General features: G+C 41.5%; 42 protein-coding genes, 1 tRNA gene and 1 pseudogene (1 of these 44 running past the window's edge). 35 read left to right on the forward strand and 9 right to left on the reverse strand.

Annotated features, from left to right (window positions below; translation table 11 throughout):
* The 4 genes from PSF67_RS16680 to PSF67_RS16695 all read right to left on the reverse strand — a co-directional run.
* Positions 1-23 carry the start of a protein disulfide oxidoreductase gene (locus PSF67_RS16680; protein WP_166266292.1) on the reverse strand. Its footprint begins 478 nt before the window's first position, so 23 of the gene's 501 nt are visible here — the first part of the coding sequence; its start codon is at positions 21-23; its stop codon lies beyond the left edge, outside the window.
* A 283-nt stretch (positions 24-306) separates the two neighbouring features.
* Entirely contained in the window at positions 307-1,038 is a 732-nt protein-coding gene (locus tag PSF67_RS16685; RefSeq protein ID WP_102138303.1) for a DsbA family protein, read from the reverse strand.
* The gene (locus PSF67_RS16690) at positions 1,035-3,107 is read right to left on the reverse strand and encodes a protein-disulfide reductase DsbD family protein (protein WP_210848876.1); all 2,073 of its coding nucleotides are present in this window, start codon (positions 3,105-3,107) and stop codon (positions 1,035-1,037) included. Before PSF67_RS16690 ends, PSF67_RS16685 begins: the two co-directional genes overlap by 4 nt.
* Positions 3,108-3,155: 48 nt before the next feature.
* Positions 3,156-3,566 carry a metal resistance protein gene (locus PSF67_RS16695; RefSeq protein ID WP_272677296.1) on the reverse strand — a complete coding sequence of 137 codons (411 nt, stop codon included), beginning with the start codon at positions 3,564-3,566 and terminating at the stop codon, positions 3,156-3,158.
* A gap of 580 nt (positions 3,567-4,146) precedes the next feature.
* On the opposite strand from PSF67_RS16695, the gene PSF67_RS16700 reads away from it, so the two are divergent.
* From PSF67_RS16700 to nadD, 8 genes are all read left to right on the forward strand, one after another.
* Positions 4,147-5,040 carry an amino acid ABC transporter substrate-binding protein gene (locus PSF67_RS16700; protein ID WP_102138301.1) on the forward strand — a complete coding sequence of 298 codons (894 nt, stop codon included), beginning with the start codon at positions 4,147-4,149 and terminating at the stop codon, positions 5,038-5,040.
* 115 nt (positions 5,041-5,155) lie between these two features.
* A complete protein-coding gene (locus PSF67_RS16705) occupies positions 5,156-5,896 on the forward strand; it encodes an amino acid ABC transporter permease (RefSeq protein WP_102138300.1) in 741 nt (246 codons plus the stop codon).
* A gap of 4 nt (positions 5,897-5,900) precedes the next feature.
* Positions 5,901-6,578, forward strand: a complete 678-nt coding sequence (gltK, locus tag PSF67_RS16710; protein ID WP_036958176.1) for a glutamate/aspartate ABC transporter permease GltK — start codon at positions 5,901-5,903, stop codon at positions 6,576-6,578.
* Complete coding sequence (locus PSF67_RS16715; RefSeq protein WP_004257041.1) at positions 6,575-7,300, forward strand: amino acid ABC transporter ATP-binding protein; 726 nt, start codon at positions 6,575-6,577, stop codon at positions 7,298-7,300. Before gltK ends, PSF67_RS16715 begins: the two co-directional genes overlap by 4 nt.
* A gap of 315 nt (positions 7,301-7,615) precedes the next feature.
* A complete protein-coding gene (gene leuS, locus PSF67_RS16720; protein ID WP_102138299.1) occupies positions 7,616-10,198 on the forward strand; it encodes a leucine--tRNA ligase in 2,583 nt (860 codons plus the stop codon).
* Between the two features lie 30 nt (positions 10,199-10,228).
* Positions 10,229-10,768 carry an LPS assembly lipoprotein LptE gene (gene lptE / locus PSF67_RS16725; RefSeq protein ID WP_102138298.1) on the forward strand — a complete coding sequence of 180 codons (540 nt, stop codon included), beginning with the start codon at positions 10,229-10,231 and terminating at the stop codon, positions 10,766-10,768.
* The gene (gene holA, locus PSF67_RS16730) at positions 10,768-11,799 is read left to right on the forward strand and encodes a DNA polymerase III subunit delta (RefSeq protein WP_102138297.1); all 1,032 of its coding nucleotides are present in this window, start codon (positions 10,768-10,770) and stop codon (positions 11,797-11,799) included. The genes lptE and holA overlap by 1 nt, the downstream gene beginning before the upstream one ends.
* Positions 11,792-12,457, forward strand: a complete 666-nt coding sequence (gene nadD, locus PSF67_RS16735) for a nicotinate-nucleotide adenylyltransferase (RefSeq protein WP_272677279.1) — start codon at positions 11,792-11,794, stop codon at positions 12,455-12,457. The genes holA and nadD overlap by 8 nt, the downstream gene beginning before the upstream one ends.
* Here the strand turns inward: nadD and PSF67_RS16740 are convergent.
* Positions 12,445-13,089, reverse strand: coding sequence for a YbgA family protein (locus PSF67_RS16740; RefSeq protein ID WP_242685802.1), 645 nt, complete (start codon positions 13,087-13,089; stop codon positions 12,445-12,447). The two genes, nadD and PSF67_RS16740, sit on opposite strands and share 13 nt — an antisense overlap.
* Before the next feature lie 344 nt (positions 13,090-13,433).
* On the opposite strand from PSF67_RS16740, the gene rsfS reads away from it, so the two are divergent.
* The 9 genes from rsfS to lipA all read left to right on the forward strand — a co-directional run bounded on the left by rsfS (position 13,434) and on the right by lipA (position 22,053).
* Positions 13,434-13,760, forward strand: coding sequence for a ribosome silencing factor (gene rsfS, locus PSF67_RS16745; protein ID WP_080750930.1), 327 nt, complete (start codon positions 13,434-13,436; stop codon positions 13,758-13,760).
* Positions 13,761-13,762: 2 nt separating this feature from the next.
* Complete coding sequence (gene rlmH, locus PSF67_RS16750; RefSeq protein WP_004908925.1) at positions 13,763-14,233, forward strand: 23S rRNA (pseudouridine(1915)-N(3))-methyltransferase RlmH; 471 nt, start codon at positions 13,763-13,765, stop codon at positions 14,231-14,233.
* Positions 14,234-14,265: 32 nt separating this feature from the next.
* Positions 14,266-16,155: a peptidoglycan DD-transpeptidase MrdA gene (gene mrdA / locus PSF67_RS16755; protein ID WP_102138294.1), complete on the forward strand. Its 1,890-nt coding sequence runs from the start codon at positions 14,266-14,268 to the stop codon at positions 16,153-16,155.
* A 37-nt stretch (positions 16,156-16,192) separates the two neighbouring features.
* Complete coding sequence (mrdB, locus tag PSF67_RS16760) at positions 16,193-17,305, forward strand: peptidoglycan glycosyltransferase MrdB (protein WP_102138293.1); 1,113 nt, start codon at positions 16,193-16,195, stop codon at positions 17,303-17,305.
* Positions 17,306-17,318: 13 nt separating this feature from the next.
* Entirely contained in the window at positions 17,319-18,293 is a 975-nt protein-coding gene (gene rlpA / locus PSF67_RS16765; RefSeq protein WP_102138292.1) for an endolytic peptidoglycan transglycosylase RlpA, read from the forward strand.
* A 172-nt stretch (positions 18,294-18,465) separates the two neighbouring features.
* Complete coding sequence (dacA, locus tag PSF67_RS16770) at positions 18,466-19,677, forward strand: D-alanyl-D-alanine carboxypeptidase DacA (protein ID WP_102138291.1); 1,212 nt, start codon at positions 18,466-18,468, stop codon at positions 19,675-19,677.
* A gap of 166 nt (positions 19,678-19,843) precedes the next feature.
* Positions 19,844-20,107: a DUF493 family protein YbeD gene (gene ybeD / locus PSF67_RS16775; protein WP_004257083.1), complete on the forward strand. Its 264-nt coding sequence runs from the start codon at positions 19,844-19,846 to the stop codon at positions 20,105-20,107.
* A gap of 243 nt (positions 20,108-20,350) precedes the next feature.
* Positions 20,351-20,965: a lipoyl(octanoyl) transferase LipB gene (lipB, locus tag PSF67_RS16780; protein WP_375373116.1), complete on the forward strand. Its 615-nt coding sequence runs from the start codon at positions 20,351-20,353 to the stop codon at positions 20,963-20,965.
* A gap of 122 nt (positions 20,966-21,087) precedes the next feature.
* Complete coding sequence (gene lipA, locus PSF67_RS16785) at positions 21,088-22,053, forward strand: lipoyl synthase (RefSeq protein WP_102138289.1); 966 nt, start codon at positions 21,088-21,090, stop codon at positions 22,051-22,053.
* Between the two features lie 134 nt (positions 22,054-22,187).
* On the opposite strand, the gene cspE is transcribed toward lipA, so the two are convergent.
* A complete protein-coding gene (gene cspE / locus PSF67_RS16790) occupies positions 22,188-22,397 on the reverse strand; it encodes a transcription antiterminator/RNA stability regulator CspE (protein WP_004257099.1) in 210 nt (69 codons plus the stop codon).
* Between the two features lie 216 nt (positions 22,398-22,613).
* Positions 22,614-23,072 (reverse strand): methylated-DNA--[protein]-cysteine S-methyltransferase, encoded by a 459-nt coding sequence (locus PSF67_RS16795; protein ID WP_102138288.1) that lies wholly within the window; start codon positions 23,070-23,072, stop codon positions 22,614-22,616.
* Between the two features lie 288 nt (positions 23,073-23,360).
* Here PSF67_RS16795 and nrdH point away from each other — a divergent pair, with 288 nt between their 5' ends.
* The 11 genes from nrdH to emrB all read left to right on the forward strand — a co-directional run bounded on the left by nrdH (position 23,361) and on the right by emrB (position 36,804).
* The gene (gene nrdH / locus PSF67_RS16800; RefSeq protein WP_102138287.1) at positions 23,361-23,588 is read left to right on the forward strand and encodes a glutaredoxin-like protein NrdH; all 228 of its coding nucleotides are present in this window, start codon (positions 23,361-23,363) and stop codon (positions 23,586-23,588) included.
* Between the two features lie 8 nt (positions 23,589-23,596).
* Entirely contained in the window at positions 23,597-24,010 is a 414-nt protein-coding gene (gene nrdI / locus PSF67_RS16805; protein WP_210844624.1) for a class Ib ribonucleoside-diphosphate reductase assembly flavoprotein NrdI, read from the forward strand.
* An 11-nt stretch (positions 24,011-24,021) separates the two neighbouring features.
* A complete protein-coding gene (gene nrdE, locus PSF67_RS16810) occupies positions 24,022-26,154 on the forward strand; it encodes a class 1b ribonucleoside-diphosphate reductase subunit alpha (protein ID WP_272677282.1) in 2,133 nt (710 codons plus the stop codon).
* Positions 26,155-26,167: 13 nt separating this feature from the next.
* Entirely contained in the window at positions 26,168-27,139 is a 972-nt protein-coding gene (nrdF, locus tag PSF67_RS16815; protein WP_272677283.1) for a class 1b ribonucleoside-diphosphate reductase subunit beta, read from the forward strand.
* A 741-nt stretch (positions 27,140-27,880) separates the two neighbouring features.
* On the forward strand, positions 27,881-29,080 hold the full coding sequence (gene proV, locus PSF67_RS16820; RefSeq protein ID WP_004257111.1) for a glycine betaine/L-proline ABC transporter ATP-binding protein ProV: 1,200 nt from the start codon (positions 27,881-27,883) through the stop codon (positions 29,078-29,080).
* Positions 29,073-30,248, forward strand: a complete 1,176-nt coding sequence (gene proW / locus PSF67_RS16825) for a glycine betaine/L-proline ABC transporter permease ProW (protein WP_195698318.1) — start codon at positions 29,073-29,075, stop codon at positions 30,246-30,248. Before proV ends, proW begins: the two co-directional genes overlap by 8 nt.
* 102 nt (positions 30,249-30,350) lie before the next feature.
* Complete coding sequence (gene proX, locus PSF67_RS16830; protein ID WP_272677284.1) at positions 30,351-31,346, forward strand: glycine betaine/L-proline ABC transporter substrate-binding protein ProX; 996 nt, start codon at positions 30,351-30,353, stop codon at positions 31,344-31,346.
* A gap of 129 nt (positions 31,347-31,475) precedes the next feature.
* A complete protein-coding gene (locus PSF67_RS16835; protein ID WP_272677286.1) occupies positions 31,476-32,675 on the forward strand; it encodes an MFS transporter in 1,200 nt (399 codons plus the stop codon).
* Between the two features lie 665 nt (positions 32,676-33,340).
* Positions 33,341-33,856 carry a transcriptional repressor MprA gene (gene mprA, locus PSF67_RS16840; RefSeq protein WP_166266260.1) on the forward strand — a complete coding sequence of 172 codons (516 nt, stop codon included), beginning with the start codon at positions 33,341-33,343 and terminating at the stop codon, positions 33,854-33,856.
* Between the two features lie 216 nt (positions 33,857-34,072).
* The gene (gene emrA, locus PSF67_RS16845) at positions 34,073-35,254 is read left to right on the forward strand and encodes a multidrug efflux MFS transporter periplasmic adaptor subunit EmrA (RefSeq protein ID WP_102138279.1); all 1,182 of its coding nucleotides are present in this window, start codon (positions 34,073-34,075) and stop codon (positions 35,252-35,254) included.
* Positions 35,255-35,268: 14 nt separating this feature from the next.
* Positions 35,269-36,804: a multidrug efflux MFS transporter permease subunit EmrB gene (emrB, locus tag PSF67_RS16850; RefSeq protein ID WP_272677288.1), complete on the forward strand. Its 1,536-nt coding sequence runs from the start codon at positions 35,269-35,271 to the stop codon at positions 36,802-36,804.
* A gap of 107 nt (positions 36,805-36,911) precedes the next feature.
* Here emrB and PSF67_RS16855 read toward each other — a convergent pair whose 3' ends face one another.
* The gene (locus tag PSF67_RS16855; protein ID WP_102138277.1) at positions 36,912-38,006 is read right to left on the reverse strand and encodes a tRNA/rRNA methyltransferase; all 1,095 of its coding nucleotides are present in this window, start codon (positions 38,004-38,006) and stop codon (positions 36,912-36,914) included.
* A gap of 168 nt (positions 38,007-38,174) precedes the next feature.
* Between PSF67_RS16855 and PSF67_RS16860 the strand changes: the two genes are divergently transcribed.
* The 7 genes and pseudogenes from PSF67_RS16860 (at position 38,175) to PSF67_RS16890 (ending at position 45,197) form a co-directional block, all read left to right on the forward strand.
* Complete coding sequence (locus tag PSF67_RS16860; protein ID WP_272677289.1) at positions 38,175-38,876, forward strand: tRNA-uridine aminocarboxypropyltransferase; 702 nt, start codon at positions 38,175-38,177, stop codon at positions 38,874-38,876.
* A gap of 228 nt (positions 38,877-39,104) precedes the next feature.
* A complete protein-coding gene (locus PSF67_RS16865) occupies positions 39,105-41,750 on the forward strand; it encodes a bifunctional acetate--CoA ligase family protein/GNAT family N-acetyltransferase (RefSeq protein WP_272677291.1) in 2,646 nt (881 codons plus the stop codon).
* 159 nt (positions 41,751-41,909) lie between these two features.
* Positions 41,910-43,265 (forward strand): CDP-diacylglycerol--serine O-phosphatidyltransferase, encoded by a 1,356-nt coding sequence (pssA, locus tag PSF67_RS16870; RefSeq protein WP_272677293.1) that lies wholly within the window; start codon positions 41,910-41,912, stop codon positions 43,263-43,265.
* Between the two features lie 73 nt (positions 43,266-43,338).
* Complete coding sequence (locus PSF67_RS16875) at positions 43,339-43,671, forward strand: YfiM family lipoprotein (protein ID WP_195698313.1); 333 nt, start codon at positions 43,339-43,341, stop codon at positions 43,669-43,671.
* A gap of 112 nt (positions 43,672-43,783) precedes the next feature.
* A complete protein-coding gene (locus PSF67_RS16880; RefSeq protein ID WP_166266245.1) occupies positions 43,784-44,107 on the forward strand; it encodes an antibiotic biosynthesis monooxygenase family protein in 324 nt (107 codons plus the stop codon).
* Positions 44,100-44,489 carry an amino acid-binding protein gene (locus PSF67_RS16885; protein ID WP_102138271.1) on the forward strand — a complete coding sequence of 130 codons (390 nt, stop codon included), beginning with the start codon at positions 44,100-44,102 and terminating at the stop codon, positions 44,487-44,489. Before PSF67_RS16880 ends, PSF67_RS16885 begins: the two co-directional genes overlap by 8 nt.
* Positions 44,486-45,197 (forward strand): annotated as a pseudogene (locus tag PSF67_RS16890) (ArsR/SmtB family transcription factor). Before PSF67_RS16885 ends, PSF67_RS16890 begins: the two are co-directional and overlap by 4 nt.
* 203 nt (positions 45,198-45,400) lie before the next feature.
* Here the strand turns inward: PSF67_RS16890 and PSF67_RS16895 are convergent.
* Positions 45,401-45,477: transfer RNA gene (locus PSF67_RS16895), tRNA-Asp, on the reverse strand.
* Positions 45,478-45,505 lie beyond the last annotated feature (28 nt).

Raw genomic sequence — 45,505 nt, forward strand, 5'->3', positions numbered from 1 at the left:
GACCACTTTTTTAGTCTAGACATACGTTTTTAACCACTTAGTTTTCAAATAGCCCAAATTTAACGTATAGGAAAACAAAGCATTTAATCGAAATTAATGCTTTGTTATTAAGTTAAAATGCATTCTTTCCTAATTCGCTAATACTTTTCTAAGTAAATCTTAAGCTTAACTTTATCCTCTAAATAATTCGTGTTGTGGCTAGGCGGCAAACGAGACTATCGTGGGGAGCATACGCAAGTATGTGACCCACGTAGTCGAGAGCAGCCAACAACGCCACAGCGCGAAGTATGACGAGGATAACGAGGATTATTTGAGCTTAGCGAGCTGCTCCTTCACTACCGCCTCAAACTGCTGTGCATCAATAGCGCCTGGGATCAGCTCATCACCCACCAATGTTGCTGGTGTTCCATTCACGCCCAATTTTTCTGCCAAGATCATATTAGTGCGAATACCATCGCGGCTCTTATCACTCGCTTTTAATTTATCGTTGCCAGTAGCTTTGAGAGCATCTTTGATATTTGCATCTGATAGCATACCCTGTTTTTGCATAAATTTGTGATGTAAAGCTTCAAATGCTTTCGGATCTTCTTGCCACAGAGTCATAGTTAACTGTGCTGAATCCATTGATGTTTGGCCTTTAAATGGTAAATATTTGATTACCACTGCCACATCATTTGGATATTTTTTCACAATATCCATCAGTTGAGGGTCGAAACGCTTACAGAATGGGCAGTTAAAATCAGTAAAGTTAACCAAAACTAACTTGGCATCTTTTTTACCGATACGTGGACTGGTTGGGTCATTAAACAGAGCGTCCTGCTCTGCTTTTAAGGTTTCTTTCATTTGAGCTTGTTGTTTTTCCCCTTGTTTTGCTTGCAGGGCAACAATCGCTTCTTCCAAAATTTCTGGGTTTTCAACCAAAGTATCACGCACTAATTTACGCACTTGTGCTTCTTGGTCCGCACTCAAAGGTGCTGCTTGTGCTACTGACCCAATCATTAGTGACGAAAATAAAACAGCTAAAATTGTTTTTTTCATTTTGTGGCTCCTTTGGCCTGATTCATAACGGATATTAGCGATTCACGGTCAAGTATTGTTGACAGTACTTCGCCTTCGGCCAAGTTAGGGCCATAAATTTGATTAAATGGAACAGCAACCTGCCCACGTTTTTGTAAAAATGCCGTAATTTCAGGTGAAGGTTTGGTCCAATCACCACGTAAAGCAACAACATCGGGTTCACTAAGCAGCTGTTGGATATCATCCCTTAGCAGTACATTGTATTTATTTGCCTTACAGGTTACGCACCATTCCGCGGTGACATCAATAAATACACGTTTGTTATCCGCCAGTGCAGCCGTAATCGCTTGTTCAGTCAAAGGTTGCCAATTTACGGTATCTTTAACAAGAGAACGGCTACCGGAATGCTGTTCTTGTGTCATCCAAACAAACCCACCAGCAAAAGCGGCAAATAATATAAATGGTAAGATAGCCGCCCTTACACCGCGTTTTATCGCGATAAAGACCACTAATAACACTAAGAAAACGACAGCAATCACGGTCGAGGTAGTGACACCAAAATGTGGTATTAATAAGCTAATTAACCATAAACTGGATACCAGCATCATTAACCCAAGAACGGCACGCAGCTTCAGCATCCACATACCAGGCTTTGGTAGTAAGCGAGAAATAACTGGGAAAGCAGCTATAAGTAGCCATGGCAAACTCATACCGACACCTAATGCCGTGAAGATCAGCCACAACTCTTCCATTGGCGCTGCCAGTGCAAAGGCCACTGCGGTGCCCAAAAATGGTGCAGAACAAGGCGTTGCCAGTAATGTCGCAAATACCCCTTGCCAAAAATGGCCACTGTTACCATGACCACCAGCTGTCGCCAAGCGTGTATTGGCCTTACTACCGAGGTTGATTTCAAATAAGCCAAATAAATTCGCAGTAAATAACGCCGTTACCAACACCATAAAGCCGATAAACCACGGGTTTTGGAACTGAATTCCCCAACCGACAGCTTGTTGACCGACTCGTAATAACGTCATCAAGAGCGCCAGTAACCAAAAGGAAACTAGAATACCGAGAGAGGACAATAAAAACTGACGGCGAATGGTCTTTTGCTCACCATTAGGTACCATCAATACAGAGCCAAGTTTCATTGCTAACACCGGAAGTACGCACGGCATTAGATTAAGGATCAGCCCCCCTAAAAGGGCAAATAGCATCACCTGCCATAAAGAAGCACTGCTCACTTTAGACGCTATCGTGCCAGTAAATGGGCTAACTTGATGGCTAACTTGCTGTGAAATATCACCATCTGCAACAACAAAAGAGAGGGTTTTTCCGGTTAAATCGGGAGAATCGCCCCCCCAATCATCACCGACATCTATTGTTGCTGTTAAATGGTCACCTGATGTTTCTATAACAGGAACGCCTAGTGCCGCCCCTTCAACCACATCAGTGAAAATATTCGGTTGTTCCCACGCGTTGCCTGTGCTTTTCTGCAATTCAATGATTAGCTTATCATTCGCAAAACCAACTTTGGTTTGCTCAACTAAACCACTTGATGGTGGAACTGCACCTTTGGCTTGATTAAACGCCCAAGTAAAGTCAGCAGGAACAGGCTCTGTTAAATCGAGCTCAAACGGATAATCGGTTAAAATACAAACATTACTACACGTTGATAATGTTAACGTACCTTCAAGTTTATCCAACTTTTCATGACTTGTTACTGTAATGGGGAAGACAATATCCCCCATGTAACCTTGAGTTGAAACACCTGCGACATCAAAGCGCCCTGGTGTTGGCCATTGCCAATCCGTTGCTTCAACAGGTGATGACCACACAATTTCAGGCGCAACGCCCCCTTCACCAGGTGAACGCCAATAGGTTTTCCAGCCCTCATCAAGCTTTACATCGAGCAAAATGTCGACTTTGCCATTTTCCTGCGCCGAACTTAATAACCTAACCTGCGCATGTCGTGGAGTATTGTCATTCATCCACCCCGTATTCGCAGGTTGCAACCACCCCGTATCCGCAGCATATAAACTGCTCGAAAATAGTGCAAAAAATATAAAAAATGAATTAATTAAAAAACGCATTGTTTCCTCCAGAATAAATTACACAAACCAGTCCCTATTCGTTGTGTGTTAATTCCGAAGATTACAAAACTGTAAGTGTCTTCTGACTCTTGGAGGGGCATGCTTCTCTTCATTATTTGCTCTAGATATAAATAGATTAGTACAAAATAAAGTTAGCGCAGCCAAAGTAAGGAACATAAAGAAGAATGGTTCAAGCACAACAGGTAACAAAGTCACTAATGACTTGGCGCTCAGTTCACAACTAGAAAGATGCGAACTACTGCTATCAGCTTGTTTTACTTGTGATTGTTCGATATAGGAAAGGTTAGCCCCAGTATTAATTTGCACTTGAGCTAAGACATCTGGCACAAAAAAATTGGCGAGCAGACGCTCTCCGACGGCACGTTGATTCATACAAATCAATACCATCAGACAGGCGAATATCACTAATCCTTTACCTAATTTTAAATGCCTGTTCATGCGCATCTTGGTATAACTTCCTGAAATAACACTAATTATGCGACTTTGATAACCATAACGATAAAAACCAGTCTTTGACTAATACCGTTACCCCATCTATAAGTTAAATAGAGGTTACATCTTACACAGCAAAACATTCCGTACAAGTACCATCAGCTAACTTTACAAATATTATTTCCTTTCCCACAAACAAACATGCAGTTCCATCAAAACTCGGCACGTAAATTGCTTTATCCAATATATGGCATGATACGAAGATAGTTTGCACCTTAACAGTGCGTGATTATCAATTTAAGACAATATTAAGTGGCTAATCACCATGTTAGTGCGGTAATTCAAAAATTACCCAAATAATATGCGAGACAGCTCCCGAAATTGAAACAATTCGTTTTCATTAATTAACAAATTTAATTACTTTTTAACAACAATAAAACATATAGCGAATAATCGCGGGATTATCTAAATCTGCGAAATATTTGCAAACACAACACTACAAAACCACAGTAATTTAGGCGTTATCTCACGATACCTCCTTAAAATTACAACGGGTTTACACCGATGTTCTAAAGGAGTTGTAACTATGCGTATAAGTAAACTTGTATTATCGATGATGATTTTAGGTGCAACCTGTGCAGTCCAAGCAGAAGAGTTAAACGGCACTCTGAAAAAAATCAAAGACAACGGTGTAATAGTTGTTGGTCATCGTGAATCTTCCGTCCCTTTCTCTTACTATGATAATAGCCAGAAAGTGGTGGGTTACTCACAGGATTATTCAAATGCTATTGTTGATGCAGTGAAGAAAAAATTAAACATGCCTGATCTGCAAGTCAAACTCATTCCAATTACATCACAAAACCGTATTCCACTACTGCAAAATGGCACATTTGATTTTGAGTGTGGCTCAACAACCAATAACGTAGAAAGACAAAAACAAGCCGCTTTCTCTAACACGATCTTTGTGGTCGGGACACGCTTGCTCACCAAAGGTGACTCTGGTGTAAAAGACTTTGCTGACTTAGCGGGTAAAAATGTCGTTGTGACCTCAGGTACAACTTCTGAAATTCTGTTGAATCAGTTAAATGATGAAAAAAACATGAAAATGCGCATTATCAGCGCGAAAGACCATGGTGACTCGTTCCGTACCTTAGAGTCTGGCCGTGCTGTCGCCTTTATGATGGATGACGCATTGTTAGCAGGTGAGCGAGCAAAAGCGAAAAAACCAGAGATCTGGGAAATCGTCGGCAAACCACAAACTGAAGAAGCTTACGGCTGTATGTTACGTAAAGACGACCCTCAATTTAAAGTGCTTATCGATGAAACCATTGCGAATGCACAAACCTCGGGTGTCGCTGAGAAATCCTTTGACCGCTGGTTCAATCAACCTATTCCACCAAAAAATCTGAACCTGAAATTTACGTTATCCGATGAAATGAAAGCCTTATTTAAAGAACCGAATGACAAAGCATTAAACTAATAAAAAGACAAACAGGGTATTACTGAAGTAAGAATTGCAAGGCGGCCGTTCCCCGCCTTGCATCCTCTTTTACGACAGTATTCGGGAATTTCATTGCCCACAGGAAGTCAACATCATGTCTATTAACTGGAATTGGGGGATTTTCCTTCAGGAAGCCCCGTTTGGGAATACCACCTATTTAGGGTGGTTAATATCTGGCCTCGAAGTCACCGTAACACTTTCTATTTGTGCCTGGATCATCGCATTCTTAGTCGGCTCATTTTTCGGTATTTTACGTACCGTACCTAACCGTTTTTTAGCCTTTTTAGGAACTGCTTACGTAGAGTTATTCCGCAACGTACCACTTATTGTGCAATTTTTTACTTGGTATTTGGTTATTCCAGAACTTCTCCCTCGCTCAATCGGGGATTGGTTTAAAATGGACTTAGATCCTAACTATCAATTCTTTATTTCCTCAATGCTTTGCCTTGGGTTATTCACCGCAGCACGAATGACCGAGCAAGTACGTGCAGCCATTCAGTCACTACCTAGAGGGCAAAAAAGCGCTGCACTCGCAATGGGGCTCACTTTGCCACAAACCTATCGCTACGTTTTATTACCCAACGCCTATCGGGTAATTTTGCCACCAATGACGTCTGAAATGCTGAACTTGGTCAAAAACTCAGCCATTGCATCAACCATTGGTTTAGTCGATATGGCGGCACAAGCAGGAAAGCTATTGGACTATTCTGCTCACGCATGGGAATCCTTTACCGCAATTACGTTAGCTTATGTCGGAATTAACGTCATTATTATGATTTTGATGACGTTATTAGAGCGCAAAGTTCGCTTACCTGGCACCATTGGAGGGCGGTAAAATGATGTATGAATTTGATTGGAGCTCAATTGCTCCGAGTATGCCCTTCTTAATCGATGGCTTTATTGTCACCGCGAAAATTACACTGACCGCGATAGTGGTGGGGATTTTGTGGGGTACTGTCCTTGCTGTGATGCGGTTATCCACATTCAAACCCATTAGCTGGTTTGCTGCCTTGTATGTGAATACATTTCGCTCCATTCCACTAGTCATGGTTTTGCTGTGGTTCTACTTAATTGTGCCTAGCTTATTACAAAATGTTCTAGGCTTATCACCAAAAAATGATATTCGTTTAATTTCGGCAATGATAGCCTTCTCTCTTTTTGAAGCGGCCTATTACTCTGAAATCATTCGTGCTGGTATTCAAAGTATTTCTCGAGGGCAAGCCTCTGCTGCGTTAGCATTGGGAATGACAAATATGCAAACCATGCGGCTCGTCGTATTACCGCAAGCCTTCAAAGCCATGGTGCCGTTGTTGTTAACTCAAGGGATTGTACTGTTTCAGGACTCATCCCTCGTGTATGTGCTCAGTTTGACAGACTTTTTCCGTACCGCCACCAATATAGGTGAGCGTGATGGGACACAAGTAGAGATGGTACTGTTTGCGGGTCTGGTGTACTTTATTGTTAGTTTTGGCGCTTCTATGTTAGTGAATTATCTTAAGAAAAGGACTGTTTCATGATAACCCTGAAAAATGTATCCAAATGGTATGGCCAATTTCAGGTGCTTACAGACTGCACAACTGAAGTTAAAAAAGGTGAGGTTGTGGTTGTGTGCGGGCCATCTGGTTCTGGTAAATCCACATTAATAAAAACAGTGAATGGTTTAGAACCTATTCAGCAGGGTGAGATTTTTGTGAATGATATTCAAGTAAATAACAAAAAAACTGACCTTGCCAAATTACGCTCTAAAGTAGGAATGGTGTTCCAGCACTTCGAGCTATTTCCTCATTTATCAATCATTGAAAATCTGACATTAGCGCAAGTTAAGGTATTAAACCGCGATAAAAAAGAAGCGGAAGCAAAAGGTTTGAAATTATTGGAGCGCGTAGGTTTATCCAGCCATGCCAATAAATTTCCAGCTCAGCTTTCAGGCGGACAACAACAACGTGTCGCTATCGCTCGAGCACTGTGTATGGACCCAATAGCAATGCTATTTGATGAACCTACTTCAGCGCTAGACCCAGAAATGATCAACGAAGTTCTTGATGTTATGGTTGAATTAGCTAATGAAGGTATGACCATGATGGTGGTTACCCATGAAATGGGCTTCGCCAAAAAAGTGGCTAATCGCGTGATTTTTATGGATGAAGGGAAGATTGTTGAAGACAGTAAAAAAGAAGACTTTTTTGCTAACCCACAATCTGATCGTGCAAAAGATTTCCTCGCAAAAATTCTTCATTAATATTAGAGAGGGAGCTTATTAGCTCCCTCCTCTTATCACTATATTATTAACAAATAAATCAACAACAACGCCCCAGATCCGAAATAGTTCAACAAACCACTACCATTTCACTGGTTTTTTAGTTAAGTTGTTTGGTTATCAGCGTAAAATATCCTGATCCGTTCCCCGAAAAGCAATATCCAGCTTCCCCCGTAGGTTCAGCTAATCAACTATTGTTGTTTTCGGTGTAGATCCGCTATGCTATGCGGATCTCAATTTAAGAAAGACATTCACGCTACAGATGTAGCATTTATTCACCATAGGATTATCGGTGCCATGCAAGAACAATATCGTCCAGAAGATATAGAGCCTAAAGTACAGCGTCACTGGGATGAAAAAGCAACTTTCAAAGTGACTGAAGACAACAGCAAAGAAAAATACTACTGCCTGTCCATGCTACCTTACCCTTCTGGTCGACTACACATGGGCCACGTACGTAACTACACCATGGGTGACGTTATCTCTCGTTACCAACGTTTGTTGGGGAAAAACGTTCTCCAACCAATTGGTTGGGATGCGTTTGGTCTGCCTGCTGAAGGTGCTGCAGTTAAAAATAATACGGCTCCTGCGCCATGGACTTACGCCAATATCGACTACATGAAAAACCAGTTGAAAATGCTCGGTTTCGGTTATGATTGGGATCGTGAAGTCACCACTTGTACTCCTGAATATTACCGTTGGGAACAATGGTTCTTCACTAAATTGTATGAAAAAGGTTTAGTGTACAAAAAAACCTCTGCGGTAAACTGGTGCCCACATGATTTAACCGTTTTGGCGAATGAACAAGTGGTTGATGGCTGCTGCTGGCGTTGTGACACCCCTGTTGAGCGCAAAGAAATCCCACAATGGTTTATTAAAATTACCGACTACGCGGAAGAACTGCTCAACGACCTCGACAAATTAGATGACTGGCCAGAGCAAGTCAAAACCATGCAGCGCAACTGGATCGGCCGTTCCGAAGGAACTGAGATCACATTCAATGTTGCAGACCGTGATGAAACCTTAACAGTTTATACCACTCGCCCTGATACTTTTATGGGGGCAACTTATGTGGCTGTTGCAGCAGGACACCCTCTGGCGAAAGAAGCTGCGACAAATAACCCAGAATTAGCCCAATTTATTGATGAGTGCCGTAACACCAAAACTGCAGAAGCAGATATGGCAACCATGGATAAAAAAGGTATGGCTACCGGCTTATTTGTTATTCATCCATTAACCCAAGAAAAGCTGCCAATTTGGGTCGCTAACTTTGTCTTAATGGAATACGGTACTGGTGCGGTTATGGCCGTTCCTGCCCATGACCAACGTGACTGGGAATTCGCTCACAAATATAACTTACCCATCAAGGCAGTTATTGCTGATGCTGATGGCAATGAGCCTGATTTATCCCAAGAAGCGATGACTGAGAAGAATTCCCTGATTAACTCAGGTGAGTTCAATGGATTAGACCACCAAGCTGGTTTTAATGCGATTTCAGATAAACTCGTTTCTCTGGGCGCAGGCCAACGCAAAGTAAACTACCGCTTACGTGACTGGGGCGTTTCACGTCAACGTTACTGGGGCGCACCAATCCCAATGGCAACATTGGAAGATGGTACTGTCGTGCCTGTTCCTGAAGACCAATTACCTGTCATTCTGCCGGAAGATGTCGTGATGAACGGCATTACTAGCCCAATTAAAGCTGATCCTGAGTGGGCAAAAATGACCATTAATGGTCAACCTGCGTTACGTGAAACGGATACCTTCGATACCTTTATGGAATCTTCTTGGTACTATGCACGTTATACCTGCCCACAATATGACGAAGGCATGTTAAACCCAGAGGCAGCAAACTACTGGTTACCGGTTGACCAATATATTGGTGGTATCGAACACGCCATCATGCACTTAATGTATTTCCGCTTCTTCCATAAGTTGATGCGTGATGCAGGGTTAGTTAACTCTGATGAACCAGCAAAACGTCTACTGTGCCAAGGCATGGTGCTTGCTGATGCATTCTATTACACCGGCAGCGATGGCCAACGTGTTTGGGTATCCCCAGCAGATGCCATTGTTGAACGTGACGACAAAAACCGTATTACTAAAGCCGTAGACAGTGAAGGCCATGAACTGGTGTATACCGGTATGAGCAAAATGTCTAAGTCGAAAAACAACGGTATTGATCCACAATTGATGGTCGAAAAATACGGTGCCGATACTGTTCGTCTGTTTATGATGTTTGCGGCTCCACCTGAGTTAACCCTTGAGTGGCAAGAGTCTAGCGTTGAAGGCGCTAACCGCTTCGTTCGTCGTGTTTGGCGTTTAGTGCATGAACATTCTCAAAAAGGCGCCACTTCGCCTTTAGATATCAGCGCACTGACACCAGAACAGAAAGACTTACGTCGTGATCTGCACAAAACAATTGCTAAAGTCTCTGATGATTTCAGTCGTCGTTATGCATTTAATACCGCGATTGCAGCCGTCATGGAATTCTTAAACAAATTAGTTCGTGCACCACAAGAAACTGAGCAAGACCGTGCATTAGTCCAGGAGTCTCTCGAGGCTATCACGCTGATGTTATCACCAATCATTCCACACGCTTGCTTTGAGATGTGGAAAGCACTCGGTCACCAAACGGACATCGACTTTGCACAGTGGCCTGTTGCTGATGAAAAAGCCATGATTGACGATACCAAACTGGTTGTCGTTCAAGTTAATGGTAAGGTGCGTGGCCGTATCACCGTTCCGGCTGATGCAACCCAAGAGTTTGTCCTAGACATGGCAAAAAATGAGCCAAGCGTAGCGAAATACCTTGAAGGTGTTAGCATCCGCAAAGTAATCTATGTCCCAGGCAAATTGCTAAACCTTGTTGTAGGTTAATATTAGGTTGTTGGCTGATAAGGAGGCCAGGTGCGTTATCTGATAACTTTATTTTTGAGCCTGGCGGTGCTAGTCACCGCAGGTTGCGGTTTTCGTCTTCAAGGAACAACTCAAATTCCTGAGGAACTGAGAACTTTGCAGCTAAGTTCAAGTGACCCATATGGCTACCTCACAAGAGCGCTCAGGGAGCAACTACGGCTCAGTAACGTGAAGGTTCTCGAAACTGGAAGTCCGAACATTCCTATTTTGAAAGTCATTGGTTCGACTGAAAACACAGAAACTGTATCCGTTTATCAAGATGGTAAAGCCGCAGAGAAACAATTAACACTGGTGATGAATGCGCAGGTTTTAATGCCTGATGGTGCAATATATCCATTACAAAGCCGTGTTGAACGCACTTTCTTCGACAACCCTTTAGAAGCACTTGCAAAAGATGCAGAGAAAGAAATTGTTAGACAAGAAATGCAAGAACAAGCTGCACGTAATATCGTGCGTAAATTATTGCTTGTTCATTCAGCAGAGCTTGAAAAAGCAAAAAACCAAGCGGCTGATACGAATACTCAACCATAATGACGCGTATTTACCCTGAACAGCTGGCCTCTTCGTTACAAGAGTCTCTAAGAGGCCGCTATTTAATTTGGGGCAATGAGCCCCTTCTTCTTCAAGAAAGCCAAGATGCCATCCGAAAAGCCGCACAAGAGCAAGGCTTTGAAGAGCATTTTTCGTTTTCTCTTGAGCAAAATACCGATTGGGATGAGATTTTTAGCCTCTGCCAAGCTCTCAGTCTATTTGCAAGCCGTCAAACTCTGACTCTGTTATTGCCCGAAAATGGCCCTAACGCTGCCATGGCTGAAAAGCTGAACCAACTGGCACAACTACTGCATTCAGATCTCCTTCTTGTGTTACGCGGTCATAAGCTCACTAAAGCACAAGAAAACAGTGCTTGGTTTAAAGCAATTAGCCAAGATGCTATTTATATCAGCTGCCTAACTCCTGAATATCAGCGGTTACCACAATGGGTTTCTAAACGCGCCTACAGTATGCGGCTTTCGTTAGAAACCGAAGCTAACCAGCTACTTTGTTACTGCTATGAAGGGAATTTACTTGGTTTGGCACAAGCACTTGAGCGGCTGTCTCTTCTTTATCCAGATGGTAAACTCACCTACCCTCGGGTCGAAAGTGCCGTTAATGATTCTGCGCATTTTACCCCCTACCATTGGGTTGATGCCCTATTGGCTGGTAAGTCCCGCCGTTCATGGCATATTTTAGAGCAACTGCAACAAGAAGATGTCGAGCCTGTTATTTTATTGCGTTCAATCCAACGTGATCTCATGTTGCTTATTACATTGAAACGCCAATCTGCAACAACCCCATTAAAGACATTATTTGATCAACACAAAGTGTGGCAAAACCGCCGAGGTGTGCTCACGGAAGCTTTACAACGTTTAACATTGCATCAATTACAATCTGCATTAATGTTATTAACGCAAGCAGAAATCAATATTAAACAAGATTTTAGCCATTCTCCATGGCCTGACCTGCAGTCACTGTCTATGCTATTATGTGGTAAAGCATTTGCAGAGAATTTTATTCATGAGTAATTCCTTTTCAAAACAACATAACTTGCTAGCATTATTCGGTGGGACGTTCGACCCCATTCACTTTGGTCATTTACGTCCGGTGCAAGCCCTTGCCCAACAAGTTGGTCTCGAAAAAGTTATCTTGTTACCTAACCACGTTCCCCCCCATCGCCCACAGCCAGAAGCGACTCCATCACAACGTTTAGAAATGGTGAAACTCGCGATTCAAAATGCACCTTTATTTGCTATCGATACGCGTGAACTAGAAAAAAATAGCCCTTCTTACACGATAGAAACACTGGTTGAATTACGCCAAGAAATTGGGCCAGAAAAACCCCTGGCGTTTATTATTGGTCAAGATTCCTTATTGTCGATTAATAAATGGCACGGCTGGGAGCACATACTTGATAACTGCCATTTATTGGTTTGTTCCCGACCGGGGTATGCCACACAGTTTACCGACCCTAAAATGCAAAATTGGCTGTTAGAACATCAAACAACAGACCCTATTGCCTTAAACCAAGTAGCGAATGGGTATATTTTTATTGGGGATACCCCACTGGTAAATATCTCTGCAACCGAAATCCGCGAAAAATTAAGCTCCGGTGACTCGTGTCAGGATTTAATTCCAGATGCGGTTCTGCAATATATTCATCAACAACACCTTTACCAGCAATAAGGGATCTCTCTTATTGAATTACAATTAGGGTATGGTTCAAAAATAACTTGCTCTATTAAATAGTTGTCTGGGTATTGAACAAGCAACTGTCGCATCATCGCTAATGGCCGGTTTAACGGTAAATTCCCCGCTAAATAGTCATTAATCAGCCACAATAAGCGTTTTTTCTCATCCTTCGTAGCTTTGTGTTTAAAATAGCCTTGCATATGACTCAGCGCATTAACTTCAATGTTTCTTGCAGGCACCGTTGCCAATATTTCCATTAAACAGGATTTATATTGATTAAAAAAACACTCAAGATCGGTGCTGCTTTTAATACTCGCCACTAAACGCCCAGTATACTGATAGCCAACTGGAGAATATGCCATAATGAGATATTTATGGCAGCTATGAAATTGAATAATATTGTGATGTGTTAACGCGTGATGTAAGTCATTTAATCGTTGTATCGTATACAATTTCGTCAAAAAGCAGTCCCAGAACACGACATTTTGTAGCTTGTCATCTGTTAATATCGGAATGCTCGCAGGGAATAGTCCCTGTAATTCAGAGAATTGCTGTTTAGAGCTGATAATACCATTAACCTTGTCTTGCATGTCCTCATGGGAGAAATTCGTTACAAATTCAATCATAGAACTCACTTGCTGATGAATATTAGCAGGCAGGTGATTAATCCCTTCAAATATAAAAACTTTTGGTTTAATTATTTGCACAATACGTATCTCATCCTAAAATATTTATCAGGGGAACAGTTTTTAGCGTTATTTTGTAAAGTTAGCACAAACTTCTTGCTCAAATGTACGGATATCCCTATAAATTTCACTCCACAATGAATAAAAAAGAATTTAGCCGATTTTTCTTAAAATCTAGGGTAAAATAGCAAGGCTGTTAATGTGTTTGATTCATTATCAGCGATTATTTTATCTACAAACTACAAACAGTGTTTAACGTGATATTCTGTTTATTTGAATAAAAGGTGAACCTTTTGCAAGGAACTGAACTCCAACAATTTATTATCGATCAGCTTGATGATGCTAAAGCAGAAGATATCATTACTATCGATGTTCAAGGGAAATCAAGTATTACCGATCAGATGATCATCTGTACAGGGACATCAAGCCGCCATTTGATGTCTGTTGCTGACAGGTTAATCGACGCTTGCCGCAAAAATGGTTTAATGCCATTAGGTGTTGAAGGGCAAGGTATTTCTGATTGGATTGTCGTCGACCTTGGCGATGCCATTGTTCATATTATGCAAGATGAAAGTCGTCGTATGTATGAATTAGAAAAGCTCTGGAGCTGAGTTTGAAATTACAGCTCATCGCCGTTGGAACAAAAATGCCGGACTGGGTCCAGACCGGCTTTATGGATTACCTCCACCGTTTTCCTAAAGATATGCCCTTTGAATTAACGGAAATTCCAGCCGGAAAACGTGGGAAAAATGCAGATATAAAACGCATTCTAGAAAAAGAAGGCGAATTAATGCTCGCAGCTGTAGGTAAAGGAAATCGCATCGTCACTTTGGATATTCCAGGTGATCGTTGGGACACCCCGAAACTTGCCGTACAACTCGATAAATGGAAACAAGATGGCCGTAATGTCAGTTTATTAATCGGTGGCCCCGAAGGCCTTGCGCCTGCGTGTAAAGCAGCGGCAGAGCAAAGCTGGTCACTTTCACCACTTACGCTCCCCCATCCACTGGTTCGTGTCCTTGTTGCCGAAAGTCTGTATCGCGCATGGAGTATTACGACTAATCACCCTTACCACAGGGAATAGTCAGGTTTAAATATGTTCAAAATGGCAATGGGATGAAAACACAACGCACCCCTTTTCGCGACCATACCGCTGAGTCAGTTTTGTTTATCCGCCGAGCGCTCATTGCCTTCGGTGTGATTGTCATTTTAACGTCTATTCTTGTGACGAATTTGTATCACTTGCAAATTGTTCGTCATGAAGATTACCAAACGCGGTCAAATGATAACAGAATCAAATTAGTGCCTATTGCACCAAGCCGTGGGATTATTTATGACCGCCGAGGAACTCAACTCGCACTTAATAGCACGTTTTATCAGTTAGAAATCGTGCCTGAAAAAGTCAGCAACCTACAAGAAACCTTAGATAACCTTCGCAATGTGGTCGATTTAACTGACGAAGACATCGCTAATTTTGAAAAAGAGCGTAAACGTTCACGCCGCTTTACCTCAATTGCACTAAAAACGCAGCTCAATGAAGTCCAAGTCGCTCGTTTTGCCGTTAATCAATACCGTTTTTCCGGTTTAGAAGTCAAAAGCTATCAACGACGCTCTTACCCATACGGCTCTGCATTAACCCATGTGATTGGCTATGTGGCGAAAATCAATGACAAAGATGTCGAACGTCTTGATAAAGAAGGCTTATTACCCAACTATGCCGCTAGTCATGATATCGGGAAATTAGGTATTGAACGCTATTATGAAGACATTTTACACGGTAAAACAGGCTATGAAGAAGTTGAAGTGAATAGTCGTGGTCGCGTTATTCGCCAGCTTCATGAGCAACCACCGCAAGCGGGTCGAGATATCTACCTCACCATTGACCTCGAATTGCAAATTTATATCGAAAAGCTGTTAACCACTAGCCGTGCAGCCGTCGTCGTCACTGATCCGCGTAATGGGGAAATTTTGGCTCTGGTATCGAATCCAAGTTATGACTCTAACTTGTTTGTTAACGGTATCTCCAATAAAGATTATCAAGCACTATTAAATAACCCTGACAGGCCATTGATTAACCGAACAACTCAAGGGCTATATCCCCCTGCATCGACAGTAAAACCGTTTATTTCTGTCGCTGCGTTAAGTGAAAAAGTGATCACCCCCAATACCACCATTTTTGACCCTGGTTGGTGGCAATTACCCGGTTCAGAAAAACGTTATCGTGACTGGAAGCGCTGGGGACATGGCAAACTCAACGTATCAAAATCTATTATTGAGTCAGCTGATACCTTCTTCTATCAAGTCGCCTATGACATGGGGATTGACCGTATTTCTGAGTGGATGAGCCGGTTTGGCTTTGGCGATTATACGGGTATTGACCTTGCTGAAGAACGCTCAGGGATCATGCCGACCCGTGAATGGAAACAAAAACGCTATAAAAAACCTTGGTATCAAGGTGATACCATTCCTGTTGGTATTGGACAAGGCTATTGGACCGCAACGCCAATTCAAATGTCAAAAGCATTGATGACACTAATTAATGATGGCCAAGTTAAAACACCTCATTTGCTCTACGGTACAAAATTGGGTAATGCCATGGTGCCTTATGAAGACAAAGAGACCAAACAAATTGGCGATGTGAATTCAGGTTTTTGGGAGCTCGCTAAGCATGGAATGTACGGTGTTGCCAACGCACCAAATGGTACAGGGCGCCGCAGTTTCATTGGTACACCATATAAAGCGGCTGCCAAGTCGGGTACCGCGCAAGTCTTCAGTTATGAAACCTATAATGCCAGTAAACTCGCTGAACACTTACGCGACCATAAATTGATGATTGCTTACGCTCCGTATGATAAACCCACTATCGCTGTTGCGATTATTTTAGAAAATGGGGGCGTGGGCCCTGCAGTCGGTGACATTGTGCGGCAAATATTTGACCACGTTCTTCTTGGTGATAACCGTACCGAAGTCGCGGTGTCAGCAACCAATGCAGGAGAAGATCGCTGATGCACAATCCAACGAATAACAATGGGCTATAAAGAATATGACAGACGATAAGAAAAAAAATTCGTTATCCATGCGTCTGCATATAGATGTGCCTATGCTACTGATTATCATCGCGTTGCTTGCATACAGCGCATTTATAATGTGGAGCGCTAGCGGCCAAGATCCTGAAATGATGGAACGCAAATTGGGGCAGATTGCGTCAGGTTTCGTTGTCATGATAGTGATGGCGCAGATCCCCCCTAGAATGTATGAAAACTGGGCTCCTCACCTGTTTATTTTTTGCGTTATCTTACTGGTTTTTGTTGATGTGTTTGGGCAAATAAGTAAAGGGGCTCAGCGCTGGTTAGACTTGGGTTTCATTCGGTTTCAGCCTTCTGAAATTGCAAAAATTGCCGTTCCTTTAATGGTCGCTCGTTTCATGAATAGAGACCTGTGCCCTCCTTCATTCAAAAACACTTTAATCGCGCTCGTATTGATTTTTGTACCGACATTATTAGTGGCAGCGCAGCCAGACCTTGGTACCTCAATTTTAGTTGCCGCTTCCGGCTTGTTTGTTTTGTTCCTTGCCGGGATGAGCTGGCGGCTCATTGCTGTCGCAGCCATTGCTCTCGCAGCCTTTATTCCATTGCTGTGGTTCTTTTTAATGCATGGCTACCAAAGAGCCCGCGTTATGATGTTATTAGACCCAGAAACAGACCCATTAGGGGCTGGTTACCATATTATCCAATCAAAAATTGCGATTGGTTCTGGTGGGTTAATGGGGAAAGGTTGGCTACATGGCACACAATCACAGCTTGAGTTTTTGCCAGAAAGACATACCGACTTTATTTTTGCCGTGTTAGCAGAGGAACTTGGCTTAGTCGGGGTGCTTATTTTACTTGGCTTATACCTTTTATTGATTATTCGCGGGCTTTATATTGCTGCTAGCGCACAAAATACATTTGGTCGGGTTATGGTTGGTGGTTTGATCTTAATCCTTTTTGTCTATGTATTTGTGAACATCGGTATGGTCAGTGGTATATTACCTGTCGTTGGTGTCCCTCTCCCTTTAGTGAGCTACGGGGGCTCCGCTTTGATTGTTTTAATGGCTGGATTCGGTATTATCATGTCGATACATACACACCGAAAATTCCTTTCTAAAAGTTTATAAAATGAGGCTTAGTATGCGTTTACAATGGATAATGCTTGGCGTCACAGCCGCGCTACTCAGTGGCTGTGTGACAGATGAAGTTAAACAACCTGCCCAAGTGCCAGCCAATGTACCCACTCAAGATGTATTAGGTGCAGAGCCTCATTATGAGCCGTATCATCCAACTGCAAATAATGATTACTCACGTAATGGCCAACAATACCAAATCGTACGTGACCCATCACAATTTAGCCAAGTAGGCTATGCATCCATTTATGGTGCGGAGTCTGCAGGCAATATGACAGCGATTGGTGAACGTATTAACCCAGTGGAATTAACTGCCGCTCACCCTACTTTGCCAATTCCAAGTTATGTTCGTATCACTAACATGATGAATGGCCGCATGATGGTCGTCCGTGTTAATGACCGTGGGCCTTATGTCCCGGGCAAAAGTATTGCGGTATCAAGAGCAACCGCTGACCGCCTGAATTTAATGCCTACAACAAAAATTAAAATTGATGCCATTCAAGTTGCTCAAGATGGTAGCTTGTCAGGAACAGGGACCGTGGGTTCTAATTTTGTGAAACAAAGTTATGCATTACCGGGACGCCCACAATTAGGTTCAGGCCCAATGGGTACCCCTGTAATGGAGAACTTGCCTACGCCAGAAAATACATTGCCCGTTCAGCAGCCAAAAGAACCGATGCAGCCTACTATGCCAGATATGAACCTGCAAACACCAACACCGCCACCAGCAGCAACTACAGCTGAAGAATCGGTGCCAGAACGCGGTTTTCTCGTTCAAGCTGGTGCAATTAGTAGCCAAACCAATGCTCAAAACATGCTGAATGAATTGAAAACGCAGTTTAATGTCCCTGGGCGCCTACAACCCTACAATGGTATTTACCGAGTACAGTTAGGGCCATTTAGTACAAGACAGCAAGCTGTTGAGGTTCAAGGCCGTTTACAGTCTGAAAAAAATCAATCGTCAATGGTCGTTGCGCCATAAAGCGATGCCAACTTAGGTTGCTCACGTCTATTTGGAGCAACCTAAATTCAGGCAATATTGAACTGACAAAAAAATCATTGGTACAGCGCAAAAGTCACTTTTTTCTTCCCCCTTTCTTTTGCTAAACTGCGCCTCCTTGTGTTAACCGAATTTCGGATGTAATGGTAAAACCATGAATAATGTCGCTCCATCACGCATCGTGCGTCATACAGTGCTGGGTTCCGCACTCCTTCTTATGACTGCTAATATTGCAAATGCTAATGAAACCTTCCCGAATACATCAATTCCTGCTGCACCCGCGATTGATGCAGAAGCTTATATATTAATTGATTATAATTCAGGCAAAGTTCTTGCTGAAAGTAATGCTGACCAGCGCCGCGACCCTGCGAGTTTGACCAAAATGATGACCAGCTATGTTATTGGCCAAGCAATTAAGTCAGGTAAAATTGGTGAAAATGATATTGTCACGGTCGGAAATGATGCATGGGCGACGGGTAATCCAATATTTAAAGGCTCATCATTGATGTTCTTAAAACCTGGCGATCGCGTTAGCGTATCCCAGTTAACTCGGGGTATTAATTTGCAATCAGGTAACGATGCTTGTGTTGCAATGGCCGACTATATCGCAGGTGACCAAACCAACTTTGTTCAATTAATGAATGGCTACGTGAACAAATTAGGGCTAAAAAACACACATTTTGAAACCGTTCATGGTTTAGATGCGGATGGTCAGTACAGCTCAGCCCGTGATATGGCCCTTATTGGCCAAGCGCTAGTGCGTGATGTCCCTGAAGAATACGCTATCTATAAAGAAAAAGAATTTACCTTTAACAATATCCGCCAAACAAACCGTAATGGCCTATTGTGGGATAAAAGCCTTGCGGTTGACGGTATCAAAACAGGCCATACTAATGCCGCGGGCTACAACCTTGTCGCATCAGCAACCGAAGGCGACATGCGCCTGATCTCGGTTGTTATGGGCGGTAAAAGCAGCAAAGGCCGTGATGCAGAGAGCAAAAAATTACTCACTTATGGCTTCCGCTTTTATGAAACCGTTAAGCCATTACAAGCCAATGTTGACTTTGCCAGTGTGCCAGTCTGGTTTGGTGATGAAAATGAAGTAAAATTAGGTGTCACAGAAGATTTGTACCTCACAATCCCACGTGGTCGCTTAAAAGATTTAAAAGCGAGCTATGAGTTATCAACCACTGAGCTCGAAGCCCCGTTAACCAAAGGCCAACAAGTCGGGACAATTAGTTTTCAGCTTGATGGCAAAATCATCGAACAACACCCTCTAGCGGTGTTAAAAGATGTTGAAGAAGGTGGTTTCTTCAGCCGGTTAATTGACTACATCAAATTACTCTTTCATCGCTGGTTTGGTTAAGACTTGAAACTAAAACAAGTCGTCCCCATATAGTAAGCATTGAAATAGATAAGTATTGAAATAGATAAGTATCGAAATGTTTGTTGGATGAATACTTCTCATTGGCTGGTTTAATACCAGCCAATCTTTTTCAGCCAGCAGCCCAATTTAAAAATTAGGAGTGCCCATGAAAACGAAATTAGGTGAACTGCTTGAGTTCCCATGTCCATTAACCTACAAAGTAATGGGCTTGGCACAGCCTGAACTGGTTGATCAAGTGATTGAAGTGGTACAGCGCCATGCGCCAGGTGACTATAGCCCAGACGTAAAACCAAGTAGCAAAGGCAATTATCACTCAGTTTCTATTACTATTAATGCAACTCATATTGAACAAGTTGAAACCTTGTATACTGAGTTAGGTGCATTAGAGTTAGTGAAAGTAGTGCTTTAATCAAAACTGTATTAAAGACCCACATCAAAGGCCGAATAGTCTGTTGCTATTCGGCCTTTTTCGTTTTGTTCCTCTACTTTAGCGTGGATTACATTTACACCTAAATAACATTTGATTCCAATTTGAATCACATTTTATGCAAGTACCAGATACGATGTTAGCTTGAAGTATGGCAAACATAGGCGTTATACTGCCCGCAACGATAAAGACAACGTGGACACCTAAATTTTGTCAGATAGATGTATAACCATACGCCAACTCGGCCTTGCTCCTTATCAAACTGTTTCTGATGCGATGCATCAATTCACTGAAGAGCGTACCCAAAATACGTGTGATGAAATATGGCTGGTTGAACATCCTCGCGTATTTACCCAAGGCCAAGCCGGAAAAGCAGAACACGTTCTTGCCCCTGGTGATATTCCTGTCGTTCAAAGTGATAGAGGTGGCCAAGTCACCTACCATGGCCCTGGGCAGCAAGTGATGTACGTGATGCTCGACTTAAAACGTAATAAAATTGGTGTCAGAGAACTCGTCAGCGCACTAGAAAATACCGTCGTTAATACCCTTGCCCATTTTAATATTGCAGCGTATCCTCGCCCTGATGCTCCTGGTGTCTATGTTAATGGCGATAAAATTTGCTCCCTCGGATTACGCATACGGCAAGGCTGTTCTTTTCATGGTCTCGCATTAAATATTGATATGGATCTTGAACCCTTTAACCGCATTAACCCTTGTGGTTACAGCGAATTAAAAATGACCCAAGTGAGTGACCTTGCTCCCAAAGTGTCAGTTTCTGATGTTCAGCCTGTGCTAATTCGCCAATTCTGTGACACACTGGGATTTCATATCGCTCAATAATAATGCTATAATTTTTAACAATTTTAAAAAATATTTTAATGAATGGATAACAGCCTCCATTTAGTTTTATTTAGAATTATCACTTATCCATCAGCATAAAAGATAACTGGAACCGTCATATTATGAGTAAACCAATTCAGATAGAACGCGGAATTAAATATCGTGACGCCGACAAAATGGCGCTGATCCCTGTCAAAAACGTTGTGACTGAACGAGAAGAAATTCTACGTAAACCTGACTGGATGAAAATTAGGCTTCCTGCTGACTCCACTCGTATTCAAGGCATTAAAGCCGCCATGCGTAAAAATGGCTTACACTCTGTATGTGAAGAGGCTTCGTGCCCTAACCTTTCTGAGTGTTTTAACCACGGTACTGCGACCTTTATGATTTTGGGCGCTATTTGTACCCGCCGCTGTCCTTTCTGCGATGTTGCTCATGGTCGACCTAATGCACCGGACGCAAACGAACCTGAAAAATTAGCACAAACTATTAAAGATATGGCGCTACGCTATGTCGTCATCACGTCAGTTGACCGTGATGACCTACGTGATGGCGGAGCACAACATTTTGCTGATTGTATTCGTGCTATTCGTGAAAAAAGCCCATCAATTAAAATTGAAACACTGGTTCCTGATTTCCGCGGCCGTATGGATCGCGCATTAGAGATTTTAACCGCAACACCACCAGATGTGTTCAACCATAACCTTGAAAACGTGCCACGTGTTTACCGCCAAGTTCGCCCAGGTGCTAACTATGAGTGGTCTTTAAAATTACTCGAAAAATTTAAAGAAGCGCACCCCGATATCCCAACTAAATCTGGGTTAATGGTCGGTCTTGGTGAAACCAATGAAGAGATTATCGAAGTTATGCGCGATTTACGTCGCCATGGTGTCACGATGCTCACACTTGGCCAATACTTGCAGCCAAGCCGTCATCACTTACCCGTCAAACGCTATGTTAGCCCTGCTGAGTTTGATGAAATGAAAGATGAAGCCATGGCAATGGGCTTCACTCACGCAGCCTGTGGCCCATTCGTTCGCTCTTCTTACCATGCCGATTTACAAGCTAAAGGCGAAGAAGTTAAATAGTCTCAACTGTTTAATTTATAGATGAAAAGGTCTGGTTTATATCAGGCCTTTTTTTATTTTTTATAGATAAAAAAACTCGCCCTAGATAGCTAGGGCGAGTTTTCAGCTGTTCGTTTTAATCTTAATTATAAAAATTACAGAGGAATAACGTTAGCAGCAGATGGGCCTTTAGCACCTTCAGTAATTTCAAATTCCACTTTTTGGCCTTCAGCTAAGGTTTTGAAACCATCGCCCATAATCGCAGAAAAGTGAACAAATACATCTTTGCTACCATCTTCTGGAGTGATAAAACCAAAACCTTTAGATTCGTTGAACCACTTAACGTTACCTTTAACTTTAGACATCAAATATTACCTTTAAAATAAAATAGACACACCATCTGTATCAAGCTCAGTACATCAGATTTCTCAGTTACTTGTCTACAACCTAGATCACGAAAATGGACTAAAAAGATAAAAAAATATTATTTATCGATAGAATGGGCTCTGATTTCGACAATAATTCTTAACAATAGTAATTATTACAACTAATAGTATTACTTATAGCTAATTATTTAGCTTTTACTTCTCATGCAAAAGTAACCAATCTTTAATATCTAAGCCCCCTGTATATCCCACTAGTTTTCCATCGTGTCCAAGAACGCGATGACAAGGAACAATTAATGAGATTGGATTACGTGAGTTTGCCATACCGACTGCGCGGCAATAATTGACGGATCCTAACTTTAATGCCAAATCTTTATAACTCCATCGCTCCCCATAAGGGATCCCACAAAGGTGTTTCCATACTTTTTTCTGAAATTCTGTTCCTTGTGGGTTTAATTCAACCGTAAACGCGGTTCTTTTGTGATTAAAATATTCCTTTAATTCTTTTACGCAAAGCTTGGAATGTTCATTCTTCGTTTCTTTTTCTGTTTTTTCATCAACAAAATAGAGGCTAGTTACTCCGTCATCATCAGCCGTAATATGGATCCACGGTTTAGGAAATTTATCCGGGGTTGCTAAATATTGATGGTACATAGTATCTCCTCAAAAGGACTCAATTACCTGATTGTATATACAGTTATAGAGTAAATTATTTCCACTTTGCAATGATCTTTTTTCTTAGAGTGTCTCTTTGAATCATCTAATACGATATTTTTTTATTTTCAATGTTAATAACCACCTAGCCAACAATTAGAATAATTATCATTCAACATTTCATATTCACTACATATTGTGTGGTTGATAAAACAAAAATCTATATATAGTATTTAGGTATCACGTACCTTATTTCTAATGCTATTAAACATTCAAAAGGTAAATAACATGACTGAGATTACCATTTATAGTAAACCTAACTGCGTTCAGTGTAATGCTACTTATCAAGCCTTAGATCGCAAAGCGATTTCTTACCAAATTATTGACCTCACTGAAGATAGCCAAGCTCTTGAACTTGTAAAAAAATTAGGCTACCAACAAGTTCCTGTCGTTATTGCGGGCGACAAACATTGGGCGGGTTTTCGGCCAGACATGATTAGTCTATTAGCCGCTTAGGTGATGTCATGGAAACGGAATCACTCATCTATTTTTCAAGTCGCTCAGAAAATTGCCATCGCTTTATTGAAAAACTAGATATCCCTGCAACACGGTTACCTATCGGCAATCACGAAAGTAGCCTAATTGCGACAAAACCTTATGTTTTACTACTGCCGACTTACGGTGGCGGTGGAACAAAAGGTGCGGTTCCAAAAGAAGTGATCCAATTTCTTAATATTGAAGTCAATCGCGCACTTATCCGTGGTGTTATTGCTGCGGGTAATACCAATTTTGGCGATGCCTATGCGATAGCTGGGAATATCATCGCGCAAAAATGCCATGTCCCCTACCTATATCGTTTTGAACTTCTTGGTACTGATAAAGATGTTCAGTCCGTTCAACGAGGCCTAAAAACGTTTTGGCAACGTACAAACAACTAGAGTTATTTCAAATGGATAAAATGCAAAATACATCAGATGTCGATTATCATGCACTCAATGCGATGTTGAATTTATATGATAACGAAGGCCGTATTCAATTTGATAAAGACAAAGAAGCGGCTCACCACTATTTTCGACAGCATGTGAACCAGAACACCGTATTTTTCCATGATTTAAAAGAAAAATTAGACTTTTTAGTACAAGAAAATTATTACGAAAATAGTGTATTAGAACAATATAACTTTGAATTTATAAAAGCATTATTTAAACAGGCATACGCTCACAAATTCCGTTTTCAAACATTCCTAGGTGCCTTTAAATATTACACTAGCTATACACTGAAAACTTTTGATGGCAAACGCTATCTCGAACGCTATGAAGATCGCGTCTGTATGGTTGCCTTAACACTTGCACAAGGGAATGAGTCCCTCGCTAGATTATATGTTGATGAAATCATTACAGGGCGTTTTCAACCCGCCACTCCCACTTTTCTTAACTGCGGTAAAAAACAACGCGGTGAGCTAATTTCTTGTTTTCTTTTAAGAATCGAAGACAACATGGAATCCATTGGCCGCTCAGTAAATTCAGCTTTGCAGTTATCCAAACGAGGGGGCGGTGTCGCCTTTCTGATGACTAACTTACGGGAGCAAGGCGCCCCAATAAAATTGATTGAAAACCAATCCTCTGGGGTTGTTCCTGTCATGAAGATGTTGGAAGACGCATTCTCTTATGCCAACCAACTCGGTGCTAGGCAAGGCGCTGGCGCAGCCTATTTGAACGCTCATCACCCTGATATTATGCGTTTTCTTGACACTAAGCGTGAAAATGCAGATGAAAAAATACGGATTAAAACACTTTCTTTAGGGGTCGTGATCCCTGATATCACTTTCCAACTAGCGAAAGATAACCAGGACATGTATTTGTTCTCTCCTTATGATATTGAGCGCATCTATGGTGTCCCTATGTCTGAGATTAGTGTTACAGACAAATACCATGAAATGGTCAATAACAAAGCGATAAAAAAATACAAAATTAATGCTCGGGAATTTTTCCAAACTTTAGCTGAGATCCAGTTTGAATCTGGATATCCGTATATTTTATTTGAAGATACGGCCAACCGAGCTAATCCTATCGCAGGGCGTATTAATATGAGCAATCTGTGCTCAGAAATACTGCAAGTTAATCGCCCTAGTCTTTATGAAGACGATTTAAGCTATCAACAAATTGGTAAAGATATTAGCTGTAATTTAGGCTCCATGAATATCGCTAAAACGATGGACTCACCGAATTTCGCTCAATCAATAGCTGCTGCCGTTAGAGCACTGAGCGCGGTTTCAGATATGAGTGATATTCGTTCTGTCCCTTCCATTGCTGAAGGTAACCGGCAATCACATGCGATTGGATTAGGGCAAATGAATTTACATGGCTACCTAGCAAGGGAGCATATCTATTACGGCTCAGAAGAAGCGCTCGATTTCACCAATATCTATTTTTATACGGTCACCTATTACGCATTAAAAACGTCAAACCAATTAGCCATTGAAAGAAAAACTGCATTTGTTGGTTTTGAACATTCAACTTATGCCTCTGGTGATTATTTTGATAAATATATCAACAATATTTGGCTACCAAAAACACAAACCGTTCAGGAATTATTCCGACGTTCGGGTATCGAAATTCCAACTCGTGAAGATTGGCAAGCCTTAAAGCAGTCTGTCATTACCTATGGGATTTATAACCAGAACTTGCAAGCGATCCCGCCTACAGGGTCTATCTCTTACATCAATAATTCAACATCAAGCATCCACCCCATTGTTTCACGAATTGAAATTCGTAAAGAAGGTAAAATTGGCCGTGTTTACTATCCAGCTCCTTTTATGACGAATGAAAACTTAGAATATTACCAAGATGCTTACCAAATCGGTCCTGAAAAAATTATTGATACTTATGCCATGGCAACTCAGCACGTTGACCAAGGTTTATCTTTGACTCTCTTTTTTAAAGATGATGCCACCACACGAGATATTAACCGAGCGCAAATATATGCCTGGCGAAAAGGAATCAAGACATTGTATTACATCCGATTACGCCAAACTGCCCTCGAAGGAACAGAGGTCGAAGGCTGCGTATCTTGCACTTTGTAATAGGAAAATATTTATGACCACCAGCACATCTAACACACCAGTAAAAGCCATTAACTGGAACCGCATTCAGGATGATAAAGACTTAGAAGTATGGAACCGATTAACCAGTAACTTTTGGCTTCCAGAAAAAGTGCCATTATCTAATGATATTCAGTCTTGGAATACCCTAACTGCTGCAGAAAAACAGCTAACGATACGCGTATTTACCGGCCTCACGCTACTAGATACCATTCAAAATACGGTTGGTGCGCCTTGTTTAATGCCAGATGCTCAAACACCTCATGAAGAAGCGGTTTTATCAAATATTAGCTTTATGGAAGCCGTACATGCACGCTCTTATAGCTCAATATTTTCAACACTTTGCTCTACGACTGATGTCGATGATGCATACCGCTGGAGTGAAGAAAACATTGCATTACAAAATAAAGCGAAGATCATCCTATCTTACTATTGTGATTCACACCCTTTAAAGAAAAAGGTCGCTAGCGTCTTTTTAGAATCATTTCTATTTTATTCAGGTTTCTATTTACCAATGTATTGGTCAAGTAGAGGGAAGCTAACTAATACCGCCGATCTTATACGTTTAATTATTCGTGATGAAGCTATACATGGCTATTATATTGGTTATAAATTCCAAAAATCATTAACACAATACGATGAAAATGCTCAAAAAGAAATTAAGGATTTCACATTTTCATTATTATTCGATTTATATGAAAATGAAGTGAAATATACCCAAGAACTTTATGACACAGTTGGTTGGTCAGAAGATGTCAAAAAGTTCCTTCATTACAATGCAAATAAAGCATTAATGAACTTAGGTTATGAAGCCTTATTTCCAGATACTGTCACCGATGTGAGTGCCGCGATATTATCGGCATTATCTCCTGATGCAAATGAAAATCATGATTTCTTTTCAGGCTCAGGTTCATCTTATATTATTGGTAAAGCAGTCAGTACCGAAGATGATGACTGGGACTTTTAACTAAATCGTTAATTTAGTTTATCAATAAAAACAGCTCACAATAAAAATCATACCATGATGAATTATAACGAAATTATTTGTCATGGTATTTTTTGGCTCAATAAACGAACAATTAGGTTCGTTTTTTATATGTATATCTGTTCAATTATTCATTTTTAATGAGTTAATCTGGTCTTGTTTCTCAATTCAATCAAGTTTCACTTTATTTTAGATAAATTTAATTAATACATTTACTGTTAATTTCTTTTTTTTTACCCATCAATCCAGCATCTGTTTCACCTAAAAATAGAACAGAGCATGTAATCCCCACATTGATAAATTAAAAGTAAATTATTTTTAAATAAATTCAATCTCACCAGCGAGTTAACACTAGCATGAATATTATAGAGGTTATTAGTATATAGCTTAGATATCGATTTTATTTACACTAATAAAATCATTATTCCTCTCTAATTTTTTGATTAATTATACTTAACCTAGGGTTGTCAGCTGATTTTATTATGCTAGGGTTTATTGCTTGCAAATTTTACTAATAACTCAAACGGAGGAATTTGAATTTAATCCATAATTAACTAGCCCATTAAACTAAATATAGGAATCTCTGCCCTAATAATTTTCAAAGGATAATCATAGTTAGGAAGCATAGTTAGGAAACATAGTGTTAACTACCACTATAGAATTCATCACATTCAATATAGGTAATTTATCTTCCTTGTTGATTGAAAATTGGGTAAATAATATATGGCAATAAAATTACAAGTTAAAAATTTATATAAAATATTTGGGGATAATCCTGATCAAGCATTTAAGCTATTAGAATCAGGTATGAATAAAGATGATATCTTTGAAAAAACAGGCCTTACCGTAGGTGTTCAAGATGTTAATCTGACGATTGAAGAAGGCGAAATCTTTGTTGTCATGGGACTTTCTGGCTCAGGGAAATCGACCTTGGTGCGCCTCCTCAATCGCCTGATAGAACCAACTAGCGGGCAAGTCATGATAGACGGAGAAGATATTTCCAATATCTCTGACAAAGCACTGCGCGAAGTTAGGCGAACAAAAATTAGTATGGTGTTTCAATCCTTTGCGTTGATGCCACATATGAACGTCATCGATAACACCGCTTTTGGCATGGAACTTTCTGGTATCCCAAAAGAAGAGCGCCATAAGAAAGCCATGAATGCGCTTGAGCAAGTTAACCTTGAAAAATGGGCAAATTCATATCCAGATGAGCTATCTGGCGGGATGCGCCAACGTATCGGGTTAGCCAGAGCACTCGCCAATGACCCAGATATTCTGTTAATGGATGAAGCATTCTCAGCCCTCGACCCACTAATTCGTACAGAAATGCAAGATGAACTGCTCTCCTTGCAAGGGGACAAACAACGCACGATTGTCTTTATTTCCCATGATCTTGATGAAGCCATGAGAATTGGTGACCGCATTGCCATTATGCAAGGAGGCGTTGTCGTTCAAGTCGGCACACCTGATGAGATACTCAATAACCCTGCGAATGACTACGTTAAGACCTTTTTCCGCGGTGTGGATATCAGCCAAGTTTTCAGTGCTAAGGACATCGCACGCAGACGACCAAATGCCCTATTGCACATCGCACCGGGTTTTGGTCCTCGCTCCGCGCTAAAAGTCCTTAACGATGAAGATCGCTATCACGGTTATTTAATTTCTCGAGGACATACTTTTGCCGGTGTGGTTTCTGTTGAATCCTTAGAAAAAGCGCTTCATGAAAAAGCAGGTATTGAAGCCGCAATTTTAACTGATATCGAACCAATTCAAGGTGATACATCCTTAAATGAAGTTATTTCTACAGTAGCACAGGCCCCTTGCGCCGTTCCGGTTATTAACGAAAAAAACCGGTATTTGGGCGTGATTTCAAAAGGAATGCTGTTACAAGCGCTGGATAAGGAGACACCAAATGAGTAAGCAAAATCAAGAAACAACAACTAACCAGCAAGATCCATGGGCTGATACTGAAGTCACTGATACACCAACACAAGGTACTGAAAATACACCAGCTGATGATCCATGGGCAGCGACAAGCTCTAGCGAGACAAATACGTCTGCGGATGATCCTTGGGGCAATGCATCAGACACAACAACACCTGCTGATACCAGTTCGAGTGATTGGCTTGATGCCGCCCCAACAGATAGCATCATACCCGACCAGTTTAATATTATGGATCCCTTCCAGCACACGCTGATCCCCCTTGATTCATGGGTTGCACATGCAATTGACTGGGTTGTCCTCAACTTTCGTCCTGTATTCCAAGGAATACGTGCTCCTATTGATTTCATTTTGAGTGGGTTTGAACAATTTCTTACCTCACTCCCGTCCCCCGTTGCCATTATCATTTTCGCGTTACTCGCTTGGCAATTAGCGGGACGTGCAATGGGTGTGGCCACATTTATTTCGATGATAGCCATCGGAGCAATTGGGGCTTGGTCGGAAGCCATGGTGACACTCTCTCTGGTCCTCACGTCTTTACTATTTTGTATTGTGATAGGACTACCGCTAGGTATTTGGCTAGCGCGTAGTGATAGAGCGGCTAAAGTTATTCGCCCATTACTTGATGCGATGCAAACCACACCCGCATTCGTCTATTTAGTCCCGATTGTTATGTTATTTGGTATCGGTAATGTGCCTGGTGTCGTCGTCACCATAATATTTGCTCTACCGCCAATCATTCGTTTGACCATTTTAGGGATCAAACAAGTCCCAGCTGACTTAATTGAAGCCGCTGAATCATTCGGTGCAAGTCCCCGCCAAATGCTATTTAAAGTGCAATTGCCATTGGCGATGCCAACTATTATGGCCGGGGTAAACCAAACCTTGATGTTAGCGCTGTCGATGGTTGTTATCGCATCAATGATCGCCGTCGGGGGCTTAGGCCAAATGGTCTTACGGGGTATTGGTCGCCTTGATATGGGTCTCGCGTCTGTCGGAGGGGTCGGTATTGTTATTCTAGCTATCATTTTAGACCGTTTCACCCAATCTTTGGGGCAAGATACGCGCGGCAAAACATCATGTCGTTGGTATCAAAAAGGCCCTATTGGGTTAGTTATGCGCCCATTTTGTAAAAAAAACCATTAATCAAAATATCCTCCATTCACCTGAGTGCCATTCACGTGGCACCTAACTTGGCTCTTAACTTTAAAGCCAAGCTCGCTGCGAAAAAACAGAGGGAACAATATAATGAAACATAAAATCATTCTTGCATCTGCACTAACAGCTATATTTACCGTCCCATTAGCAAGTGCGAACGACCTTCCGGGCAAAGGGATAAAAATTAACCCTGTACAAAGTACGATCAGTGAGGAAACGTTCCAAACACTGATTGTGGCGAAAGCCCTTGAAGAGCTCGGCTATGATGTTCAGCCTATCAAAGAGGTCGACTATAACGTGGCTTACGCATCTATTGCGAACGGTGATGCGACTTACTTAGCCACCAGCTGGGTTCCTTTACATAATGCGCAATATGACGCCGCTGGCGGTGATAATGTGTTCTATCGTCAAGGCAACTATGTTGTCAATGCGGCTCAAGGCTACCTTATCGACAAAAAAACGGCTGAGAAATACAACATTACCAATGTTGAACAACTCAAAGACCCTAAAATTGCTAAACTCTTCGATTCAAATGGTAATGGTAAAGCGGATTTAACGGGATGTAACCCAGGTTGGGGCTGTGAAGCTGCTATTAATAACCATTTAAAAGCTTATGACCTAGAAAAAACCGTCGACCATAACCAAGGTAACTACGCCGCGATGATGGCGGATACCATTACCCGATATAAAGAAGGTAAGCCTATTTTATATTATACGTGGACGCCTTACTGGATAAGTGATGTCCTCAAGCCGGGTCGTGACGTGGTCTGGTTAGAAGTGCCATTCTCATCAATGCCAAATGGTGAAAAAACAGATACAGCATTACCTAACGGAAAAAACTATGGTTTCCCACCAAATACCATGCATATTGTCGCCAATAAAAAATGGGCAGCGGATAACCCTGCTGCGGCAAAATTATTTGAAGTAATGAAGCTGCCTATTGCCGATATTAATGCGCAGAATTTAAGAATGCATAACGGTGAAGCATCACAATCAGACATTCAGCGCCACACAAATGCTTGGTTCAAAGCTCACCAATCCACTTTTGACGGTTGGGTAAAGGAAGCGCAAGCAGCCGCTAAGTAAGAACAAACAACCCGATTATAACCTTAGCCACCCTAACCGGTGGCTTTTTTGCATCAATGACAAAAAGAAATAAACCAAGGTAATAAATTTTGTTTATAGTAGTCGCCTAGCTAATAATAGGTAATCCTCATGAAACAGACCCAAACCGCAGAGCTAACAACAGGCCTCACTATTTTAATGGCCATTGCCACAGGTCTCGTCGTTGCCAGTAATTACTATGCTCAACCGCTTTTAGACACCATTGCGGGGCAGTTTAATTTAACCACGAATATGGCTGGGTTTATTGTCACCGCGGCCCAACTGGGCTATGCGGCAGGTTTACTTTTTTTAGTCCCGCTGGGAGATTTGTTTGAACGCAAGCGTTTAATTTTAACCATGACCTTTCTTTCGGCATTAGGGTTATTAATTACAGCGCTTTCAAATAATATTTGGCAAATCCTTTTAGGCACTACCCTGACAGGGCTATTTTCGGTTGTTGCACAAGTCCTGATCCCACTCGCTGCGTCTATTGCTAAACCACATAAACGCGGTAAAGCGGTGGGGATGATCATGAGTGGGCTATTACTGGGAATTCTACTTGCAAGAACGGTTTCAGGCGCTGTTGCTATGGTCGGTGGCTGGCGTGCTATCTATTGGGTGGCTTTTGCATTATTAATGCTGTTAATGATTGTTCTAGCAATTAAACTCCCTCGTTACCATCAAAAAACCAACTTAAACTATTTTCAGCTTATTTGCTCTATTGGCCGACTATTTTTTGGGACCCCAGTGCTTGCGGTACGTGCTTCCCTAGGTGCATTATCATTTGCCAACTTTGGTTTATTATGGACCGCAATGGCTTTTTTGTTAGCCAGCCCGCCATTCAATTACTCCGAAGGGACTATTGGCTTATTTGGCTTAGTCGGTGCCGCAGGCGCACTGATGGCCTCCCAAGCAGGGCATCTTGTCGATAAAGGTAAAGGAAAAATCATCACAACAATCGGATTGGTTTTATTACTATTGTCCTGGATCCCCATCGGTTTAGCTAAATATTCTCTCGTCGCGTTTATCATCGGGGTTTTGGTGCTAGACCTTGCGGTGCAAGCCGTTCATGTCACGAGCCAGAGTACGTTATATCGTATATTACCTGAAGCGCGTAATCGCCTAACGGCCGGCTATATGACGAGTTATTTCATAGGTGGAGCACTCGGTTCCCTGCTTTCAGGTTATGCCTATGAACATGCAGGTTGGGAAGGCGTAGCAGTTGCAGGAGCAATTTTGACGACCCTAAGTTTAATCATTTGGGCTATTGGCATTCGTTTTGATCCCATCATCACCATAACTGATGACTAGTTATTACTCATACTGGCATCAATGCATTTTGAGAGAACTATTTTTGAGGTCTCATAAGAGGTCTCATAAATAGATAAAAAATCATAATACATTGAAGTTATGTGCCTCAATCTTATCTACCAATATGTTGAAGTAGTAGACCGTTTATCATAGAACCAATAGTTATCAACTGTAATAATAAACAAAGTAAATATTAGTGAATGACACAGTTAAACAAATACAATGACTCTTTAAGAAGGTAGTATAACTGTTAAAATCTCAAATTACTGTTACGTCAAATAATGTTTTAATTATACAAAAATAGGTAGTTATACTTATGATATAAGTGTATCTATCTAAGTTGTAATTATTGGGTAACAAAAAAAATGGTATTGAGTTAATGTCATGTGATTATATATTGTTTCATATGATTGAAATTAGCCTTTAATTAAGTGTTGAATTGGTTATTTCGCAACCAAAAGTGACACTATCAGTATAAAATAGTTAGTACGCTATACTAAAATAGGTAAATTACATTCATAAAATTTATGAATCATGTATCATTATCAAAATAAAATCGGCGATATTAATTAAGTACAATTGCTAATTCTATCTTTTAATATACCATTTAGATGGTTGATGACAGTTGTAATCTTACCAACTGAAACTAATAAGGTATCCCAATAATGGAAAGTTCATTTACACCTACTGAAGAGTTACTCAATACTCGTGTAGAACAGCAAGATTCACGTGAAAGCCCTATTCCGTATCAAGAAATTCTCCTAACACGCCTATGCATGCATGTTCATGGGAAATTACTTGAAGCGCGAAATAATATGTTAAGGTCCCAAGGTATTAATGAAACACTATTTATGGCGCTCATGATCCTTGATACAAAAGACTCCCGCAGTATTCAGCCATCTGAACTCAGTGCTGCCCTTGGTTCCTCACGAACCAATGCGACACGCATTGCAGATGAACTGGAAAAAAATGGTTGGATTGAACGCAAAGAGAGTCACAATGATAGACGTTGCCTTCATCTACACCTCACAGAAAAAGGGACTGAATTTTTAAATGGTCTATTACCACCTCAGCACAGCGCATTAATTGATATTTGGTCTGTTTTAGATATTGATGAAAAACAACAACTTAATACGCTAATGCGTAAATTACTGACAAAACTGGATACTATAAAAGATTGACCATAACTTTTGTAAGGTTAATGTATTTGAGCCATTCTTAAGCTCAACGGTGAAAAAAAACTTTTCAGCCAATAATATATCATTATCCTTTCACCCTTATGCTTTACGATATCCCATCAAACAGCAAAATCATTTGTAGTCTCAGTTTCCAGTGGTTAACACCTAACTACTGGAAACAACCGTGATCCTTATCCATAGAAATGGAGAAATACGAGTATGAGTTCCCCTGAGGAAATGCAACAAACGCAAACTCCCCAACGAAATAAAAAAAGACAACGCAAAAGTGCGCTTATCTTTTTGACACTATTATTTATTATTATAGGCGTTGGCTGGGCGGTCTACTGGTATCTCGTTCTTCGCCACTATGAGTCAACAGACAACGCTTATGTCGCAGGAAATCAAGTACAAATACAATCCCAAGTTTCCGGGAGCGTCATGACGGTCAATGTGGATAATACCGATTTTGTGACAAGTGGCACCGTTTTGGTTGAACTCGACCCACGTGATGCAGAGCTAACTCTAGATAAAGCAAAAACAGAATTAGCAAACAGCGTCCGTCAGACCCGCCAGCACATGGTTAATAGCCGCCAGCTCCAAGCCAATATTCAGGTAAAACGTTCTGAATTAAACCGCTTACAGAATGATTTAAAACGTCGAGAAGTGTTAGGCAGCAGCCATGTTATTGGTAAAGAAGAACTGCAGCACGCTAGAGAAGCCGTTGTCAGTGCTAAAGCGGCATTAGACGTGGCAATAGAACAATATAATGCGAATCAAGCCATCGTTCTAAATACCTCAATTGAAAAACAGCCAGCTGTAGAGCAAGCAGCGACCCAAGTTAGAAATGCTTGGCTGACTTTACAACGAACGAAAATTGTCAGCCCTGTTGATGGCTATGTTTCTCGTCGCAGTGTACAAGTAGGCTCACAAATCACCCCTTCAACACCGTTAATGGCTATTGTCCCTTCCGAGGGGATGTGGATTGATGCGAACTTTAAAGAAACACAACTTGCAGATATGCGTATCGGCCAGCCAGCGAAGGTCACGACTGACTTTTACGGTAAAGATATCGTATTCAGCGGCACTGTTGTGGGACTTGATATGGGAACAGGTAGCGCATTCTCTTTATTACCTGCACAAAATGCCAGTGGTAACTGGATCAAAGTAGTCCAGCGCCTTCCTGTGCGCATTTCCTTAGATAAAACTCAGCTTGAAGAGCATCCACTACGTATCGGTTTATCCACCGAAGTAACAGTTGATACGTTAGATAAAAACGGCAAAGTGCTTTCTAAAGGGATGCGTGATACACCAGCTTACCATACCGCTGCATTAGCTGTGGATATGTCTCCTGCAGACAAAATAGTTACTGAGATAATTAATAATAACCTAGGAAATCAATAGGTGGAGGTGCAATCGTGACGACAGCACCTTTAACGGGATCAAAACTCGCCTGGATGACGATTGCCCTTTCGTTGGCAACATTTATGCAAGTTCTTGATTCCACAATTGCTAACGTAGCTATTCCAACCATTGCTGGAAACTTAGGGGCATCCAACTCACAAGGGACATGGGTAATAACCTCTTTCGGTGTTGCCAATGCCATCTCCATCCCTGTCACTGGTTGGCTAGCGCGTAGGATTGGTGAAGTCAGGCTATTTTTATGGTCTACAGGCTTATTCGCTTTAACTTCATGGCTGTGCGGTATTTCTGGCAGCTTAGAAATGCTGATCTTATTCCGTGTTTTACAAGGTTTAGTTGCAGGGCCGCTCATTCCTTTGTCTCAAAGCTTGCTGCTTAATAATTATCCTCCCGCCAAACGCAACATGGCCCTCGCCCTTTGGTCAATGACTATCGTTATTGCTCCTATTTGCGGACCGATTCTTGGTGGTTATATTAGTGATAACTACCATTGGGGCTGGATATTCTTTATCAATGTGCCATTTAGTATTGCGATTATTTTTGCCATCATGCGTACCTTAAAAGGCCGTGAAACTAAAATATCCATTCAGCGTATTGATACTATTGGTTTGGTACTATTGGTTGTCGGTATTGGTGCTTTACAAATCATGCTTGACCAAGGCAAAGAGTTGGATTGGTTTAACTCGACTGAAATTATCGTCCTAACCGTTATTGCCGTTGTCGCAATTGCCTTTTTAATTGTTTGGGAGCTCACAGACGACCATCCTGTCATCGACTTGTCCCTGTTTAAAGAACGCAACTTTACGATTGGCTGTTTGTCCTTAAGTCTCGCTTACATGCTCTATTTTGGGACGATTGTACTACTGCCGCAATTGCTGCAAGAGGTTTATGGCTATACCGCGACCTGGGCTGGGCTAGCCTCTGCTCCTGTAGGGTTATTACCACTACTGATTACGCCAATTATAGGGCGCTTTGGTAACCGAATTGATATGCGTTATTTAGTTACATTCAGCTTTATTATCTATGCCGTTTGTTACTATTGGCGTGCTTATACTTTCGAACCTGGAATGAGTTTTGCCGAAGCCGCATGGCCACAATTTGTGCAGGGCTTAGCTATCGCTTGTTTCTTTATGCCTTTGACAACCATTACATTATCTGGCCTACCACCAGAAAAAATGGCCTCTGCATCTAGTTTGTCCAACTTTACCCGAACCTTAGCTGGAGCAATTGGGACATCGATTACCACAACTATGTGGACCCAAAGAGAGTCAATGCACCATGAAAACCTTGCTGAGTTTGTTAACCCATACAACCCAAATGCCCAACAGATGTACAGTGAGTTGGCGAAAATTGGTATGAATGATCAGCAAAGTGCAGCCTACCTTGCTAAAACCATTACTGACCAAGGGCTGATTATGTCAGCCAATGAGATATTTTGGCTCTCAGCTGGAATTTTTATCCTACTGATGGTGATTGTCTGGTTCGCTAAGCCACCATTTGGGGCGGGGTCAAAAGACGGTGGCGCTCATTAATGAGCCCATCCCACTAAGTCGTCTTGATGACAGATATCAAAAAGCCATACATAGCAGGAAACACATCCTTTTATGTATGGCTTTAGATATCTTATAACGAAAAAGTATTATTTAACTTGGTTTTGTTGCCACCACTGCGCCAACATAATTCCCGTTGCAACAGACACGTTCAAGCTTTCCACTTTACCTGTTCCACCGATATACAGGCTCATATCACCTTGGTCCCACGTGCTATCACTTAAACCATCACTTTCTTGGCCTAAAACTAATACCATTTTGGCAGGTAACTTCGCTTTTGCGAGATCTTGGCTGCCTTTATGGCTGGAAGTCGTCACAATGGTATAACCCGCTTTGCGGAATTTATCCAAAGTATCCGTTAACCCATCGGCATCAATCGCTTTAATGTGCTCGGCACCACCTTCTGCGGTACGAATTGCCGCACCAGACTCCAGCATGCCAGCATCCTGCAAAATCACACCTTTGATACCAAAGTGCGCACAACTACGCATAATACCGCCCAGATTATGTGGATTTCCCACATCTTCCAGAGCTAAGACGCAGTCATTACCTGTCGCTTGCTGCAAGTAAGCATCTGCACTCATACCACCGCGTTTTTTGATGATAAAACAGACGCCACCATGATGTTCAGTTCCCGATGCTTTCGATAACTCTTCGTCATCGACAACATGGTAAGCTTTGCGATTTGCAGCCATCCATTTTAGCGCATCACGAAAACGCGGCGTGACAGATTGCAAGAACCACGCGCGAACAATCGCATCAGGGCGGTTTTTAAACATGGCTTGGCATGCATTCTCACCATAGATACGGGTTTCTTCTTGGCGCTGCTTACGCAACTGTTCCGGGTCAATTTGACTCTTACCAACAATTCCGCCATGGTCATTCGCTAACTCTTCGCTATCTGGCTTAGAAACAGTGCGCCAAGGTGAACGCTCACGAGGTGCATCATTACGGTTATCGGAGCGACGACCTTCACGACCGCCTTCAGGGCGACTTGAGCGACCACCACGATCTTGGCGAGCACCATCTCGTCTATCGCCACCACGTTTGTCATTACCACGCCTATCGTCACGGCCACCGCCTCGGCGTTTATCATTACCTGTATTGTTGTCCTGCTCTTCACTGCGGACATACATCACTTTTACTTTGCCGTTTTTACCACTAAAATCATTCGAGTCGTTCATCACTATCCCCTACTAAGCTATGGCGCGAAGATTACATGATGTTGCATGGCTACGCTACCGATTCACTCTATTATCTCATCTAAAAGTTATTGAATATACTTCTATCGTATAGAAATCGTTTTGCGTACAATATGCGCCTTCATTTTAGGCCTAAAAATATAACTCAACATGACTCCGAATGCCGTTTATCACCTGCGTCAACAGCGCCTCGCATTATCGACTAAACCGTTTAAAGCGCGGGGCTGCCGAGTAAAACGTTGCCAATATTGCTTGTTACCTATTCCACAGTGCCTGTGCCAAGACACCGTATCGTCACAAGCAAAAAGCCAATTCTGCTTAATTATGTTTGATGGCGAAGTATTCAAGCCAAGTAATACAGGAAAATTGATTGCGGATGTTTTACCCGACACTTTGGCCTTTCAATGGTCAAGAACAGAGCCTAATGCGCAACTACTGGCGGCATTGCAAGACACTACAAGGCAACCTTACCTTATTTTTCCAGAAAGCTACGCTCAAAATGAACGTGTCGTGGTCAATGAACCTACTTTGTCGGATAAACCCGCTTTATTTATTTTACTCGATGGGACCTGGCCAGAAGCACGTAAAATGTTTCGTAAAAGTCCTTATCTTAATGATATTCCAATGCTTTCAATTAATACCAAAGCAAGAACGGATTATTTACTACGTACGCCATCAAGGGAAGAACAACATTGTACCGCTGAGGTAGCTGCTACCGTTTTAGAACTAGCGGGAGATTTAAACGCGTCAAAACAACTATTTAGCCATTTCAATCTTTTCCGTCAAAAATATCTTGAAGGAAAACCACATCACCCTATTGCACAGAAGCTACTTACCGAATCCCACCTCTAACTATTTATTGGTACTGTTTTCCGCTTTCTTTTCGAGCCCAGTACCATTAAATGACAACTTTTAGATCGTCGTGCTAATAAAACGTGAACGTGCTTGTATAAATTAATAAAACTCACCAGATAAACTAGCGCAATCGCAAAGATAAGGCATAGTATTCATAAGTATTACTCAGCCAATTTTTATCTATTGGACGCCTATCTCGTTCAGCAAAGCAAAGGGTTATCAACCATGGGTTTAGTCAGTCAGTTAGAATCTTTATTCCGGCCAAAGTCTATCGTTGTCATTGGAGCATCTGAAAATCCGGGCCGTGCAGGTTCGGTTATGATGAAAAACCTGCTTACCAGTGGCTTTAAAGGCCCTATTCTGCCTGTTAACCCAAACCGAGACTCTGTCCTTGGCGTGCTTGCCTATCCGTCTATAGATAAATTACCGCTCAAACCTGATCTTGCCGTTATCTGCACTCATTACTCACGTAATATCACCTGTTTACAGCAATTAGGGGAAGCAGGCTGTAAGGTGGTGATTATTTTATCGTCCCCTTCAATTCAGTTTAATGAATTAAAAAAAGTCGCACAGCAATATCAAATTCGCTTATTAGGCCCGAATAGCCTAGGTTTTTTAGCCCCTTGGCAGGGATTGAATGCGAGTTTTTCACCAATTCCAATCTTAAAAGGAAAACTCGCTTTTATCTCTCAATCTGCTGCAGTATCAAATACCGTTCTGGATTGGGCAAGGCACCGAGACATCGGTTTTTCTTATTTTATTGCCTTGGGTGATAGCATCGATATTGATATTGACGATTTACTCGATTATTTAGCGCGTGACAGCAAAACCAGTGCCATTTTGTTGTACCTCGAAAGCATTAGTGATGCACGACGCTTCTTGTCGTCATCTCGCAGCGCCTCACGCAATAAACCTATATTGGTGATAAAAAGCGGTCGAACCCGTAAAGCACAAGAGCTTCTGGGCGATAAACCGAGCCTAGATGCCGCTTATGACGCTGCTATCCAGCGTGCAGGGCTACTTCGCGTGCAGGATACTCACGAAATGTTTTCTGCGGTTGAAACATTAAGCTATATGACGCCATTACGTGGTGAGCGTCTTTCAATCATGAGCAATGGCTCTGCCCCTGCCGCGATGGCGCTAGACGAACTTCTCTTGCGTAGTGGCAAACTTGCAACGTTAAGTGTTGAAACAGAAAATGAATTAAGTTCACTGCTACCACTTGATTTATCGACGAAAAACCCGATTGACCTAGGGGATGACTCCACCGTTGAGCGCTATATCAATGTATTGAACAAAATGCTCGACAGCCACGACCATGACGCTTTATTGCTTATCCACACACCCAGTGCGATAACTGAAAGCAAAACCATGGCAGAAAAAATCATTAAAACCATAAAGCAACATCCACGCGGAAAATGGCTAACTATCTTAACCAACTGGTGTGGAGAATATTCATCTCAAGAATCTCGTCGCCTATTTAGTGAAGCGGGGATCCCAACCTACCGTACTCCAGAAGGGGCAATAACCGCTTACATGCATATGGTGGAATATCGCCGTAACCAAAAACAATTAAAAGAAACGCCAGCCCTTCCAGTAGGTATCACCGCTAATACACAACAGGCTCATGAATATATTCAGCAAGCATTGGAAAATAATAAGTTGCACCTAGATACGCATGAAGTTCAACCTATTTTAAAAGCCTACGGGTTAAATAGTTTACCCACATGGATAGCGCACTCTAGCAATGAAGCCATTGAAATTGCAGAAAAAATTGGTTACCCCGTTGCTTTAAAACTGCGTTCTCCTGATATTGTACACAAGTCAGAAGTACAAGGGGTCATGCTCTATTTGCGCAATGCTAAAGAAGTAGAAGATGCCGCCAAAGCGATTATGGAGCGTGTTTCAACAAATTTCCCTAATGCACGAATTGAAGGGCTATTAGTCCAAAGTATGGCTAATCGAGCAGGTGCCCAAGAACTCAGAATTGCTGTTGAGCTAGACCCTGTTTTTGGTCCTCTCATCATGCTAGGAGAAGGTGGTATTGAGTGGCAACAAGAGAGCCAAGCTGCCGTCGCTCTTCCACCACTGAATATGGCTTTAGCTCGCTACCTCGTTATTAATGCTATCAAAAGTTATAAAATCAAATCTCGAAGCGCTTTAGAACCCTTAAATATTATAGGGCTATCAGCTTTATTAGTGCGAGTTTCAAATTTAATTATAGATTGCCCAAATATTACAAGGTTAGACATCCACCCATTGCTCGCTTCAGGAGATGAATTTACTTTACTTGATGTCTCAATGACATTAAGCCCAACAGATGATGCGACCACATCAAGGCTAGCGATCCGCCCTTACCCTAGTGAACTAGAAGAAACAATCCATTTAAAAGAAGATCTTACGTGCTTGCTACGTCCGATCCTTCCTGAAGATGAACCATTGCTAAAATCCTTTATAGAACAAGTGACAAAAGAGGATCTTTATTATCGCTATTTTAGCGAGATCAGCGAATTCACCCACGATGACCTCGCCAATATGATACAAATTGATTATGACCGAGAAATGGCTTTCGTTGCGGTAAAAAACCCAAATACTACGCCTGAAATTATTGGCGTCACGCAAGCAATGGCTGATCCTGATAACCAAGAAGCCGAATTTGCAGTACTGGTTCGCTCCGATATGAAGGGGCAAACGCTCGGTTATCAACTCATGCAAAAGCTACTTAACTATACTCGGAGCCACGGCATTAAAAAACTAACAGCAATAACCATGCCTGAAAACCGTAATATGATAAGCCTAGCGAAAAAACTGGGCTTTGAGATTGACGTTCAATTTGAAGACGGAGTCGTTAATCTGACACTTCACTTATAGAAATATCTAAGGACACGGCTTAACTTGTATAGTAATTAAACAAGTCGTCAATTTATACTAAATGGTTTAGCTAAATATGCTATCATCCATAGATCATTCGCTTAAAAATGTGCGCAAAGCGAGTTGCTATTAGACTAATAAGAGAAAATTTACACTGTGATGTTGTCAAAATTAAAACAAGCAAAACATCAACAATATTTGTTAAGTTTACCAAAACTCTCTCAAGAAGTTGCTGATGTAAAAACGCTATATAAGACAGAAGATTTTCGTGATGAACTGCTTAAGCAAATCTCTCAAGCTCAAAATACTATCTACATAACGGCTTTGTATTTAGAGAAAGACGATGCAGGCAAAGACGTACTTCATGCTCTATATGCTGCAAAACAAGCTAATACATCATTGGATATCAAAATTCTCGTAGACTGGCACCGTGCTCAACGAGGGCGTATAGGAGTTGCTGCAAATGCAACTAATGCCGATTGGTATTATGATGTTGCTCAGCATTACCCTGATATCGAAATTCCTATCTATGGTATTCCTGTCAATACACGGGAAGCCCTTGGTGTATTACACCTCAAAGGCTTTTTATTTGATGATACCTTGCTATATAGCGGAGCGAGTATTAATGACGTGTATTTACAACGTCATGATAGATACCGTTATGACAGATACCACCTGATTAAAAATGGGCAACTCACTGCATCAATGAAAAAATTTATTGATGCATCATTATTGCCTGCCGAAGCGGTTCATTTGCTCAATACTGAAACTCGTCCTAAAACAGCAGAGTTTAAGCATTTAATCAAACAATTTCGCTTAAGCTTAAGGGGCGCTTCTTACCAATTTACAGGAAATGCATCAAATAACGCATTATCGGTTACCCCTTTTGTCGGGCTTGGTAAGAAAAATGATTTAAACCGAGTCATCACCCACTTAATGGGGTCGACCAGTAATAAATTAACTATCTGTACACCTTATTTTAATCTGCCCGCAGTTTTAGTCCGAATCATCAACAGGTTACTGCGTGATGGTAAAGAGGTCGAAATTATCATTGGTGACAAAACCGCCAATGATTTTTATATCCCCCCCGAAGAACCATTTAAAATTATAGGTGCATTGCCCTATCTTTACGAAATCAATCTGCGTCGCTTTGTCAGCCGCTTACAACGCTTTATTGACAGCCAACAATTAACAGTTAGGCTCTGGAAAGATGGCGATAATACCTATCACTTAAAAGGTATGTGGGTTGATAATCAGTGGCAGTTGATCACTGGTAATAACTTAAACCCTCGCGCATGGGGCTTAGATCTTGAAAATGCAGTATTAATTCACGATCCAAAACAACAATTGCAAGAGCAACGTAGCCACGAACTAGCGTGTATCCGAACGCATACAAAAGTTGTTAGCCATTATCGTGAACTAGACAGCATTCAAACCTATCCAGTTAAAGTGAAGAAATTAATCCGAAGACTACGTCGAATACGAGTCGACCGCTTAATTAGCCGCATTCTTTAGATTTTAAACAACAAGCGTCACACCAGTGGCGCTTTTATTTTGCTACTTTAATTTTCTAGGTATCTCAGCAAATATGTTCAAGTCACTAATCATTAGCTTATTTATGCTCGTTTTGACAGGATGTCAGGGTTTCCATTGGGCTAATGATAATTGGCAAGGCAAAGATAAAGCTCAGCATTTTGCATTTTCAGCGGCTATGGCTGCAGCTGGCAATGCTTATGCAGATAAACAAAACATACAACACCGTGATGCGGCCATATTCGGTATTCTGTTTTCAGTATCTCTTGGCGCAGCAAAAGAGCTTTATGATAGCAGGCCTGCGGGCACCGGTTGGAGTTGGCATGATTTTGTCTATGATGTAGCAGGGTCAATAGCGGGTTACAGTTTATATCAGTCCTTAAAATGACCCGCCTTCTTTTCCCTATCTTTTAAATTCCTATTTTCAATATTTCGCTCACCATCGAAGTATCTATAAATTAAATCCTTATAGTTGAGCTTTATACACTAAGGAGTATTTTATGATTGCCGTCATTTTTGAAGCCACCCCAATACCTGCGCAAAAAGACCGTTATTTCGAATTGGCAGCCAAACTTAAATCTGAACTTATGAATATTGAAGGGTTCATTGCTGTCGAGCGTTTTCAATCTGTCACAACGGAAGGAAAAATCCTCTCACTTTCATGGTGGGAAACAGAGGAAGCTATAAAAAAATGGAAAAACCATTTCATGCATATCAATGCGCAAGTTGAAGGGCAACAAGCCATTTTTTCCCATTATCGAATTCGAATTGCTCATACACTAAAGGATTACTCATTCAATAAAGAGGATAGCTCTGATGTATGACATTCATGTTATTCTTGAAAATCAAGTAGGTGCTCTAGCTCTGTTAGCAACAACATTAGGGAAACATGGTGTTGGTCTTGAAGGCGGTGGCGTTTTTTCTATCGGAGGAAAAAGCCACGCTCACTTTCTTGTTACCCAGCCAGAAAAAGCGCGTAGTGCCTTAGCAACTGTGGGTTTACAGATTGAAAGTACTATACAACCGGTTATCCGCAAATTGAAACAAGAGCGTCCAGGTGAACTCGGCGAAATTGTTTCTCAACTCGCACTTCACCAAATTAATATCTTAGTTCAATATAGCGACCATAATAATAGGCTAATATTAATAACAGACAATGATATGTTAGCCGCTGAAGTGACGAAACAATGGGAAAGCCAACCATGATACCCAGCAAAAATAGCATTCTCATTGAAGAAAAAGAACCATTAGAACAATCCATCGCAAAAGTTGCTTCTGCAATTGCTGATCCTTCAAGGGTCAGCATTTTGTGTGCATTAATGGATGGCAGAGCATGGACAGCAACAGAATTAAGCGCAGTTGCAGACATAGCGCCATCAACAACAAGTGCACATCTAGCTAAGCTTTTAAATAGCCACTTAATTAGTTGTCTATCTCAAGGAAGGCACCGCTATTATCGACTTGCAGGCTCAGACATTGCCGAATTATTAGAAACATTAATGGGGGTATCTATGAAATTGGAGTATACCCTCCCAATAACAACGCCTATACATCTACGAAAAGCACGCACCTGCTATGACCACTTGGCAGGAGAAATTGCTTGTTAAAATATATGAATTTATGGATAAAAATGGCTGGTTTATGGCTAAAGAGAATAAATTATCCATGATTGGTGCCGAGCAATTCAAAAAATTGGGGATAGATATTGTTCCTCATACAAAACGGAAAATAGCATGTGCTTGTTTAGATTGGAGTGAAAGACGTATGCACTTAGGAGGGCTCGCAGGATCATTACTGCTACAATTCTTTGAAGAAAACAAATGGATAGATAAAACAAAAGGCTATAGAGACGTTACTTTTACTTCCAATGGCAAGAAAGCCTTAAAGCGTATATTTGATATTAATATAGCTTAAATTCTCCCCCCAAATAGTGAACAGTTACTTTCTATCCTAAAACGATTTAATAATATACTTGTAGAACCAATTAAAGCAGACGTAAGACTGTGTTTTCCTCAAATAACGCTTCAAGCCACCTATTATGGCTCATTATCTATAAAACCCAATAATATTAATGATATAAAAAAGCCCCGTGATTTTCATCACGGGGCTTTGATAAGTGGCGGAACGGACGGGACTCGAACCCGCGACCCCCTGCGTGACAGGCAGGTATTCTAACCAACTGAACTACCGCTCCACTTATTCTTTTTGCCTCTCGGCTGCTT

It is taken from the genome of Providencia sp. PROV076, from assembly GCF_028483405.1.
Taxonomy (GTDB): domain Bacteria; phylum Pseudomonadota; class Gammaproteobacteria; order Enterobacterales; family Enterobacteriaceae; genus Providencia; species Providencia huaxiensis.

Coding starts and splice junctions, on each gene's coding strand:
- PSF67_RS16740 (WP_242685802.1), bottom strand. CDS start 13,089: ATGATTGAATTTGTAACGAATTTCTCCCATGAGGACATGCAAGACAAG.
- nrdI (WP_210844624.1), top strand. CDS start 23,597: ATGGAAACGGAATCACTCATCTATTTTTCAAGTCGCTCAGAAAATTGC.
- PSF67_RS16700 (WP_102138301.1), top strand. CDS start 4,147: ATGCGTATAAGTAAACTTGTATTATCGATGATGATTTTAGGTGCAACC.
- mrdB (WP_102138293.1), top strand. CDS start 16,193: ATGACAGACGATAAGAAAAAAAATTCGTTATCCATGCGTCTGCATATA.
- PSF67_RS16685 (WP_102138303.1), bottom strand. CDS start 1,038: ATGAAAAAAACAATTTTAGCTGTTTTATTTTCGTCACTAATGATTGGG.
- PSF67_RS16860 (WP_272677289.1), top strand. CDS start 38,175: ATGACTCCGAATGCCGTTTATCACCTGCGTCAACAGCGCCTCGCATTA.
- PSF67_RS16865 (WP_272677291.1), top strand. CDS start 39,105: ATGGGTTTAGTCAGTCAGTTAGAATCTTTATTCCGGCCAAAGTCTATC.
- ybeD (WP_004257083.1), top strand. CDS start 19,844: ATGAAAACGAAATTAGGTGAACTGCTTGAGTTCCCATGTCCATTAACC.
- cspE (WP_004257099.1), bottom strand. CDS start 22,397: ATGTCTAAAGTTAAAGGTAACGTTAAGTGGTTCAACGAATCTAAAGGT.
- PSF67_RS16705 (WP_102138300.1), top strand. CDS start 5,156: ATGTCTATTAACTGGAATTGGGGGATTTTCCTTCAGGAAGCCCCGTTT.
- emrA (WP_102138279.1), top strand. CDS start 34,073: ATGAGTTCCCCTGAGGAAATGCAACAAACGCAAACTCCCCAACGAAAT.
- PSF67_RS16695 (WP_272677296.1), bottom strand. CDS start 3,566: ATGAACAGGCATTTAAAATTAGGTAAAGGATTAGTGATATTCGCCTGT.
- gltK (WP_036958176.1), top strand. CDS start 5,901: ATGTATGAATTTGATTGGAGCTCAATTGCTCCGAGTATGCCCTTCTTA.
- PSF67_RS16885 (WP_102138271.1), top strand. CDS start 44,100: ATGTATGACATTCATGTTATTCTTGAAAATCAAGTAGGTGCTCTAGCT.
- nrdF (WP_272677283.1), top strand. CDS start 26,168: ATGACCACCAGCACATCTAACACACCAGTAAAAGCCATTAACTGGAAC.
- proX (WP_272677284.1), top strand. CDS start 30,351: ATGAAACATAAAATCATTCTTGCATCTGCACTAACAGCTATATTTACC.
- leuS (WP_102138299.1), top strand. CDS start 7,616: ATGCAAGAACAATATCGTCCAGAAGATATAGAGCCTAAAGTACAGCGT.
- PSF67_RS16855 (WP_102138277.1), bottom strand. CDS start 38,006: ATGAACGACTCGAATGATTTTAGTGGTAAAAACGGCAAAGTAAAAGTG.
- mrdA (WP_102138294.1), top strand. CDS start 14,266: ATGAAAACACAACGCACCCCTTTTCGCGACCATACCGCTGAGTCAGTT.
- rlpA (WP_102138292.1), top strand. CDS start 17,319: ATGCGTTTACAATGGATAATGCTTGGCGTCACAGCCGCGCTACTCAGT.
- PSF67_RS16835 (WP_272677286.1), top strand. CDS start 31,476: ATGAAACAGACCCAAACCGCAGAGCTAACAACAGGCCTCACTATTTTA.
- mprA (WP_166266260.1), top strand. CDS start 33,341: ATGGAAAGTTCATTTACACCTACTGAAGAGTTACTCAATACTCGTGTA.
- nadD (WP_272677279.1), top strand. CDS start 11,792: ATGAGTAATTCCTTTTCAAAACAACATAACTTGCTAGCATTATTCGGT.
- nrdH (WP_102138287.1), top strand. CDS start 23,361: ATGACTGAGATTACCATTTATAGTAAACCTAACTGCGTTCAGTGTAAT.
- lipA (WP_102138289.1), top strand. CDS start 21,088: ATGAGTAAACCAATTCAGATAGAACGCGGAATTAAATATCGTGACGCC.
- PSF67_RS16880 (WP_166266245.1), top strand. CDS start 43,784: ATGATTGCCGTCATTTTTGAAGCCACCCCAATACCTGCGCAAAAAGAC.
- proW (WP_195698318.1), top strand. CDS start 29,073: ATGAGTAAGCAAAATCAAGAAACAACAACTAACCAGCAAGATCCATGG.
- PSF67_RS16690 (WP_210848876.1), bottom strand. CDS start 3,107: ATGCGTTTTTTAATTAATTCATTTTTTATATTTTTTGCACTATTTTCG.
- PSF67_RS16875 (WP_195698313.1), top strand. CDS start 43,339: ATGTTCAAGTCACTAATCATTAGCTTATTTATGCTCGTTTTGACAGGA.
- proV (WP_004257111.1), top strand. CDS start 27,881: ATGGCAATAAAATTACAAGTTAAAAATTTATATAAAATATTTGGGGAT.
- nrdE (WP_272677282.1), top strand. CDS start 24,022: ATGGATAAAATGCAAAATACATCAGATGTCGATTATCATGCACTCAAT.
- PSF67_RS16795 (WP_102138288.1), bottom strand. CDS start 23,072: ATGTACCATCAATATTTAGCAACCCCGGATAAATTTCCTAAACCGTGG.
- PSF67_RS16715 (WP_004257041.1), top strand. CDS start 6,575: ATGATAACCCTGAAAAATGTATCCAAATGGTATGGCCAATTTCAGGTG.
- dacA (WP_102138291.1), top strand. CDS start 18,466: ATGAATAATGTCGCTCCATCACGCATCGTGCGTCATACAGTGCTGGGT.
- holA (WP_102138297.1), top strand. CDS start 10,768: ATGACGCGTATTTACCCTGAACAGCTGGCCTCTTCGTTACAAGAGTCT.
- pssA (WP_272677293.1), top strand. CDS start 41,910: ATGTTGTCAAAATTAAAACAAGCAAAACATCAACAATATTTGTTAAGT.